This window comes from Halomonas maura (genome assembly GCF_030409305.1).
In the GTDB taxonomy this organism is placed as follows: Bacteria; Pseudomonadota; Gammaproteobacteria; order Pseudomonadales; family Halomonadaceae; genus Halomonas; species Halomonas maura.
Window position 1 is genome coordinate 1 of sequence record NZ_JAUFPQ010000008.1, and the last position, 57,266, is coordinate 57,266.

40 protein-coding genes and 1 other RNA gene are annotated in these 57,266 nt (G+C 64.6%); 13 read left to right on the forward strand and 28 right to left on the reverse strand.

Annotation, left to right across the window (positions count from 1 at the left end; all coding sequences use genetic code 11):
• Window positions 1–668 (reverse strand): pyruvate kinase (locus QWY76_RS01670; RefSeq protein WP_290309373.1); only part of this gene is annotated, 668 nt, incomplete at its 3' end.
• A 386-nt stretch (window positions 669–1,054) separates the two neighbouring features.
• On the opposite strand from QWY76_RS01670, the gene gap reads away from it, so the two are divergent.
• Window positions 1,055–2,077, forward strand: a complete 1,023-nt coding sequence (gene gap / locus QWY76_RS01675) for a type I glyceraldehyde-3-phosphate dehydrogenase (protein ID WP_290309374.1) — start codon at window positions 1,055–1,057, stop codon at window positions 2,075–2,077.
• 69 nt (window positions 2,078–2,146) lie between these two features.
• On the opposite strand, the gene QWY76_RS01680 is transcribed toward gap, so the two are convergent.
• From QWY76_RS01680 to QWY76_RS01750, 15 genes are all read right to left on the reverse strand, one after another.
• Complete coding sequence (locus QWY76_RS01680; protein WP_290309375.1) at window positions 2,147–2,896, reverse strand: M15 family metallopeptidase; 750 nt, start codon at window positions 2,894–2,896, stop codon at window positions 2,147–2,149.
• Between the two features lie 483 nt (window positions 2,897–3,379).
• Window positions 3,380–5,539: a UvrD-helicase domain-containing protein gene (locus QWY76_RS01685; RefSeq protein WP_290309376.1), complete on the reverse strand. Its 2,160-nt coding sequence runs from the start codon at window positions 5,537–5,539 to the stop codon at window positions 3,380–3,382.
• A complete protein-coding gene (locus QWY76_RS01690) occupies window positions 5,536–12,084 on the reverse strand; it encodes a DEAD/DEAH box helicase (RefSeq protein ID WP_290309377.1) in 6,549 nt (2,182 codons plus the stop codon). Before QWY76_RS01690 ends, QWY76_RS01685 begins: the two co-directional genes overlap by 4 nt.
• Window positions 12,085–12,218: 134 nt before the next feature.
• Entirely contained in the window at window positions 12,219–13,337 is a 1,119-nt protein-coding gene (locus QWY76_RS01695; protein WP_290309378.1) for an HNH endonuclease, read from the reverse strand.
• Window positions 13,337–14,056, reverse strand: coding sequence for an OmpA/MotB family protein (locus tag QWY76_RS01700; RefSeq protein WP_290309379.1), 720 nt, complete (start codon window positions 14,054–14,056; stop codon window positions 13,337–13,339). The genes QWY76_RS01695 and QWY76_RS01700 overlap by 1 nt, the downstream gene beginning before the upstream one ends.
• The gene (locus tag QWY76_RS01705) at window positions 14,056–15,918 is read right to left on the reverse strand and encodes a MotA/TolQ/ExbB proton channel family protein (protein ID WP_290309380.1); all 1,863 of its coding nucleotides are present in this window, start codon (window positions 15,916–15,918) and stop codon (window positions 14,056–14,058) included. The genes QWY76_RS01700 and QWY76_RS01705 overlap by 1 nt, the downstream gene beginning before the upstream one ends.
• Window positions 15,919–15,973: 55 nt before the next feature.
• Complete coding sequence (locus QWY76_RS01710; RefSeq protein ID WP_290309381.1) at window positions 15,974–18,211, reverse strand: GmrSD restriction endonuclease domain-containing protein; 2,238 nt, start codon at window positions 18,209–18,211, stop codon at window positions 15,974–15,976.
• A 27-nt stretch (window positions 18,212–18,238) separates the two neighbouring features.
• A complete protein-coding gene (locus QWY76_RS01715) occupies window positions 18,239–18,607 on the reverse strand; it encodes a DUF2628 domain-containing protein (RefSeq protein ID WP_290309382.1) in 369 nt (122 codons plus the stop codon).
• A gap of 109 nt (window positions 18,608–18,716) precedes the next feature.
• A complete protein-coding gene (locus tag QWY76_RS01720) occupies window positions 18,717–19,388 on the reverse strand; it encodes a hypothetical protein (RefSeq protein WP_290309383.1) in 672 nt (223 codons plus the stop codon).
• Between the two features lie 20 nt (window positions 19,389–19,408).
• Complete coding sequence (locus QWY76_RS01725; RefSeq protein WP_290309384.1) at window positions 19,409–24,382, reverse strand: DNA methyltransferase family protein; 4,974 nt, start codon at window positions 24,380–24,382, stop codon at window positions 19,409–19,411.
• Window positions 24,383–24,395: 13 nt separating this feature from the next.
• Window positions 24,396–25,421 (reverse strand): Abi family protein, encoded by a 1,026-nt coding sequence (locus QWY76_RS01730; RefSeq protein WP_290309385.1) that lies wholly within the window; start codon window positions 25,419–25,421, stop codon window positions 24,396–24,398.
• A gap of 217 nt (window positions 25,422–25,638) precedes the next feature.
• Complete coding sequence (locus QWY76_RS01735; protein WP_290309386.1) at window positions 25,639–28,566, reverse strand: DEAD/DEAH box helicase; 2,928 nt, start codon at window positions 28,564–28,566, stop codon at window positions 25,639–25,641.
• Between the two features lie 708 nt (window positions 28,567–29,274).
• Window positions 29,275–30,213, reverse strand: coding sequence for a hypothetical protein (locus tag QWY76_RS01740; protein ID WP_290309387.1), 939 nt, complete (start codon window positions 30,211–30,213; stop codon window positions 29,275–29,277).
• Between the two features lie 256 nt (window positions 30,214–30,469).
• Window positions 30,470–31,870, reverse strand: a complete 1,401-nt coding sequence (mobV, locus tag QWY76_RS01745) for a MobV family relaxase (protein WP_290309388.1) — start codon at window positions 31,868–31,870, stop codon at window positions 30,470–30,472.
• A 548-nt stretch (window positions 31,871–32,418) separates the two neighbouring features.
• On the reverse strand, window positions 32,419–33,036 hold the full coding sequence (locus QWY76_RS01750; protein WP_290309389.1) for a hypothetical protein: 618 nt from the start codon (window positions 33,034–33,036) through the stop codon (window positions 32,419–32,421).
• 279 nt (window positions 33,037–33,315) lie between these two features.
• Between QWY76_RS01750 and QWY76_RS01755 the strand changes: the two genes are divergently transcribed.
• Window positions 33,316–34,959 carry a competence protein CoiA family protein gene (locus QWY76_RS01755; RefSeq protein WP_290309390.1) on the forward strand — a complete coding sequence of 548 codons (1,644 nt, stop codon included), beginning with the start codon at window positions 33,316–33,318 and terminating at the stop codon, window positions 34,957–34,959.
• 4 nt (window positions 34,960–34,963) lie between these two features.
• Here QWY76_RS01755 and QWY76_RS20060 read toward each other — a convergent pair whose 3' ends face one another.
• The gene (locus tag QWY76_RS20060; protein ID WP_353960383.1) at window positions 34,964–35,170 is read right to left on the reverse strand and encodes a helix-turn-helix transcriptional regulator; all 207 of its coding nucleotides are present in this window, start codon (window positions 35,168–35,170) and stop codon (window positions 34,964–34,966) included.
• 630 nt (window positions 35,171–35,800) lie between these two features.
• On the opposite strand from QWY76_RS20060, the gene QWY76_RS01760 reads away from it, so the two are divergent.
• Window positions 35,801–36,784: a plasmid recombination protein gene (locus QWY76_RS01760; RefSeq protein WP_290309391.1), complete on the forward strand. Its 984-nt coding sequence runs from the start codon at window positions 35,801–35,803 to the stop codon at window positions 36,782–36,784.
• A gap of 207 nt (window positions 36,785–36,991) precedes the next feature.
• The gene (locus QWY76_RS01765) at window positions 36,992–37,171 is read left to right on the forward strand and encodes a helix-turn-helix transcriptional regulator (RefSeq protein WP_290309392.1); all 180 of its coding nucleotides are present in this window, start codon (window positions 36,992–36,994) and stop codon (window positions 37,169–37,171) included.
• A 367-nt stretch (window positions 37,172–37,538) separates the two neighbouring features.
• On the opposite strand, the gene QWY76_RS01770 is transcribed toward QWY76_RS01765, so the two are convergent.
• The 3 genes from QWY76_RS01770 to smpB form a co-directional block, all read right to left on the reverse strand.
• A complete protein-coding gene (locus QWY76_RS01770; protein WP_290309393.1) occupies window positions 37,539–38,747 on the reverse strand; it encodes a tyrosine-type recombinase/integrase in 1,209 nt (402 codons plus the stop codon).
• Between the two features lie 268 nt (window positions 38,748–39,015).
• Window positions 39,016–39,395, reverse strand: a transfer-messenger RNA (tmRNA) gene (ssrA, locus tag QWY76_RS01775).
• Between the two features lie 42 nt (window positions 39,396–39,437).
• Entirely contained in the window at window positions 39,438–39,929 is a 492-nt protein-coding gene (gene smpB, locus QWY76_RS01780) for an SsrA-binding protein SmpB (protein WP_126481788.1), read from the reverse strand.
• Window positions 39,930–40,057: 128 nt separating this feature from the next.
• On the opposite strand from smpB, the gene QWY76_RS01785 reads away from it, so the two are divergent.
• On the forward strand, window positions 40,058–40,492 hold the full coding sequence (locus QWY76_RS01785; protein ID WP_183385330.1) for a type II toxin-antitoxin system RatA family toxin: 435 nt from the start codon (window positions 40,058–40,060) through the stop codon (window positions 40,490–40,492).
• The gene (locus QWY76_RS01790; protein ID WP_290309394.1) at window positions 40,482–40,805 is read left to right on the forward strand and encodes an RnfH family protein; all 324 of its coding nucleotides are present in this window, start codon (window positions 40,482–40,484) and stop codon (window positions 40,803–40,805) included. The genes QWY76_RS01785 and QWY76_RS01790 overlap by 11 nt, the downstream gene beginning before the upstream one ends.
• A gap of 12 nt (window positions 40,806–40,817) precedes the next feature.
• Here the strand turns inward: QWY76_RS01790 and QWY76_RS01795 are convergent, their stop codons facing one another.
• Entirely contained in the window at window positions 40,818–41,240 is a 423-nt protein-coding gene (locus tag QWY76_RS01795; protein ID WP_290309395.1) for an outer membrane protein assembly factor BamE, read from the reverse strand.
• A 72-nt stretch (window positions 41,241–41,312) separates the two neighbouring features.
• Here QWY76_RS01795 and fur point away from each other — a divergent pair, with 72 nt between their 5' ends.
• On the forward strand, window positions 41,313–41,759 hold the full coding sequence (gene fur, locus QWY76_RS01800; protein WP_290309396.1) for a ferric iron uptake transcriptional regulator: 447 nt from the start codon (window positions 41,313–41,315) through the stop codon (window positions 41,757–41,759).
• A gap of 81 nt (window positions 41,760–41,840) precedes the next feature.
• On the opposite strand, the gene recN is transcribed toward fur, so the two are convergent.
• Window positions 41,841–43,514 carry a DNA repair protein RecN gene (gene recN / locus QWY76_RS01805; protein ID WP_290309397.1) on the reverse strand — a complete coding sequence of 558 codons (1,674 nt, stop codon included), beginning with the start codon at window positions 43,512–43,514 and terminating at the stop codon, window positions 41,841–41,843.
• A 223-nt stretch (window positions 43,515–43,737) separates the two neighbouring features.
• Here recN and grpE point away from each other — a divergent pair, with 223 nt between their 5' ends.
• From grpE to dnaJ, 3 genes are all read left to right on the forward strand, one after another.
• Entirely contained in the window at window positions 43,738–44,349 is a 612-nt protein-coding gene (gene grpE / locus QWY76_RS01810; protein WP_290309398.1) for a nucleotide exchange factor GrpE, read from the forward strand.
• 131 nt (window positions 44,350–44,480) lie between these two features.
• Complete coding sequence (gene dnaK, locus QWY76_RS01815; protein WP_290309399.1) at window positions 44,481–46,409, forward strand: molecular chaperone DnaK; 1,929 nt, start codon at window positions 44,481–44,483, stop codon at window positions 46,407–46,409.
• Window positions 46,410–46,500: 91 nt separating this feature from the next.
• Complete coding sequence (gene dnaJ / locus QWY76_RS01820) at window positions 46,501–47,640, forward strand: molecular chaperone DnaJ (protein ID WP_290309400.1); 1,140 nt, start codon at window positions 46,501–46,503, stop codon at window positions 47,638–47,640.
• 66 nt (window positions 47,641–47,706) lie between these two features.
• Here the strand turns inward: dnaJ and QWY76_RS01825 are convergent, their stop codons facing one another.
• Window positions 47,707–48,648 carry an HNH endonuclease gene (locus tag QWY76_RS01825; protein ID WP_290309401.1) on the reverse strand — a complete coding sequence of 314 codons (942 nt, stop codon included), beginning with the start codon at window positions 48,646–48,648 and terminating at the stop codon, window positions 47,707–47,709.
• A gap of 359 nt (window positions 48,649–49,007) precedes the next feature.
• Here QWY76_RS01825 and QWY76_RS01830 point away from each other — a divergent pair, with 359 nt between their 5' ends.
• On the forward strand, window positions 49,008–49,922 hold the full coding sequence (locus QWY76_RS01830) for a DMT family transporter (RefSeq protein ID WP_290309402.1): 915 nt from the start codon (window positions 49,008–49,010) through the stop codon (window positions 49,920–49,922).
• 42 nt (window positions 49,923–49,964) lie between these two features.
• On the opposite strand, the gene QWY76_RS01835 is transcribed toward QWY76_RS01830, so the two are convergent.
• From QWY76_RS01835 to corA, 4 genes are all read right to left on the reverse strand, one after another.
• Window positions 49,965–50,714: an ABC transporter ATP-binding protein gene (locus QWY76_RS01835; protein WP_290309403.1), complete on the reverse strand. Its 750-nt coding sequence runs from the start codon at window positions 50,712–50,714 to the stop codon at window positions 49,965–49,967.
• Window positions 50,708–51,778, reverse strand: a complete 1,071-nt coding sequence (locus QWY76_RS01840; protein WP_290309404.1) for a FecCD family ABC transporter permease — start codon at window positions 51,776–51,778, stop codon at window positions 50,708–50,710. Before QWY76_RS01840 ends, QWY76_RS01835 begins: the two co-directional genes overlap by 7 nt.
• Complete coding sequence (locus QWY76_RS01845; RefSeq protein ID WP_290309405.1) at window positions 51,768–52,895, reverse strand: ABC transporter substrate-binding protein; 1,128 nt, start codon at window positions 52,893–52,895, stop codon at window positions 51,768–51,770. The genes QWY76_RS01840 and QWY76_RS01845 overlap by 11 nt, the downstream gene beginning before the upstream one ends.
• Window positions 52,896–53,116: 221 nt before the next feature.
• Window positions 53,117–54,082: a magnesium/cobalt transporter CorA gene (gene corA, locus QWY76_RS01850; protein WP_290309406.1), complete on the reverse strand. Its 966-nt coding sequence runs from the start codon at window positions 54,080–54,082 to the stop codon at window positions 53,117–53,119.
• Window positions 54,083–54,256: 174 nt separating this feature from the next.
• On the opposite strand from corA, the gene QWY76_RS01855 reads away from it, so the two are divergent.
• Both QWY76_RS01855 and QWY76_RS01860 read left to right on the forward strand, forming a co-directional pair.
• Entirely contained in the window at window positions 54,257–54,538 is a 282-nt protein-coding gene (locus QWY76_RS01855) for a DUF2218 domain-containing protein (RefSeq protein WP_290309407.1), read from the forward strand.
• Entirely contained in the window at window positions 54,535–55,443 is a 909-nt protein-coding gene (locus QWY76_RS01860; RefSeq protein ID WP_290309408.1) for a DMT family transporter, read from the forward strand. The genes QWY76_RS01855 and QWY76_RS01860 overlap by 4 nt, the downstream gene beginning before the upstream one ends.
• A gap of 6 nt (window positions 55,444–55,449) precedes the next feature.
• On the opposite strand, the gene QWY76_RS01865 is transcribed toward QWY76_RS01860, so the two are convergent.
• A partial coding sequence (locus QWY76_RS01865; protein ID WP_290309409.1) for an MBL fold metallo-hydrolase occupies window positions 55,450–57,266 on the reverse strand: 1,817 nt, incomplete at its 5' end.

A 57,266-nucleotide genomic window follows, 5' to 3' on the forward strand; every position in this document is an offset into this window, starting at 1 on the left:
AGGCCGATCTCGGCACCGGCCTCGCCGAGCAGCGTGCGGGCTTCCTGCATGTCGGCGGCATGACGCGGGAAGGACACCGCCAGGTAGTCCACGCCGATGGCGATGGCGGTCTCGAGGTCGGCCTTGTCCTTGTCGGTCAGCGCCGGCGCCGAGAGGCCGCCGCCCTGCTTGTTGATGCCCTTGTTGTTGGACAGGGCGCCGCCCACCACCACGCGGGTGTGGATGGCGCTGCCGTCGACCCGCTCGACGTCGAGCACCACCCGGCCGTCGTCGAGCAGCAGGCGGTCGCCGGCGGCCACGTCGTCGGCCAGGGCCTGGTAGTCGCAGCCGACCCGCTCGGCGTCACCGGCCTCGCCGTCGAGGGCCATGTCGATCACGAAGGGGGCGCCCTCGGCGAGCTCGACGGCGCCGTCGCGGAAGCGGGCGATGCGGATCTTGGGCCCCTGCAGGTCGCCCAGGGCGGCGACGCTGCGCCCCTGGCGGGCGGCGATCTCGCGCACCGCGGCGAGCCGGCGGCGGTGGTCGTCCGCCGAGCCGTGGGAGAAGTTGAGGCGCACCACGTCGACGCCGGCGGTGATCATCTGCTCGAGCACGCCCTCCCGGTCGCTGGCGGGACCCAGGGTGGCGACGATCTTGGTGCGGCGGATGGGGATGGGGCGATGAGTCATGCCGGGCTCTCCTGTGGAATGCGGGCTCGCGCAGGCGGCCGAGCGTGGCCGGTCGCGGGACTGCCTGACAAGATACTCTATCAGTCGTGATATTACTAAATTCCCGGGCTGCGACGAAGGTCTAACACCTCGACGGACAAGCCCCGGATTCTGGCAAAAAACGTTTATTGATAGGCATATGGAGAAATGTGGCGAGCCAGGCGACCAAGGAAAATGTCGTAAAATTACGAAATACACCTTGTCTCCGACGCTATCGTGGGCCACATTGTGGGGCAAATGAGCCGTCGGCCCGCCCGGCGAGCATGCCGGGACGCTTCGCTGCCCTGCCGTTCCTCGGCTCAGTCCATCCCACAAGACGGCAAAGTCTGGATCGAGAGGAAGACATCATGACGCTCAAGATCGCCATCAACGGTTTCGGTCGCATCGGTCGCAACGTGTTCCGCGCCCTGTATGAAGGGGGCTACCGCGATCGCGTGCAGGTCGTCGCCATCAACGATCTCGGCGACCCGGCGCTCAACGCCCACCTGCTGCGCCATGACACCGTCCATGGTCACTTTCCCTTCAAGGTGGACCACGACGAACACAGCCTCACCGTCGACGGCGACCGCATCGAGATCATCTCCGAGCGCGACCCCGCGCGGCTGCCCTGGAAGGACCTGGGCGTGGACCTGGTGATGGAGTGCACCGGCCTGTTCACCAAGCGCGATGACGCCGCCAGGCATCTCGAGGCCGGTGCCGGTCGGGTGCTGATCTCCGCGCCCAGCCCGGATGCCGATGCCACCGTGGTCTATGGCGTCAACGAGGACGTGCTCAAGCCCGAGCACAAGGTGGTCTCCAACGCCTCCTGCACCACCAACTGCCTGGCGCCGGTGGCCAAGGTGCTGCACGAGACGGTGGGCATCGAGAACGGCCTGATGACCACGGTGCACGCCTACACCAACGACCAGAACCTCTCCGATGTCTATCACAAGGACCCCTACCGGGCCCGCAGCGCGACCCATTCGATGATCCCGACCAAGACCGGGGCCGCGGCGGCGGTGGGCCTGGTGCTGCCGGAACTCGCCGGCCGCTTCGATGGCCTGGCGGTGCGCGTGCCGCTGATCAACGTCTCGCTGGTCGATCTGACCTTCAATGCCGGCCGCGAGACCAGCAAGGACGAGATCAATGCCATCGTCGCGGAGGCCGCCGCCGCTTCACCGGTGCTCGCGGTGAATGCCCAGCCGCTGGTCTCCATCGACTTCAACCATGACGCCAACTCGTCCACCTTCGATGCCAATCACACCCGGGTGAACGGCAAGCTGGTCAAGGTCATGGCCTGGTACGACAACGAGTGGGGCTTCTCCAACCGCATGCTGGATACCGCCCTGGCGATGCAGGCCGCCTGCGACGGCAAGCGCAACGCCGCCTGACGCGCCAGTCGCGTCTCGCCGGACACGACGCCGGGCCACGCCAGTGGCCCGGCGTCGTCGTGTCGGGGCTCAGAGCTGGCGACGCCAGCGGCTCTCGATGGTGTCCAGCTCCGTCGGGCCATAGCGTGCCGCGGCATGCTCGCCATAGTGGGCCCACAGCTGGTCGCCGAGGTCGAAGTGCCACCACTCGCTGGGCAGGTTGGTGAAGCCCTGGGCCCGCATGGCGTGGTAGAGCCGACGGCGGTTGTCGCGGGCCCGGCGCTGGGCCGCATCGGGGGCCTCCAGGGCTTCCAGGGCGGCGGTGTGCGAGGCCGCGATGGCCTCGTCGAACCGCGTGCCCATGTCCAGCGGCAGGCCGTCGGCATCGCACAGGGTGACGTCCACGGCGCCGCCGGTGAGGTGGGGGCTGGGGCGGTCGGGGGCGCGGCTCGGCTCGGCCACGAACTCCCGGGTGCGGGCATCGAGTTCGCCCGGGGTGAGCTCGGGATGGTGCTCGTGGAGGATGTCCTGGAGCGTCTCGAACAGGTACTGCTGCACCCGCCAGGGGCGCCAGCCGTCCAGCACCAGCAGGTTCAGGCCGTCGGGCAGCGCCCGGGCCACGGCGAGCAGGCGGTGGTAGACCGTCTCGCGCACATAGCACTCGTTCACCGCCCCGGGGATGCCGAGTCGTGCATAGGCCGGATAGGCCTTGAGCGGCGGCGGCGCCAGTCCCACCGGCACCAGGGGTTCGTCGCTGCCGGCGATGGGCAGGCGGCCGACCGCCGCCCAGTCGGGTTCGGCGAGGCGGGGGATCGCGGGAAGGGGCGCGGCGCTGGTCATGGGGCCTCGGCATCTGGGTGGGCGACTGGCCACATTATCGTGCCGGAGGCCACCGGTTGGCCAATGTCAGGGTCCCGCGAACCGAGCGGGAGGTGGCTCGAACGCCGGGTGGTGGTGATCCCGGCGGCCGGTGGTCCGGCCAGAACGAGAGAAGCACCCCGCAGGGTGCTGCGTTCCTCGACCGTCGGGTGGGGCCGGCGGGCATGGAACCCCGGATCGTCGAGAAAGCGCCGACACCTGTCGGCGAAGTGCGACGTCACCAACGAAAGAAGCACCCCGCAGGGTGCTTCTCTCGTCGACTGTTTGGTGGAGGCGGCGTCCCGTTAAAATCTAATATAAAGCATTGTTAATAAATAAAAAAACTAAGCTTGAATAGCGGATGCACCCCCATATATACCCCCAGTTTTATGTGCTGAGGGTCCATCCAGCCACCTGTCGGCGCTGCTGCCGAACCTCGACAAGCGTTTCCCATTTTAGAGAACGCTATTGCTGGAGGAAGTCACTTGGCTTGCCGCTACTGGTTACGAATAGACGCTCAATGGCACGCGTAGCGGCAACATGCAGCAGGGCGCGCTCGTTGAGTTCGCGGTGGCGTCTTTCCACCGGGTCTTCTGTCCGCCCGGTGTGCTTCGCGGGAATCACTCCGTCATTGACGCAGGCAATATGCATCTCACGGAACTCCAGCCCCTTCACGCGGTGCAAGGTTGCCAGGCGCACGCCGGGCTTTTCGGGCTCTTCTGGGGCATTGCGTGAGATGGGGTGGGTAGGCACGCCACGCGTTGCCAGTGCGTTGGCAATCTGGTCCAGCAGCCGCTGGGTGCGAGCGACCACGCAACTATCCGCGCCTCGGCCTTCAAGGGCCTCGGCGTCGTGGTCCGCCAGGTGAGCATTGAGCCTCTCAGCCAGAGCGTCCATTTCGGTATCGAAATCGGGATAGTGATGCGTCTCGGGGGCCTCTCCTTGCAGCAACGAACGGTAGTCCTGCTGACTATCGCTGCCCTCGTCCAGGTCGTCGATAGGTTGGCCTTCGAGCAGGGCCACAGCGAAGCGCCGAGTCTGCTCGGTGGTGCGGTAGTTGATACGCAGCTTCTTGCCGCGTCCGCGAATGTTGATGCCACAGCGCGACAGCGCCGCCCGTCGACCGTAGATGCGCTGGTGGCCGTCGCCGACGATGAGCAGGTCGTCCTGGCCCTCCGGCACCAGGTGGCGCAGCAGGGTCAGGGTCTCGGCGCCGAAGTCCTGTGCCTCGTCGACGATAATGTGCGCCCAAGGGGCGGTCAGCTCACCGCGCTCTACCATGGCGATGGCCTCGAATACGCCGTCCTCGAAGGGGCGTAGGCGGGCGTGGCTGAGCTGGGCGCGCATCTCCTCGAAGACCGGCCAGAGGGCGGCGCGCTGGCGCCGGTTGAGGGCCACGCCGCGCCCGGCCCGGGAGGCGCGGAAATAGTCCTGACGGGTCAGAACGTGCTGGGGAAGGATCACCTGCTGCCACTCTTCTTCGTAGAAGCTCTCCGGCAGGTCAGGCTCGGGGGGCTTCATCTGCATGGCTGAATCCCATGCCTTGCGGTAGCCCTTGTCGGTGGGGTAGACCAGTCTTGGCGCGCCGCGTCGGTTGACCAGGCGCGTCACCAGGCGGTCGATGTTGATCACCTCGATGCGCGCCAGTTCGTCGTCACGACACAGCTGGCGCAGGTGCTGCTCGATATCGATAGCCAGGTTGCGGGTAAAGGTGGTTACCAGTACCTGCTGCTGGCTGTCACCGGCCAGGTCCTCGAGTATGCGCCGAGCCAGCCAACGGGCGCGGTGCATGACCACCACCGTCTTGCCCGTACCGGCACCCCCCAATACCCGCACCGGGCCGTTCCAGTGGCGTTCCACTAGCTGGCGCTGGCTCGGATGCAGGAAGACTCGCCAGTGGGCCAGCGGGGCCTGCAGCATGCGCTCCAGCTCCTGCTCTTCTTCCACCACGCGGAAGCGGCGTTGGCTATCGGGACGGCGCAGCGCTGCAGCGAAGTCCTGTCGATCCACCTCTGCGGGGGCGTCGGGTACCCCGTAGGTCTCCAATACCTCGTCGAGGGGCTCTCCCTGGGCGAGGAAGGTGAGTGCCTCGAAGGCCTCTTCGGGGAGGCGAGGCGCCAGAGCTTCCAGCTCGGCCTCGCCGGTCAGCGACCTGACCGGCTCCAGCATCATCTCCGGCACCCCCAGCCGCAGTAGTTCGCGGTCGCGAGCCTGGAATAGCGGCTCGGTAGATGCGGTGATCGAGGTATCGGCGGCCGGTTCGGCATGTTCCGAGGGAACTTCCGCGGTGCTAGAGGCGAGGATCTGCAGGCTGCCGGTCTGGGGATGGATATCCACTCGATGGCGACCGGCCCAGGCGTAGGCATCGTCGTGCTTGTCTACCCACAGCAGTACGTAAACGTTGCCATGCTCGGGCTTGAGCACGATGGCGCGATAGTCGTCGTCCACGCGGATCGAGCGCAGGTTCGGGTCAGGCGTGGCCAAGGTTTCGTAGTTGAGCCCGGGCGAACGAGGATTTTCGCGAAACTTGGTGACCATGGCCATCACCTTGCCCTGCTTGCGGCGGGGAATCCGGGCATAGGCTTCCAGGAATTCCTGGGACAGCGCGACGGTGATCTCGCTCATGGTTCACTCCTTTCGTCAGTACTCAGCCAGCCCACCAGCTGATCGATGGCGCCTTCATCCAGGCTGGTGACCAGCCGCCAGTCGGCCAGCAGCCGTCGCCAGCCGACAGGCAGGTCCTCCTCGATGACCACCGCCACTCGCGGGCCTTCCCAGGCTAGCTCGAGGGTAAGGGAGGCTTCTCCGGCAGCATCAAGTACATCCAGGCCCGGTGTGGGGAGGGGCAGGCCGCGCTTGGCCAGTGTGGTGATCCAGTCGGTCGGAAGCAGGGTCAGGTCGTCGTCGATCAGCGCCTGCCAGTCGGCGCTGATGGCATCCTGCGGCTCAAGGCTCTCGCCAGTTTCCACGGCCAGTGCCGGACACTTCGCTACGGCATCGGTCACCACTCCGCCTGCGACGCCGCGCACCGAGCAAAGCGAGAAGCGTGGCAGGAACTGCAGGAGGTTGGCAGCGTGCCAGAAAGCTCGCCAGCGGCCCTCTCCTTCCAGGCTGGCAGGCAGGTGGCGGTCATCCAGGCTCAGATGCAGGTGCAGTTCCCGGGTCAGGCGTCGGGCGTCTTGAAGCGCGGCGGCGGAGATGCTCACCGCCGCCTCACTGCCTGCCGAGCCATCCCGAGAGGCGCCGCTGTTCAAGGCATCCAGGGCTCCTCCCAGCAGCCGACCTTCAGCATCCCCTTCGGGCAGCAGCGCACGGCGGATGCCCGGCGGGGCGTTCTCGGCCAACTCCATGTCCAGTGCATGGCGCAGGGCCGGGTCTTTGAGGGTGCGTGGATCCAGCCAGTGAAAGGCTTGACCCAACGCCGCCTCCGCCAACTGTCGAGCCGTGCCCGCGGGGTCGCGCAGGTAACTCAGCAGCCAGGTCAGGGAACTCTCGCTCAACGCCTTGGCGCCGTCATGGTGGCTGGCCAGGCCAAGCTGATCGGCCAAGGGGCCATAGGCTTGCCCCAGGTGACGATCGGGCTGGCGCTGCCACAGCGGCGTCTCCAGCGGGGCCTTGTCCAGATCACGCCAGCCCAGGGTCCAGACCTGGAAGTGCTGGGAGGCCAGCACCGCCTGGCGTTTGGCGGTGTCATCGTCCAGCCGGTCGTAGTGGAACTGGAAGCCGTCCAGGTAGAGCGCCAGGGGGCGGGCGCCGCGGTTAGCCTCGCCGCCGGGCCATAGCATGAAGTCAGGACGGGTGGGCAGCAGCACCCCGTCACCCGGGCCCAGGTTGCGCTGAGGCTCGATACGCCAGCTGATCAGCCGCGGGCTACCATCGGCCTCGCGACCGGTCTCCAGTGTGAGGTGCCAGCCCGGGTTGCCCTCGACCAGCTCCGGCACCAGACGGATCCCGGCATCCAGAACGGGCAGCAGGTCGATGAAGCGCTGCTCCAGCTCGCTCTCTACCAGAGCATTGAGGTCCACCTCGTCCAGGCCGTCGATGGCGACGAGTGCCTCGCGGCGACTCAGGATCCGGTCCAGTAGCTCCAGGGCCAGGCGCCGCGAGATCTTGGCCATGTGCCGGCTCTCGCGGTAGGCCAGCAGGCAGCGGTAGCAGCCATCCAGCATCGGGTCCTGCTGGCAGCCGCAGGTCGCCAGCTGGTGGCGGGCGGTGTCGAGCATCGCCAGCAGCGTCTCCGGCGACTGCATCAGCTCCTTCAGGTAGCCGGTACCGCCGGGCACACTGTCGTGCAGCACCAGGAAGTGGCGCGAGGGGCCACCGGCCTGGCCCGGCGTTTGCTGCTCGGTAATGCGTAGGTGGTCTACGTTGCCATGGAAATGAGCCTTGAGCCCGAGGTGGAGGGCGGCGATGAGTGAGTGGCGAGCGGTATCGGAGATCGCCACATCGGAAAGCGGCAGTAGCAGGCGTAACGCCTCCGATGACAGCTCTCGGTAGAGGAACAGGCTATCGATGAAGTCGCCCTCGTGCTCAACGGCTCCAGGCCGGGCCAGCTGGCAGAAGCGCTGGTGGCGTTCATGGGCCTTCATCCCGGGCCGTTGCACCTTGCCACAGTGCTGGCACACCCTGAAGCCGCTACGTGGCCGCTCCTCGCCGGCGACTGCCAGCGAGGGCGCCTGGTCGTCGTGGCGACCGAAGTTGATCTCCAGGAAGCGTGCCTTCGGCACGTACTCGAAGCCGAAGGGGCATTCAGGATCGTCGATGCGGTAGGCGAAGCGGGCGCTGCCTGGTGCGATGTCAGTGAGCAACTGGCGAGTATAAAAGGAGGGCTCGCGCTGCTCGCTGTCATCCCCGATGCGGCTATCGCGGTCGCGCACGTTGGCGGTCACCTCCCGCAAGCGAAGCAGCTGGCGCTTCTGGGCTCCATCGGCCCACTGGGGGCTGCCGCAGCGTGGGCAGGCGCCGTGGATATCGCCTTTGGCCAGATTCTCGCTGTAGTGGCAGTGGTTGCACAGCCGCCACGCTTCGATGTCGCTCAGCCGTAGGTTGACCTGGTCGATCTTCAGCGCTCGCCCCACGGCGTAGAAGGTGTTCTCGGGAGCCAACTCCACCAGGGCGCTCTGGGCGGGACGCTGGAAGTCATAGCTCACCACCTCGTAGGGGCGCGACTTCTTCTCGCCCTCTACCTCCCGCTGGGCCTGGCTCACCGAGCGTATCACCACCCCATTGAGGGTCACGCCCTCCTCGGGGAAGGCATAGTTGGGCAGCAGCCCCTCATCGGTGAAGAAGTTGAGGGTGTGCTGGGCATCGAGGCGCCGGGCCAGGTCCATCAGCGCGCGACGCTCGGTATTGATGGCGTCCATGGCCTCTTCATTGGCCTCGTCATGGGGCTGCTTGCGACGGCGCTCCAGCTGGTTCTTGTAGTCGCGAATGGTATCCCGCCAGCTCTGGCGCTGGTTGGCCTTGTGCCATAGCCGGTTGACGATGCGGTATTCGAGGCTGCGGGTATCCTGGGCATCGTCTTCCAGATAGCCCCGCAAGTGCTCGACGGCCTCTTCGCCGAGCGCCGGAAACATGGCACAGAAGCCCTTGAAGAGGCGCGCTCGATGATGGCTTACGTAGTCCAGCAGCGGCCAGGGAAAGCCCTGGCGGTCGTCGCGAACAATATTGTCCAGCACCGACGAGAGCCTTCCCGGCAGCATCTTTTCGTCCAGGGTCCCGTCGCGAGCTGCCTCGGCCACCCAATGATCGAAGACGTAGGCCAGCAGCTGGCGCTCCAGGACGGCGGTGGCTTGCAGGAAGACACCGGGCGGCTGCACGCTGCCGGCCATCATCTCGAGTGGCTCGGCATAGAAGTAGAGATCGTGGGGCGCAGCGTTGGCAATGGTGACATTCAGGGCATTGCCGTCACGACGCCCGGCTCGGCCGATGCGTTGCAGGTAGTTGGCCTGGGCAGGCGGCGTGGAGCACAGCAGTACCGAGGAGAGGTCGCCGATGTCGATGCCCATCTCCAGCGTCGGTGTGGCCGAGAGCAGGTTGATGTCCCAGGGGCGGTCGCCTTCGATGAAGGAGTGTTCCACCCGGGCGCGGGTATCGGCATCCAGCAGGCCGGTATGTTCATGGCTAATCAGCCGGGTAGGCGGTGTGGGTGAGGGCGCCAGTGCCCAGCGGAAGGGCGCGGTCGGCTCGAATCGGCCACGGCACTGTGGCTGCAGGCAGGCCAGTCCTTGCCAGTGCATCAACTGGTCCGGCGGGGTCTGCTGGCGCTGGCCGCAGGCCGAGCAGCGTAGTGCCAGCGGCTGGGTCACCGCTCGCCAGTGGGGGCGGGTCAACGCCCACACCTCGCGACCGCGCAGCTGGGCCAGGGCCCGCACCAGCCCCTCGCGTTCCAGAGCACGCAGCGCCAGGCGATAGGCCTGGCCGAGATCGCCGGCCAGCACCTGATCGGCTTCCAGCTGCTTGAGGAACCAGCCGGCATACCAGTTGCCGCCGCCCGCGGTCTGCCGCGCGCCGGTGATGCTGTCGAAGTTCTTTGACACCGGCTCCAGGGTCAGGAAGGCCGGTGGGGCGGCGCGGGGGCCGTAGTTGGGCAGGCACAGGCTGCGGCGGAAGAACCAGGTCTCGCCGCCTTCCCGGGCATAGCCTTCCACCTCGGGGTGTTCGAAGGCGCCTCGGATGCGCAGGCGATGCAGCACGCCGAGCAGGAAGCGGGCGGCCTGCGACGCTGTTACCTCGCCGATACCGGGCAGCTCTTGGGCCCAGTCGCCTACCAGGCGCTCGGCGGCGGCCTCGAGCAGGGGCGTATCCACCCCCAAGGTCACGCGCCCCTGACGCTCCAGGGTACGGCCGATCTGGCTGCGCAGGCCCAGCTCGCTATGCACTTCCCAGTCCAGCCGCCTGGAGACCAGTTCAGGAAGGTCGCTGCCAGCCGGTAGGCTGCCCTGCTGCTGCAGGCTGTCGGCATCCTTCAGCCAGGCCATGTTGGGGGCCAGCCAGCGCCCCACGAAGTCGGCATCGCTGCCCGCCTGCCGGCGCATGGCCAGAGTGAAGGTGGTGGCCAGACGATCCAGCGACAGGCCCTGTCCCTGGCTGACCAGCCAGCCGTCCAGCGCCTGCCGTAGGGCCTGACGCCAGGTGCGTGCCTCGAAGAAGCCGGCGCGGTGAGCGGCATCCTGCACGCTGTCGGAGAAGGCGATGGCCTTGCGGTCATCGTTGTAGGGCGACTGGTAAAGGCGTGCCAGCAGGGTGCTGGAGAGCGAAGCAGCGCGGAAGCCAAGGATCGATAGTCCGCCGCGGGAGCGGCACCAGGGGCAGCGCTCGGTGGCAGCCACCAACCGCTCGCGACGCCGTTCCTGCAGTGTTGGCTGCCAGACCCGCAGCTGTTCCTGAGCGCCGCAAGCCGGGCAGGGGCCGCTGGCCTCTCCATGGGTCAGCGCCGCGCAGGTGGGGCACAGCTGCTTGACCTGGCCGGAGCTATCCTCTGGCGGACTCGACTGGCGCAGCGGATAGAGAAGGCAGACGTCCGCCGACTGCTGGAAGTAGCCGCGATAGAAGGCGGCGAGGTCGCGGGACACATGGCGAGCATCCTCTGCTTTCAGTGTGCCCCAGGCCGCGGCGTGGCAGTCGCGACAGTGAATCAACGGCAACCGGAGCGGAACCTCTTCGTCGAGGGCTTGGGCGGGGCGCGGGCGGCCCTGGGGATCATCATCGGCGTGGATCAGTTCGGGGGTACCGTCCACGCTGGTGACCATGCGCGACAGCTCCCGTAGCCACAGCTGCAGGCGCACGGTGAGCAGTGGCGCCAGCGAGGGGGCGCCGTCATCGCGGGGTATCGCCTCACGGGCCGCCGAGACCAGTGCCAGCAGGCTGTGCAGCAGCACCTCCGGCTCACCGGCCCACTGGCGATCACGTTTCCAGCGCTCCAACAGCGCCTCCAGGTCGGTGACTCCTTCGCTATCCCGCAGCAGTCGATGGAAGGCCTCGTGCCGCTTGAGGTCGACGCCCAGCGCCACCAAGGCTGCTGAGTGCCTGGGGTGGCCGGCATCGCCCAACGCCGTAACGTCAGTGTCTGGGGGAATATTGCCTTCAGCAAACCAACGCTGGAAGGCGGCGGCCAGGTAGGCCTCGGGGCGTTCAAAGCGTTGCGGGTCAAGCTGGCGACGCTCGGCCAGTCTTTCCGGCCAGACGTGGAAGGCTACTTCGCCATGCTCTTCTATGGCCGCGGCCAGGTATTCCTCCGCGGAAAGACGATCCTCCAGTACCAGGCTGTCTTCATCGAAGCTCGTGGCGAAGATCGACGCGGCATAGTCGCGTAGGCGCTTCGAGGCCGTGGCGTCGCCGATGGTGGCGGAGGTGCCCACGCAGGCTAGCTCGTCGCTCGCCTGTAGCCGCTCTCGCAAGCGCCGGATCAGGCAGGCCAGGTCGGTGCCTTGGGCGCCATCGAAGGTATGCAGCTCGTCCACCACCAGGTAGCGCAGGGTGCCGGGCATGTTGTAGCGCCACAGCGGCTGATCCTTGGGGCGCATCAGCAGGAAGTCGAGCATCTTGTAGTTGGTAAGCAGGATGTCCGGCGGATGCTCGCGCAGGGTCTCCTTGTCGGTGATCACCCCGTCCGGCGACATCGTCTTCGACGGCGTTTCGGGGTTGTCGCCGGTGAACAGCCCCACCGTGAGTTTCGTGCCGAGCCCGTTGGCCAGCTTGGCCACGCGCCGTGCCTGATCCGTGGCCAGGGCGTTCATGGGGTAGATGACCAGCGCCTTGATGCCGCGCTTCTCGGTTACCGCCGGGTCGGTACGCAGGCTGGTGCAGTGGTCGAGAATCGGTAATAGGAAGCACTCGGTCTTGCCCGAGCCGGTGCCAGTAGCCACCAGCGTGGAGCGCTTAACTTCCCCACACAAGCGCTGGAAGGCCTGCTGCTGGTGGCGATAGGGCGGGAACCCCGGGTCTACATGCCGGAAGGGGAGGTCACGATCGTCGCGGCGAAACGGCAGGCCCAGCGACAGGTAAGGCCCCTTGAGCAGCTTACCCGGCGTGGCCAGGAAGCGGTCGATCAGCGCAGTCTCGCCTTGGTCATCCTCGCCGCGGAAGTACGGCGTGGAGATCGGAAAGGCAGCCCGCAGATAGTCGTGTAGGCTCAGCTGCAGTTCATGGGCAACGATACTCGGCAGCATGCAGGCTCCTTGATCACTTCCTTGTGCAGGCTCTTATGTTCACTCAAGTTAACAGAATCACCTGGCTACGCCGAACATCCCCCTAGCTCAACACGGCCTGCGGCTGAAGGTCAGGGAGCCGTGCAAGGCGTGCCTTACAATCGCGTCACGAAGGTCGTGAAGCTGTCGAGAGCTTCATGGACGCTGAACACCTTCCAACCGAGGCGCTCGGCATGCATCCTGTCGCGCTCATTGATGGCGATGCCCAGGCGCTGGCGTGGCCACGCCAGCTCCAGCATTCCCTTTACTTCCTGGGTATCGTCTTGCAGGTCGATCCCGACTTCAGGTACCGGCAGCCTTCCGCTTCGGCAGCGCTCGATGAAGCCCCGTAGTCCGGAGTCGGCTAGGTCGATGACCTCCTGCCAGTTATCAGGGTTCTGGAACTGCTGGGCATGCCTGAAGCGTGAGATGGTCTGTCTGTCCGTATGCGAGACATACATGCTTTCATGAAAGGCCTCCTTGCTGTGGCAGTCGGCACACAGTGCTCTGAGGTTGGCCTTTCGGTTATCACTCTTGACGCCGTTGACATGGTGGACGTGGAGCAGTTTTGGCTGCTCCGCGAGATGCACGCCACACTTCTCGCAGGTGTATCCCTTCTCCTGGCGAAAGGCACGAGATACCTCCGGCCAGTCCGAGGTATAGCCTTCTTTCTCTCCGGTCTTGCGCAGAGGCATGTGGGTGAAAAAAGAGCTGTAGGTCTGAAAGAACTCACTCAGATCGAAATTCTTGAAGGCCGAATAATTGCCCGGCTTGCTGTAACCCTTGTAGTTGAGGTAAGTCAGGCAGTTCTTGCAGATGTGAAGCCCGGTTTTTCCTTCAACGGGTTGGCGAGTCATATAGTCATAACCGGTGATGTAAAATTCACCGGATATGTCGTTGGTGACTACATAGCGCTCGAAGCGTCCTTCGTTACGCATCTTATGTAATGTACGGCATTCGGCGACGTGATACTTCTTGCCGACTTTCGGGTCGAGGAGAGCCTCCTGAGCCTTTGATCCATGATCCTGGATATAGAGGAGTACCTGCCGACCACGATAGGAAAGCAGACCGTCGGTTTGTTCCAGGTCGTTGATATCTTCAAGCTCGATGCCCTCTGTACCGAGTTTGTCCTCCCAGGGCTCGCGAGGCGTGTCGAGGACAAAGTCATCTTCGATGGGATCGCCCATCTTCCTTGCAGCAGCAAAAAGGGAAGAGAAGTCAACGGTGAGTTTCATCAGTTGCCATCCAGTATCTGGCGAATCTGCGTCTCGGCATTGGTGATCACGCGGAAACTGACTCGTCGAGACCTTTCCGGATCTTCTTGGCCTTCCTCATCAAGCACGACGCGTGACGAGGAGAAGCCAACGGCGGCAATATTGGCCTTGATCCATTCCTGGTGTGTGGATACCTCGGGAAGGTCATACAGGTAGCCAAGGACAGAACGCGTCCTTCCCTGGGAGAGTTCCATGTTGTTGAAATAGGCTTCCTCATCGGTAGAGCCTGGCGCCCAGCGACTGCTGGTATGTCCTTCAATTCGCACTTCGTTGATCGAGTCCGAGAAGTCAAGCAGTATGTCGAGATACCGTGGAAAGAAGTCAACGAGGATCTGCTGGAACCTCGGGCGCAGTGACTCGGAGCCGGTGGCAAAGAGAACTTCCGGCGATTGGAAGGTAAAGGCCAGCGTGTCGTCATCTACAGAGGCCTGCCATCTGTCCAGGTCCTTCTCGAATTCGTCCATCAGGGCATCGTAGATCGCGACCTGATTTTCCTGGTAGGCAACGGCGACCTCCTTGATGCGATCACGTTCGAGCAGCGCATTGCGCATCAGGGCGATGGAGATGAAAAGAAACACCATCATCAGACCAGCCATCAGGTCCGAGACCGATAGCCAATGGTGCTCGTCTCCCGTGCCGGCGCTGTGCCCCTTTCCGAAAACAGATCTCAACCGGCTCATCAGTAGGATCCACTGTTGGCTGTCTGCACGATCTGCTGCATCTGCTGCGTCAGCTTCTGGTAATCATTAGTAAAGCGGCCGGATATCTGCGTGAGGGCACGCCCCATTTCGGTCATGACCCGCTCCAGCTCCTGCTGCATGCTGTCATCCACGGCCTTAAGCTGAGAGTTGACGCTTTCGGCCGTGCGCTGCGTGGCCTGACGCATGATCCCTTCCATCTGTTGAAGGGATTCATCCATCTTGTGCGTCTGCATGCTCGTCATCTCCTCCACTGAGCGCGATAGACGCTGCTGCATCTGCTCGATGCTCTCGTGCACCTGGTTCTGTACCGAGCGGATATGCTGCTCAGTCTGTTTGCCTGCATCCGCCAGGGTCTGGCTGAGGGCTTGGCTCTCCTTCGTCAGGGTCTCGCCCATGTTGCGAACATGGCCGTTGACGTCCTTCAGGGCATCATCGAACTGCTCAGCGATCTGCTCGGATTTAGACGCCAATGTATCGGAAGTCTGACTTAAACTACGAGCCACATTGTCAAAATTTTGGTTGACTGATTCTGAACCTTGGGTAAGAACCTCCATAGCTGACGCGGCACCATCACGCAGCCTTTCCGCTGCATCCTTTGCACTGTTGGAAAGGTCATCACTGAGTTTCTCTACTCCTTCCTGCGTGGTCGACTGGAACTTCTTGAGGAACTCCTGGAGCATCGAGTCGTGAGCCTCGATATACTTGTCGGAGTCATCGAGCAGCTTTTTGTAGTGCTCGCTGGCACTCTGCGCAGCCCCGCTGACATCCCGGACTGTGCTGTCAACCTGCTCGCGTATGGTTGGCACGGCTTCGACGGCAGCATCGCGCATGCCCTTGAACGCCTCGAGGTGATTGGTGAGCTCATTCAGCTGATGGCGTGTGGTTTCCAGCAGTGACTTGAGGCCTTCCATGGTATCCGGGATGGCGCCAGCCTTCTCGCTGATATGTGCCACGGACTGCTCGGTCTGGGTAATGGCCTGAACCCCGTGGTCATACTGGGTCTTCATGTCCGCCAGCTGGTGTCGATAGTTCTCCTGCCACTCCACCAGCTTCTGGACGGAGGCATCGAGTGCCTTGAAGTTTTCACCAAACTGCTCAGTCAAGTTCTTGTTGAAGTCGGCGATGACCTCCTTCAAGGCGTTGATGACCGTCTCGGTGGCAGAGCGGGAGAGCATCTCGGCGAAATCCTTGAGCTGCTGTTCAAGGTCATCGGCAAACCGCTCGAACCGTTCCGCCTGTTGCTCCGACTGCTTGTTGAGGTTACCCAACACGTCCAGCTGCTGCTTTCCGTTGTCATTGAGCGTCCCGAGCTTGTCGCCGATGTCCCGATTATCGGTACGAAGCAGCTTCAGCTGGGAGACCAGGGAGCTGTCTTCGTCGCCGGCGATGGCATGGCGTAGCTTCTCCAGGCTCTCCGACTGGGCCTGGAGGCTGGCATGAATATCCTCGGGGCCCACTTCCTCGGGCCCAACGCCCGACACTTCGCCCGGCTGCATGAACTTAAAACTCGTAGTGACAACCTTGAAGGTGATCGCGGCAGCCATGCCCAGCAGGCTGGTCATGAAGGCAGTTTCCAGGCCACTGAGCAGTAAAGCAATGCTGCTATCGATATCGGCTGGATCGAAGTGCATGAGGCCGATGACGATACCGATAAAGGTACCGAGGATACCCAGTGATGTCAGAAGGTTGGGTGCATAGTGCGCGAAGCCGCGTATCCTGTCGGTCTTGTAGCCGTATAACGCTAGGAGAAAGGCACCGATGATCAGCCAGAAGAAGATGTAGGTTACGCTTTCAGCTTCCTGGCCTCTCAAGAATGCTTCTAGAGCCGCTGCTGGATTCATTGCAAAACCTCCGATGATGACTGCCTGCCGTTGATCGGTTCATGAATGGCTGGGCTCATGTGATGCTGGCCTCTTTCAACCGATGTGTGAGCAGAGTCGGTGCCTCGCGGACCTCCTCGAGGCTGTAGAGGTGCCACCCGACCAGCGTTTCCGGAATCGGATTCGCGCGCCCTTGGTCGCTCCAAATCCCTACCTTGCGCTCTGGCCAGGCGAGTTCGAAGGCGCCGACGACTGTCTGGGAGCCATCCTGTACATCATGGCCGACGACAGGTTCGGGCAGCTCGTTGTCCATGACCCACTCGGCGATCGGAATGGCATCCTTGCTCAGATGCTGGGCCCATTCGGGCAGCGCGGCATAGGGGGCGTCGAGGATGTGCTCCGCTACATGACGCTTCAGCTTGTCGATTTCCTCGAAAACCTGATAGCCGGCCTTGCTGGCGGCCATCACCACCTCGGATTCCTCGTTGAGTAGCAGCACGGCAGGACCGTCGAGCCCGGGCTGGAAGCCATCGGGCCACGCCAGGTCGAGAATTGCCCTCGGGGCACCGGTGTGAGCGTCGACCAGCTCATGCTCCAGCTCACCGCTCGGCAGCTTCTGTTCCTCCATCCATTGCTGAAGATCGCGGAGTTGCAGTTCCTCTTCTTCGGATTCGATCCCGCCGGGTATGTCGCGACTGGGTGCCGGCGTGTAGGCCGTCTCGTAGCTGTCATCGAAGGGATAGAGCTCGTCGAGCAGGGCGTTCGTGGCTTGTGCCAGCAGCTCTCGGCGCGCCTTGAGGAAGTCTGGATAACGGTCGATCTGCCACAGCGCTTCATCCATCGGTACCCACTGGCTCTGCAGGGCTTCGGGGTGGTTCTCACGTACCACGGCGAAATACTCCATCGGCAGGCGATTGGAGATGCTCAGGTTCGACCCTTTGGTGAGGAAGCAGAAGTTTGCCAATGAGTTGATCTGCTTGCGATCGTAACCATATTCGCGCAGCCGATGCTTGGGGAAGATGTGGTGCAACTCCAGACTGGAATTGCTGCCCAGCATGTTCTTCTTGAGGGTGATACCCAGCCCCCAGTCTTTGGCTTCCCCGACCCGTGTGAGCATGTAGAGCAGGGAGTAGAAGCGGTTGCCGCGGGTATGACCGGAGAAGTGGTCGGCGCGTACCTTCAGGCTGCCTCGCCAGAGGTGCAGTTCCTGGATCAGTGCCTGGATGCCGTCGGGCTGGTTGTCGAGCAGGATATCGAGATCGCGGGAGAGCACGCTCTCGGTGGAACCGGAGTAGCGCCCCCAGATCGCCGAGTGGATGTACCAGTAGAGCATGGCATCCAGCGAGGCCTTGTCGGTGATCTTGCCGCCCTGCTCCTCGATATGGCGCACGAGCACCGGGAACGCGTAGTGGCCGGTCAGTACCTGCTGGTGGTCGAGTCCCAGGCGGTCACCGATCACGTCAAGCAGATAGCTGATGTGCTTGATCGCCTTGTTCAGGCCGGTGACGAACTGTTGGCCATCCAGGTCATGAATGAAGACGAACCTGGCCTCGTTGGTGGTCAGCGTGGTGATGCAGCGCAGCAGCCAGTCCAGCGAGAAGTGGAAGCCCTGGGCCTTCCAGTCCTCGAGCGCCTGGCGCATGCGGGCCCGGGCATCCGGCTGGGTGGAACAGATCCGCGCCAGCGCGAGGTCGCCCTTGGAGAGCTTGGTACCGCCGCTGTTGACCTTGTTGAAGATGTCGACGACCACGTCCAGCGTCTTGTCTTCGCCGGAGATCTGCTCGACATGGACCTCGATGTCGCGAACGTCCCGCAATCGATTGAGTCGGTTGAGGATGGCCGAGAGATCATCGATGGAAATCTCCCCGGAGCTCAGCAGGTGCTTGGTCATGCCCTCGGACCCTTCGTCCATCAGCCGGGTGACGCTGATCCACTTGGGGTCGTTGGCCATGCGACTTGGCATGTAGAACGAGAATTCTTCGGATTCGACATTGAAGTAGAGGTCCGTGAAGGCCCGCTCGTCCCCGTCGAAGAAGGCGGGTGGCTTGCCTCGCACGATGCCGTAGAGCGAGGTGATCCGTTGCTGGCCATCCAGCAGCAGGTTGACCGTACCGGCATTGAGCTGATGATCGCCGCGATGACCCACATTGCTGGCATCGGTGGCCCAGGAGAGCAGGCTACCCACCGGGTAGCGTTTGTAAAGCGAGGTCATCAGGCCGCGGACCTGGTCACGATTCCATACGTAGCCGCGCTGGAACTCCGGCAGGGCGGTCTGGCCGTTGTCGATCTGGTCGAGGAGGGTGGATATTTTCATTGCACGATGGCTCCAAGCCTGAAGATTCTACTCTACGGGGCTGTTTTCCTGACGGCCCTTGATGAATACTGCGATTGCCCCATCAGGGTTGGCGGCCGACACAGTGTCGAGGTGCTCATAGCCCCTCGACCTGAGGTTCTTCTCACGCCAGCTGTTGCCATTGACCCCACAAACGATATAGATCACCAGCATGATGAGGGTGGTCAACATGCCTGCCTCTGTCTCCACGGGAACGGCGCTAAGAAACAGGACGATCACAAGCAGCACCACACCCAGCCCCCACAGTTTCTTGACCAGTGCCCAGATAGGGCCGAAGAAGAATCCTGGCCATGACCAGCCTTGCTTGACGGCTTCCTGCTTTCCTGTTGGGTGCTGGAATATCTTGAATTCCTTCATCCTTGTCCCCTTGGACTTATCATCGAGCTGGGTGTTATAAAATTATTTAGTTGATATATGGGCTGCGCGATTGCAGCTGTTTTTTCTCGTTATTAATAGCTAATGGAGCTTAGTGCCCTCTTACCCTCGGGGAGTTGGTAATTCGCTCACCAAGACGTTGCATAAGCTCTTCCAAGGCATCAGACGTTGCCAATGACATCGCTTCCGCACCACCATCGCATGCGGAACCTGCGCCAGTTATGGCATCCCCATCACCGCTTACAGTAGTTCCGAGCAGCCTTCCATTCATTGAGTCAACGGTCATGTTGGCTGCCAAATCAACGTCAGCTTCTATCTCCGAGCTCCAGAAGCCGGGAATAACTCTGATGCGGACATCCATATCTTCGGCCTTTACGATGATCTGGCCGTCGAGTCCACGCATCGTAATGTCATTTCGATCCAGAGGGTATTCAACCGGCTCAACGTAATCGATCAGGTTTTCAAAGGTCTTGACGACCGATTGGCTAAACGCTCCGCTTGCGTCTTGAGAGAAAGTATGGAATGAGCAGTTATAGCCTTGAGGCTTGAAGTCCCCTGAGAATTCCTCTCCTTCAATGTGCAAAGCGTAACGCCCGGGTATCTTGTCGCTGTAGTTGGAATACACATCATAAGAGGCGCTGACTGGGGCGGTCGAATTATATGTACAGCCTGCCATGACAGAGGCAGAGGTCAAAGACAGGATGATTTTCATTGATTTCATATCAGTTCCCTTATGTGCCAGTTTATTTTCTGCGCCAGGCATGGCACTTGACCTGGGGCAGGTTAGTTAGCTGTGACTTCAAAAAACGCCCAGGCTTCTTCGTAGTCCTTCTCCCGATCCGGGCGGGTGAAGGGGGCGTGGTATACCACGGTTTTCTCCCAGGGGCCGTCGGGGAGGGTGTCGTCGAGATAGGTCTTGCGGACGACGCCTTCCTGCATGTTCTGGATATCTTCCCAGCCGAGGGCGATGCCATACTCCGCCCGATCTGGGGATTCGATGGAGTAGTGGATGTCGTTGTCCAGGTCCTTCCTGTTGGCCTTGCGCGGCAGGCCGACGCCGACGAGGCCCTTGCTGGGGGTGAAGACGATGCGGCCGCGGGCGTCGTACCAGGTGTCGGCTTCGTACTGACGCATCACTGAGAACTGCACGCGATAGATCGTCTTGAGCTCTTCCAGGGTCATGCCCAGCGCCTGGGCGACCAGCACGTCGATCTCGACCAGGGCCTGACGGCGAGAGTAGTCGCTGCGCAGGGCGCAGTGGCGCTGCCACTCTGGAGTGAGCTTCGAAAAGAACTCTTGGTCCAGCAACGGGCTCTGGCTGGCCCAGCGGGTCTGGTTGAAATCGTCTTTCCAGCAAGACTGCCAGAGATCGGCGTAATGGGTCGTCAGGCTGGTCAGTGCCAATGCCCGGCAATGTAGCCCTGATCTATAAGCATCGGCGGTGAGTACCGGCAACTGGTTGATCAAGGTGGTATTAGCATGACCCATGCCGGTGCTCTTGACCCGGTAGTCGAGCGGGACTGAGAGGGTCATGCAAAAAAAGTCGAGCAGATGGCCATGGGTCTTCAAGGCCGAACCAAGGCAGGTATTGATATGGCTGACACCGGGCGGAAGAATAGTGGTGATGAGTGTTCTTTCTGATGACGGCCCGATCATTTCCCGGTTCACAAACCGATAATATGCCGTCACCTTCCTGGGCTGCGTTTTCCCTTCTTCGATCCAGCTAACACGCGGGGTGCGGGCGGCATAGGTGTCGGGGTTGCAGGCGGGCACGTAGTTGGTGCGCGGCAGGTAGTCGTCGGGCAGGGTTTCCAGGTCGAGGCTATCGTAGTCCTTGTTGCTCTTGCAGCCTGGGCGAGGCGACTTGAAGATCGGGTTGCCGGCGAAGAAGTGTGGACCGCTAAGTATCCATTCACTTGCATCATTGGGAAAGCACGTTTGGCGTCTCATAGTGCCGTCATGCTGTGCGTTGACCTCGTTCCAATGCTGGGTGGAATAGCAATCACCCTTCAGGTCAGCAAGGCGGGTTGGCTGAGCGGCGAAGCGCTCCAGTACGCTAAGCAGCTGGTGTGCATGCAGTGCGGGCAGGCGCGCTTGGAGCGGTGGAGTGCCGCTTTCGTCATAGAGTGAGGCGAAGAGCGCCAGGGTATTGGTGTCGACCTGGATCAAGCGGTCGCGGTGGCCGGTGAAATCCCATTTCACCCGTGTCCGGCCGTCCTCTCCCTCATACTCTTCCTTGCTTCCGGGCACCTCGCCCTCGCCATTGTGCGAAAAGCAGGCATCGATGGTGTTGGGCACGAAGAGATTGCCGAGTTGCCAGAAGCGAGGTGATATCTTGGCTGGCCCGTAGATATTGGCGCTATAACGAGTGTGGTTATCGACCTCGGCAAACAGCTTGGTCTCGTTTATAAACTGAAAATGTGCCCGCAGTCGGGGATATATCGCCTCGCGGAAAGTGCCGCCCCTGGGGTCATCGTAGATGCCCTCGGGATGCAGGAAACCGGCGATGCCTTGTTCGCTGCCCAGCCGCCAGGCGGTGGGCAGGAAGCACTTGTAGAGGTTGGCCTTCTGGCCGGCGAGCAGCGGGTAGTTGCTGCTCGCATTGAGAAAGGCCTGGGTGCCTTCGCTCTCCTCGTACTCCTCGCGCCAGGCGGTGAGCAGGGCGGGGTGATCGTGGAAGGCCTGCTCGCGCAGTTCGGCGAGCTTGCTGGCGGAAACCTTGCGCAGGGCGAAGAGCGGCTGGTGATCGCCCATGATGCCGCCTTCCTGCCACTCCACCTTGAGCCAGGGCGGGTTCCCCAGCACCAGGTCAAAGCCGCGGCGGCCGCTGACGTTGCCGGCGAAGATATCGGCGAACTCCAGCTCCCAGTGGAAGAAGCGCCGCCGCTCAGCCAGCTCGTCGGCGAGTTGGAGGCGCGGGCAGGCGCGGAACAGGGTGTCGAGCTTGACCACGCCGAAGCGGTCGACGAAACGCTGGCCTTCCTCGACACGATCCGGCTCGAGCTGGAAGAGATCCGGGGTGTCGTGGCTGGGGCCGGCGCCGATGGTGTCGCCGAGCAGCAGGGTCTCAAGGTCCCAAAGCCACTCCTCGCGGTTGGGCAGCTCCTCGGTCCGGTCGATGGGCCAGAACCACAGCGCGCACCAGTAATCCATGGCCAGCTTGAGGCGGCGGTAGGCCGGGGCGCTCTGCTGGTAGCGCTCGGTGAGCGAGGCCTCCAGGGCGTCCTTCCAGGCCAGGCTGGTGGCCTCGCCCCGGGCCTCGTGGCCGTAGATGGGGTAGGGGTCGCTGGTGCGCTCACGGATGCGAGAGAGCTCCCGGGCGTGCTCGGTCCACAGCGCCTCCACCTGGGCGCTGAGCTTCTGTAGGCGCTTGAGCTCGGTGGCGTCGAAGGGCTTGGTGAAGGGCTTCTTCCAGGCCTTGATGGCGGCCAGCTCGTCCTTGAAGAGCTGCTTGGCGACCTTGTCGGAATAGTCGGCCATGCCGCCATAGGGCAGCAGGAAGTGCCAGATGCGCTCGCCGAGCGGCGCGTCTTCGCCGTCGTCGTCGGTGGCAAGCGGCACCGTATCGCCGGCGCGGTTGAGCCAGGCCGCCGGATCCTTGGGCTTGAGCTTCAAGGCGCTGGCCGGGTAGGCCTCGCGGCGGGCGCCGATCAGCGAGTTGCCGGTGCGCAGCTGGAAGCCGAACCAGGGCACGAAGCGGTCGGCAGAGAGCGCGCCGAGCCACAGCGAGACCTCGGCCAGCTCCACGGCCACGGGGTTGAGGTCGACGCCGAAGACGGAGTGGTCGGCCAGGTACATCTTCACCCGCTGCTTCTCGAAGGCGTAGTCGGCCTGGGGAATCCTGTCGGCGGCGGGATCTGCCTGTTGGCGGGCGCTCTGGGCCAGGGCCAGGTACTTGTCGGCGAGCTGGTCGATGGCCTCGTTCAAGAAGGCGGCGCTGCCCATGGCCGGCTCACAGATCGTCAACTCGAGCAGGCGCCCGGCGCGAGCGGCATCATCGGGCAACGGGTCGAGCTGTTCGGCGTAGAGCTCCTTCAAGGCGTACTTGACCAGCGAGCGGGTGAGCACCTCCGGCGTGTAGTAGGAGGCGCTCTTTTCGCGGTCTCGCCCGGCCAGGCGGTAGAGGAAGCTGCCACGGGGGTGGCGGCGCAGCACCCGGTGGCCGGCCTCATCTCGGTCGAAGACCTTCTCGTCCTCGCGGAAGTGTTCCAGCTGTTCGGCGGTGACGAAGTAGCCGGTATCGAGCGGGTCGGGGTTGGCCTCGCCGGCCTTCTTGACCTCGAAGAGCTCCTGTTCGGCGAAAAAGCCGCGGTAGCTGAGCAGTGCCTCGTAGACGGCGCCGAGCTGGTTGATGCCCAGGCGCGCATAGCTGATACGCCCGCGGCGGCGATTGCCCCGGCCCCCATTGGGCCGCGACAGCGACATCTTGTGAATCACCTGCTGCCAGACGGCGTTGGGGAAGACCACTTCGTTGAGCAGGCGGGTACGCTCGGGATCGAAGAGGTGGCTCTTGAGCGCCGGCAGGGTGAAGGCGCTGCGCCCGGCCTGGCGAGCGGCGCTCCCTTCGGTACTCAGGCCGTCGAAATCGAGGCTGTCGGTGTGGGGCGCCTCCACGCCCTCGTGCACCAGGCGGAAGAGCCGGGTGATGGAGTGGTGAAGGAAGCTGCCCCGGCGTTCGCGCTCGCTGGTGAGCGGCACCATCTCCAGTTGGCGCAGGCCTTCCAGGGAGTAGCCGCTGAGGTAGACGGCACTGTCCACAGGGGCGTAGCCGAGCTCGGGGCGGGCCTCGATATAGAACAGGAACAACAGCCGGTACATATAGCGCAGGCACTCGCGGGAGAGTCGCTCGGGATCGAGTTGGCCGGAGTAGATGCCCTCCTTGCGGGCGCGGGCGCGCGCTATCAGCTGGCGGGCGGCCTCGTTGCCGAGCAGCTCGATGCATTCGCGCAGGGCGTACTTGAGGTCCTCGCTGACCGCGTAGGCGTGCTTGTGGGCGTTCTCGTCAAGGCTGTCGAGCAGGCTCTGGCCGTTGGCCTCGAGTAGCGATTCGCGCCCAAGCAAGATGCTTGCTGCCTTCAGCGCTTCGGTCTCGCGGCGGGCCAGAAGCTCCACCCAGTCGAAGCGCAGCAGCTGGCCGCGGGCGAAGCGGGTGCGGTCGACCAGCACCCACTGGTGCGGGGCCACCAGCAGTACCCAGCGCGGCGGGTGCTCGCGGGCGAATACCTCGCGGGAGAGCAGGCTCTGCCAGCTGGACGGCGTCTCCGAGTCGAGGTCGCGCTGCAGGGCGGTGGGCAGCGGGGTCTCGGAGAGCGCCTTGTACTGGGCAGGTAGTGGCGCGGTGGTCAGAGGGTCGCCTTCCGGCTCCTCGAGGGGCAGCGCCTCGATGACCCACAGCAGGGGCGTGCCGTCCTGGCCGGCCAGTTCCGCCAGCAGCGGGATCTCGCAATCGTCGCTGAGCAGGCGCCGCTCGGGATGTGTCGTATAGCCGAAGGCCTCGAGCAGAGGACGGGCCAGGGCCCGGGCGGCGTCTACCGCCTCGCGGGCGCGGCCGCGACGGCTCAGGGCCTGCACGGCCTCGATCTCGCGCAGCCTCTCGTGGGCGCCGCGGCGCAGCAAGCCCCAGGGCGTCTCGTCGCCGCTTTCGTTGGCGCGCTGCTGCCAGGCTTCGAGCACCCCGCGGATGTCGCCTTCGAAGATATCGGCGAGGTAGTGCTCGCTGTAGAACTCGTTGTCGTTGACGATGCCTGCGTATGCCATAGCGTTCCTTGCCTTAACGCGTCTGTGCCCCGCCGGTCGCTGCCGGCGGTAGCGGATGTAGCGATGCGAGTCGTTGCTGCCAGTCGTCCGGGAAGCCCATGGGCTGGCGAGGGATATCGGGGTACTCCGCCAACAGCGCTTGCAAGCGACCGGGCCAGCGGGTGTCCGGACTGATCTGGGTGGTGAGGTGGGTCAGCATGGCCATCACCGTAAACAGGCGCCGGGGGACATCACGCCCCGGGCGGCCATCAGGGGTGGGAATGCTGTCATCCCACCTGGGCGGAATCCCAAGCTCGCGGTTCCATAGCCTGGCGTGGTGCGCGCAGATATTGCGCACGAAGGTCAGGGTATGCAGCCAACTGCCGAGGACCCTCTGCGGGAGGCCGAAGCGGGTCGCGATCGCTTTCCTGTCCCGGTCTTTCGCCAAACCCTGATAGAGGTGGGAGATGGCGCCCAGGCTCATCTCTTCGAGCGCGGCCCACGATGGCGGCAAGCAAGGATCGGAGTAGGTCTCGGCATAGAAGCGGGGGTAGTTATCTCGCTTGCGGCTCTCGATGCGTTGATCCTTCACCTTGTCAGATACGCGGCTCTTAAGTATCTGCTGCTGTTCGCGCTGGAACTTCGTCCGTTCCGACGCCAGGGTGTTCTCGATATCGCCGATCATGCGGCCGAAGCGGTAGCGGTGGCTGAACAGGCTCCGGTCCAGGTACCAGTGGGGGCCGTAGGTCGGTGCCATGTGGTGACTGATGCAGGCGCGGACCGCAACTTCTACTCGCTCCAGTGCGACCATCAGCAACTGCCGCAAGTCGCTGTCGAAGCGGTACGCCCGAACGATGTCAGCGAGCTGGCTACCTGGCTTGAAGGCGTGGTCCCTATCCTCGGGGTACTGGAAAGGCCGCATATAGGGGCTGAGCCTGAACAGCGTAGTGACCTCCAGCAGGCGGAGGGCTCGATCGGCGTCTTGTACCTGGAGGCCGCGCTCGACCAGTAGCTCGAGCTGTTCTCTGGCGGTGAGGGCTGGCTTGGTGAAGCGCGTCATGAGGCCACCTCCTTTGCGGAGTGGCCTTGGGCGTTGCGGCGGGCAATAAAAAACCCGCGCGATTTAAGCGTAACTGCCGGAGCAGCCATAGGCTTGGCGGGTGTGTTGACGCGTATTATAGGCACGCCGATATCGGCACGCAAGGCAACGGCCGTTGTCATTGCGCGGCAATTCGTCAGGCGAGGACGAACCGTCGTGAACGCCGTCATAACGCCCATCATGCCTGCGTCTCCAGCGGAGTGGCGGGGTCGCCGGTGAAAACGGCGGCGACCTGGAGCCAGGGCTGGCGCTCGATCTGTTGGGTGGCCTCCAGCCAGTCCAGGTAGTCGTCGAAGACGCGCTCGAGCTGGGCGGTGCGCTCCTCACGGCGACGCTGCTTGCGGGCTTCCTGCTCGCGGCTGGCGGCGAGGTCGAGTTCGATTTGTTGCTGGTGGCGGCCCTTGAGAGCGTCCATGGCCTGCATCTGAGCGTTGAGGCGCTCGTTGAGCTCGGCTTCGCGAACTTGGCGAGTGGCCTCAAGGTAGCGCTCGGCGGCAGTCACGGCGGCGGGCAGGGCGTTTTGCAGGGGCGTGGTGTCGCCGCGAATGCCGGGGTTGGGTAGGGCGGTGGGGTCGAGTTCCAGCTCGGCCAGGGCCTCCTCGAGGGGGATGGGTTCTCCGACGTTACCGCTGGTGGTGTCCACGGGAACGGCACACCAGGCCTGAATCAGCGACTGGCCGCGTCGGTTTGGGTAGCCCCCCTGGAGCAGGAAGCGGGCCTGGCCAGCGGGAAGGTGGTCGGGCACTCGGATCACCGGGGCGGTATGACGGCCGAAGGCGTTGAGGATGCGATCGCGGAGCCACTCCATCACCGGGTGCAGCGGCCAGAGGTACTGCACGGTGGGCCAGGGGTCGTCCTCCTGGCGAGCCTGGTCGAGGGCCTGCTGCATGCGGGCGATGTCGGCGGTAAGAATGAAGCGGTCATGCTCGGGGCGGATCTCGCGCGGCAGGTAGGCGAGCCGCTGGCGCAGGTCGTCGGGAGCGACGAGCTCGAGGCGCTGGGCACTCTCATCCACGTTGGCCTGCAGCTCCTGTCCCTGGTCGCGCATGGCCTGGCGCAGCCAGTCGATGGCGGCCCGGGACCAGGCAAGAGTGCTGGAGTAGAGCCGCGGTGGCTGAGCGGTCAGCGAGGCCAGGTCTCTGGCGGGAGGTGCCTCGGGGATGAAGGCTTCCAGCGGTGACTCACTGTGCGCGAGTTGGTCGTCGAGCAGGCCAGCGAAGATGGCCGAGAGGTCGTTGGGGTCGTCGTCGCGTTCCAGCACCTCTGTCACCTGGGCCTCCTGCTCCTCTTGAGTGCGACCGGCGCTGAACTCGGAGGGGTCGCCGATGTTGCGGCTAGCCTGGTCGTCCTTGTCGATCAGTACCTCGAGCACACGCTGGTCGCCGCGTACCTTGGGATGCTGTGACTCGGTGAGCAGGTAGCGGATTTGCGGTGACTGGCTCTGGCCGTAGCGGTCGATGCGGCCGTTGCGCTGCTGGAAGACCATGAGCGACCAGGGGATATCGAAGTGCACCAGTCGATGGGCGCGGTGGTGCAGGTTGATGCCTTCGGCGGCTACGTCGGAGCAGAGCAGCAAGCGCAGCTGGCTATCCCCTCGGTTGAACGCTTCCACGGTGGCCATGATGTCGCGGTCACGATCGGTGCCGCGCAACACACCGACCTGTTTGGCGCTGAGGCCGGCGTCGACAGGCAGGTGTTCCTCGAGAAACGCCAGGGTGACCAGGCTCTCGGTGAAGATCACCAGCCGGTCGTCACTGCCGCGGCTCCAGTCCAGTTCTCCCTGGCCGGCCTTGCGCCCAAGGAGCTCGAGGAGTGTCTGATACTTGCCGAAGCGTTCGGGGGTGACCGCCCGCACTGCGAGGGCCAGTCCCTCGAGGCTGGAAATATCGGCGTCTCGCTCGGGGCTTTGCTCCTGCTTCTGCAGCCTTGCCAGGCGGTTCTCGATGGTGGAGAGGCAGGCGGCGGGACTGGAGAACAACGTCTTCTCCAGTCGGGTGCGAAACAGGCCGCTGCCGGCGGTGCGTTTGCCGTCCAGGGTATGGAAGCTGACATTCATCAGCTCGTCGAAGGCGTGCTCTTCCTCGGGGCTGGCCGGCGCCCGATGGCGGGCGATCTCGCGATCTGGGAAGTCACCGAGCTGGTCGCGCACGTCCTTCTTGAAGCGGCGGATCACCAGGCCCTTGTCGCGGAAGTCCTCGTGGGCGTAGTCGCTGGGGTTGGCGATGGCCGTGGGATCCAGCATGTTCATCAGGCTGGCGAAGCTCTCGGGCTTGCCGTCGTGGGGCGTGGCCGAGAGCATGATCAGAGTGTCGGAACGCGTGGCCAGCAGCCGGGCCAGACGGGCACGCTGGGAGGCGCCGTGAGCCCCGGCTCGCTCGGCCACATTGTGGGCTTCATCGATGATGATGATGTCCCAGTGAGCCTGCTCCAGGTAGTGGCGGTACTCGATATCCTGCTTAAGGGTATCGATGGAGATGATCGCCCGGTCGAAGTAGTGGAAGGGGTTGTGGTTGGCCGGGATCCGGCCCCGTACCCTTGCCAGCCCCTGGGAGTCGAGCCGCGTGAGCGGAATGGTGAAGCGGTTCCAGAACTCCTGCTGGAACTGGCCGAGCATCGACTTCACCGCCAGTACCAGGATGCGCTTGCCGCGGCCGCGGGCGATCAGCTCGCTGGTGAGGATGCCGGCCTCCAGGGTCTTGCCCATGCCCACGGCGTCAGCGATCAGGATTCGTGCCCGAGGCTGGTCCAGCGCCTGGCGGGTGGGCTCGAGCTGAAAGGGTAGGGCGTCCATTGCGGCGTGGTGGCCGAGATGGATGCGCTCGTCGGCGGGAGCGGTGTCGCGGAGCTGAGTGGCCAGGTTGAGCAGGCCGGCCCGGTAGCCCTGGGAGAGGTCATCGACCAGTTCGGTGGTAGCCGGGTCGAGGATGCGGATCTCGTCTTCCAGCCGGCTGAGGAATTGGGCCTCGCGGCCGCGCACCAGCTCTGAGACGCCTGTACACCCGAGCAGGTAGCCGCCATCGCTCGAATGATCCAGGCGAGTGAGGCGCCACTCGGCATCGCGTATCTCCAGCCGCATCCCCGGTGCAAACTGTTGATGATGACCCATTCATCCCCCCTATCTTGCTGGCTCCAGCTTCCCATTGGTTCCGGGCGAACGACGCCGTTCCCTGGTTTTGGTTGCGCATCCCTGGGGCTGCCAGGCATTTGAGATGCGCTAATGGGCCTTAGCGTAACAAGGTGTGAAGGGGCTGTCTGTTCGTAGTATGGAGCAGTGCGGTCGGGTGCCGAATACCTTCACCATCCGGGCCAATGCTGTATCGGGACTGGCGCGCATGTCCAGGGGCTCGTTGGCCAACCAGATCCCATCGATATGGATCACGACAGCAGATCCTAAAGCAGCGCCCGACAGCCTTCTGCATCAGACACCGGCCACTCGATGGTCACCGTTCCCTTGGGACTCGGTATCGAGAAGAGGATACGCTCAGGCCTCCTGAAGCTGGGCCGTCCCCGGCGCTGTGGTACTCGCTAATGGCACAGGGGCAAATGCTGGCATGTCACTCACCGTCTCCTGACGACGAGCATCCCGGATCCACTTGTGCACCTGGTTGGCGTTCAGGGCATGCTCCAACGCGATGCCGGCCCCCGAAGCTCTGGGCTGCTATGATGCCTCGACGATCCTGGCCTTGAACTCGACAGTGAAGCGGCGATGCTTCCGTGGTGCCTCCAACACACTTAACTCACTCATGGTAGGTGTCCACTAAGAAATAGGTGGACACCTACCGTCATGGAAGTCGGGGCTCAGCGGAAAATTGAATCACCGGCCGGTTACATTCAGTCCGTATGAAAGCCCCGTAAAGACCAAAAACACTAGCGACCATCCTGTCAACACACTCGCCATGGACTTTGGATTCCTCTTCCTCTCCAAGAGAGAAAAGATCGCCAGGTGGAGAACCGCAATAGGTAGACCAGCCCTGCCGGCACTTTCCCCCAAAATATCGAAAAGCGCATCGTGCTCTGCCGCTATTGCAAACATTCCGAACTCGAACCTTCCTGCCATTTCATGCAGGGTGGTGGCCGCTGCTGAAAAAACTCCAGCTGCTGGCAACAAAAAGACCAAAGCAAGATCAAGCTTGGGCAATCGCCCCTTGAACGCGGAGTACCCTAGGTAAATGTATACCAAGCACACATATATGATGAGGGCGAGGGGTGGGAACAGCAGCCCCGTCACGAGTAGCCCCCTTAGTAGCTCACTTTCTCCGGGCTCATGTCGATAGCCGAGACCTAAGAATAAACCGCTCGCTCCACCAAGAATCACGAGGAGTAGCGGCAGGCTATGGACATACTTTCGATTTCGCTCGTAAAGCCCCACCATCCAATGTTTAGGGGATGTCTTCCCCTCGAGCTCACTGGATTGCACTTTGCTGGAATAGCGACTCCCAGCTGCCTCAATATCAGCTAGCTCATAGTCTTCAGCTTTTCCGCCCCCTTCAATCTGTGTGACTGCGCCTTGGGATGATAGCCCGGCACTCATAGTTGAGTTACTATCCTTGAAACCTTCGTAAATCCATTGGCCGAGGCTGACAGCAATCCTTAGGCCAATTGGTGGCAGAACTATCCAAGCAAGTACAGCCATAAGCATGAGAGCGTCATCCATGTCGTACCCATCCCGCTTGACACTCGGATAGACCTGATCAATGACGAAGACAGCCCCAACTATGATTCCGCCCATTACCCATATCATGTTGGCCGCCATCCACAGTCGACGCCAACCTTCTCGATTCCCTGTGTTCAAGCTAGGCTCCTTGCTCTGTTCGTTTATAATATCTTATTTATAGTGCCCGATCCTTTCTCCATTGCCTAGCCTTTGAATGCGCATTTCGTGGGTTATGTGCTCGCATTTCCATCACGTCTCTCCGCCCAAGTTGGAGAGTTGAAATTGCCAAGTGGGTCATTATGGCGCTCTTCCCTGAGCCGCCTTAGAGCGTTGATCCACCTCTAGTGGATGCTTCTCAACGTTCAAACGGTGATCGCGGCGACATGGCCTTCTGGGGCTTGGCCGGAGTCGCTTCCTGGGTTTTTTTGCCCACTGGGACTGTGGGCACTTCCCCCTCGACCAGAGCTCGGCCCCGCGGCGTCAGACTGCCGTCTACCTCGAACAGACCGCTCTCAGCCCAGGCGTCCAGTGTCGCCTCCAGATCGCCGCGGGCCGCGGCCAGACGCCACGCCTTCACGCGTTCGCTATCCTCCAGCCGGGCCAAGTCCTCGGCGGTCAGGTGACACAGCCGGGTGGCTTTCTTATCCTCGAGGCGCTGGCGTTCCGCGGACTCCGCTTCCTGGCGCTTGAGCTCCTCCCGTTTGCGGGCCTCTTCGGCCTCGCGTCGTTCCCGCAGACGGTCACGGGAGACCTCTTTGATGCCCTCAACCTCCTCAGCTGTGAGGCCAGCCACCAGCGCCTCTAGGTGCTCCAGAGTCCGCTGATGGGCCCGGCGCTCCTCGTCCAGGGCGGCCTCAGTGCGACGGGCGGTCTCCTCCATCTCGTCCGCGCGGCGACGCTCGATGTCTGCTGTCGCAGCCCTGGCTACTGTGGGGGCGTAGTGCTCGACCACGAAGGCGCTCACCCTGGCAGCGTGTTCCTCTGGGGTTTCTCTGTCCCACAGCAGTCCCTGGCGGGCCAGATCATCGGGTGAAAGGCTCAAGTTCTCGGCCAGGCCGCGGGCCAGGGCTTGGTGATACTCCTTGGTGGTGACGTGGGTCGCTGCTGAGTGGCGTAGCCCTCGGCGCAAGCCGTGTGGGATGGCCACCTCCTCGGCGAATGTCGTCTGTAGCTGTCGCAACAGATCCTTGCGGCCCATGAAGTAAGACGCGCTCAGCGCGGTGCGGGCCGGGACGGGGAAGGGCTTTGTGCCTCGTACAAACTTTCCGTCACGCTTTCCCACGATCACGTTGCGCTTGCGGGTAGTTGCGGGGTAGTTCACTAGGGGGACGGCGTAGACCACGAGATGTGGGGTCTTCTCGTCCAGCTGGACATTTACGCCAACTATATTCTGGGCGCCGTGGCGGGCCTCCAAATACGCCAAAGCATCGCGAAAGTAGTCGCGCCACTTTACGGGACCTCCCTGTTCAGCGAATACTTCATGCGGACCAGACACTACGTACTCGATGACCCGCACGGAGTCGGCGGCCACATTGTCGGCCAATTCCAAGCGCTCGCGAATCGCGGCTTGTAGCTCTTTAGGACTCGTCGCCGGTCGCCAGTCCTCGTTCAAATGAGTTCGAGTCTTGTCGGCATGTGGCACCGGTATTGTGCGCCAGGTATGGGCGGCACTGGTGCCGATCTTGTGATTGTTGAGCTTCACCGCGCGGATCACTGTGCTATTACGAGTGGTGGTGGTTTTGGTACGAGCTGCCATGTAAGCCCCCTTCCGTGTCGGGTAGTTGAAATGCAGAGGGTCGAGATGCCTACCTCCCTCTCTTTTCTATACAGGGGTCCGGCACGGAGTTTTGCGGTCGAAGAAGGAAATTTTTTTAACCCAGTCCTAATTCGACATCACAGGTAGTGATCCCGTAGGGCTGGTCAGATCAGAAGAACATGGCCACTACTGGGTTCAGCGCCAGTCAGGAAGGCCCTATGGCCTGTGAGTAAAAGTATGGACAGCCCTAGAGGCGGTTTCTTGGCTGATGTAGAGCCCTACGGTCGATGAGTAAAGCAGATTGAAGACCCGTAACTCACTCTGGGTCTTGTATCCACAAGGGATGATCGAGATGGCATACCTCAGTAGAGGGTATACCCATACGCGACGTACATTCAGTCCTTGGAGAGCATCATCGGGAGTGCCCACTCTGGGGATGATCTCTTGAGAACGCCATCCCGCCATGAAAAAGGGCCTCCCGGCGAGGGGAGGCCCTGTGGCTATCCAAGGCAGGCTGGCGAGTCAGCGCCAGCGCTGAGCCCAAGGGATCACAGCGCGTCCCTCACCTCGGGGTACATACGGCTGGTTTCAGGCATTTCACCATATTTTCGCTCCAGTTTTTCAGCCTCATCTTCAAACTCACCGCGCGCCATGTCTGCGGTCCATATTGGCCGTGCAAGGCAAATAAAAGGCATCTCCCCTTCCTCCAAGGGAGGGGAAGCATAAGAAGTAACCACCTTGTAAATGCCCACTTCGACTCGCAATTTCGTGAAATCCATTTGGCTCCACGGGACCCAGCCTTTATCGGTTAGGTACCAATAGTTTGTATGGTCGGGGAGTTTGGATGGATAGCAGTCTTTGTCCAACCCTTCACGTGTCGAGAGGCTCATGAAGTCCCGCTCCAGCATTCGGAGCAACCATGAAGGGGCGATGGTATCGACGCCGTGCCTCGTCTTCAGTAGCTCACTCAGCCGGCTGATGACCTGTGTTGTCACCTTTAGCTCGACTGGCATGTTGCCGAGCAGCCCATTCGCAGACGTGTAGCCAAAGGCGTGAGCCAGCAGCTTTTGGGCTCTCGACGTGCGGATGGAAACGCCTTCCTCGCGCAGAAGGGCGCAAAGAGAGGAAACCAGGGAGTTGAACTCGTTCTTGCAGCTGATCTTCATGTGAATTCTCCGCCGCACAGCCCCCATTTACCTGCGCAGATGAATCCAATGAAAATCATCGTGTATGCGGATCCAATCAGGATGACGAATAGAGTTGGGGCTCGGGCCTCGTCTCGCCCATGTAGCAGAACCACATTGGCATTAACTTTGCTAGAGCCCCATAGCGTTGTCAAGCTTGCGTGGTCCTCGACTGCGTTTTCCTCATACCTGGCGTCAGCCATCCTTCCCAAGGCCCCACGCCAGGCAGTAGATTCAAGCCATGGAGATGGGGAGACCGCCATGGACGTCGAGCGCAAGCGATCGGAGGAGATTCATTACGCTATCGGGGAGAACCGCGAGGTGGTCTCGGTGCTCGATCTCACCCCGGAGCACCATCGCGGGCTGCGGTGTCGGTGCGTCTGCGCCTACTGTGATGCTCCCCTCGTGGCTCGCCTTGGGGACAAGCGCCGCTGGCACTTCGCCCATGCCCCGGGCTCCGAGGAATGCGGGTACGGGGCCGAAACGGGCCTGCACCTGGCGGCGAAGAAGATGCTCGAGCAGGAAGGCGTGGTCACCCACCCGGCCCACACGATCAGCTGCACCCTGCACGACCTGGAGGGCAAGCCGCGCTCCCTGTCTCGCACCGTGGCCGAGGCCCTCCCCCGGGCCGAGGCGACCGACATCCGGCAGGAAGTGGCTCTCCCCGGGATCGTGGCCGATATCCAGCTGACGGATGCCCAGGGGCCGCTGCTGGTGGAGGTGGCCGTCTCCCACAAGGTGGATGCCGAGAAGCGCCAGAAGCTGGAGGCTCTGGGCTGGCGCTGCATCGAGATCGACCTGAGTCGCGCCAGCGATCGGCGCCTCACGCCGGCCGAGCTTCGCAAGGCCCTCTTCGACCCCGAGCGAGCCTCATGGGCCCATCACCCTGACACGGCGCGCCATGCCGAGCCGCTCCGGGCCGAGCTGCACGGCATCGTCGACCGGGCAAACGAGGTCCTGCGCCGAAACGCGCAACGGCAAGCCCAGGATACCGAGATCGAGGCAATGTCCGCGGATCAGCTCGCCAAGCAGATCTGGCATGAGAAGTACCGCCAATGGCAGAGCCGGCGAGGCCAGTGGCTGTCCCCTCATGTGCTTCGCCCCACCCCTGTCGAAGAAGTGGTCGACCAGGCGCCCCGGCCGGTTCACCCGTCTCTGGAAGCCAAGCGCCGGCCCGAGCCGTTGTCGCAGCCTGCGGCGCTGGCGCCACGACTCGACTTGGTAGCGATTCAAGCCACCGTCGATCAAGCCGTGCGCCGTTCTCCATCTCGGCCGCTGCATCTGGGGGTTCCACCCCAGGGCACGGGGGATACCCACATCGCCGATGTGCAGGACCCGTTGCTGGCGCGTTGGCAGGCGGAGCGGGACCAGCTGGACATGGAGGCCCTGCAGGCACTCGCCGGCGAGCTCCAGGAGGAGCTGGAGAGCTTGCGGCGCTCCGCTGCGGCCCATGGCCCCGAAGCGACACCCCCTGTCGACCGGGAGCCTCTCTCAGGTGACATGCCCGGGTGCCTGGCCATCCCCCTCGACCACGAATGGCTCATCGCCCCCAGCCCTCCGGAGTGGAAAGCCCGAGTCGTCCAGCACCTGCGCCAGCGCGCGCCCAATGGCCGGAAAGGCGGCGTGCCCGTTCCGCTACTGCTGGTTTCCCTTCGCGGACACGGTCTCTCGGTGGTCGAGCCCTATCGCAGTGCTCAGGCGGTCGTGGACACCCTTCGCTACTATCGCCTCGAGGCATGCGCCCCGGCGCTGGTGGACCTCATGGAGGCCCTGCCCGTCCCCCAGGCAGTGCTGACCTCTCTCCTGGAGGTGCTGGAGGAAGCCTCGGTCATCAAGCGGCGCCAGCTGCGCGGGCGAATGGCCTACGTGATGGGTAAGGGCCGTCCCTTCCTGACCAGCGGATAGACTCCTATATGACTACAGCTAGTTGATCTCGCTCTTGCATCTTGGCGGTGATCCAGCACTCGATTTCATCTTCATACCATGCTACCGAACGTGGTCCTAGCTGAACTGGTGCCGGGAATTGCCCAGCTTGGATCTGCCTGTGCAGTGTGCTGGGGCTGATGGCGCAGCGCTCGATAACATCTTGCTTCCGAAGGAAGAACTTTGCACTCATACTCTCTTCTTACCTCTTCCACATGGGCTCTTCTTTTATACAGGGGCCAAATAATCGACTTTGCGGTGCATGCCCCGGTTTTTTTCGTGCGGAAAGCGAGCAGTACTCACTTGGTACAACCGAGAGTGGTCCCATCGAGGATTGGAAGAGGGTGCACTCGGACAGGTGTGTTTCCATCAATCACTGACCCAGGCGGCCTGACGTCTATGGATATCCGATCAGAGCATCGATGGCCTATTGGGTGCTTCAGACGGTTAGGTCCACTTCTTAACGCCTCGTCTATCCAACAGCATTGGATTCCAACCACGAATGAAATGTATCGCGTTACCAATCATTGAGCGTTGCGAAGGCGATTAGAAACCACCAGTCAGTGGAACAGCTTCACAATGGCCACCACGGACGCTTCTCAGCGGTCTGGTAGCATCAAGACCTCATCTGCCCAATGGTATTGAAATCCAATCACGATGAATTTAAAACCACTAATGTATTGTTGTGCGTAACGAATCATGACGCGTTACGAGGGCGCACAACCTCCACTGGGCGATATTGATCCCTCATGCTGAGCTCTTCCCAAAAGGGCCTCCCCGGGGTGCTACGATGGACTTCATCGGGACAGTCACAGGAGGGAGCATGTCCACCTACCAGTTTGTACGCCTGCAGGGGTACCCCCGGGGCTCAGCACGGCGAAAAGGAACCCTGGCCTCGGTACTGGCGGAGGGGCGCCGCGACCCGAGCCACTCCCGCCACGTGGACAGCCCTGCCATTGAGGTCACCCCCATCGATACGGAGTGGGACTCAATCAGGGAGTACCAGGCGTGGATAGAGACAACTATGGGCAAGTGCGTGAATCGGATGAATACCCGCAACGGGAAGGTGGTTGAGCGCAAGATACGGTCTGACGCGCCAGCGTTGGGCACTGTTATTGCGAGTCTCCCCAGCCTTACAAAAGATACTCCCCGGGAAACGATTGACCGCTTCAGAAAGGAGTGTGCCGACTGGTTTCAGGACTATCTCGGCAAGGTCGGGATGCGCCTCAACTACTGCGTACTTTATCTGGACAAAAAATACCCTCATCTGCATTTATGGTTCACTCCAGGAAAAGAGATGCTCGCCAACAAGGAGTGGAAAATGAGTGTTGTGACCAACCCCTCGCTTCCAGTTAAGGAGAATATGCGGCGAGGGTTCTTTCGCGATGTTGGGCACAAGTATTTTGATGAGCTCGAAAAACCGAAGGCTGAGCGCCGCCGTCGAATTCCGAGTCGTGCCGTTGCAGCAGAAAATCGGCTACCACAAGGTGAGCCCAATAGTGAGCCTCCCCTTATGGGGATGCCCGTTTCCAGAGGTAGTAACGCTGATGTTGGGTGGGACTCTAATGGGGTGGTCGCCATTGACATGGAGCAGAATCCTTTTTACTTAGAGACAATTCGACGCCTTGTTGAAATAGTGCTTCAGCGACGGCACGAGTTAGGTTCGTTATCTCAGGAGCAAATCATTCGCATGATGGTGGGGCGTTCAGGGGCCTCGGAAAAGTGCTGCCAAGAGGTTATCAAAAGGATGTTAGAAGACTTTTGGGCTGATAGCGAAGAACAATCCGACCAGCCTAGCCGCCCTTGAGAAGATCGCTTTAACAGCACCAAGTTAACCTCTTAACCATTGCCCATTCCCTACCGGATGGCATTATCGAAGGCCTCACGGGTTTGAAAGGGGCGCTGGGCCAGAAAAATTGCCGAGCATTGAGAGCCTTCCACCGCAAACCTGCGGATATGACCCCTGTATTAGAGGTGAAGCGGGAATTCACCTGAAATCTGGGAGTTCATGGATATGACAAAGTTGATTCGCAAGAATGAAGTCCTCGCGCGCTGCGCTATTAGTAAAAGCACACTGCATAGGCTCATCCAGAACGGCGGCTTCCCTCGGCCTGTCAAAATCTCAGACCGATGTGTGGCTTGGGTTGAACATGAGGTCGATGAATGGATGGCAAACAGGGAGCGGAGCTGCTAATTCAGGGCCTTTACATTCGGTAAAGAAGTTTGGCTAAGGTGCCAGGGAAGTAAGGCTTCACTAATGGCTGATCTTTCTGAAAAGCTTTAATGGCTGTGACGGAATTCGATGGAGATAAAAGTCTCCGATCTCGTTAGCTGTGTCATTAGAAGTTAAGGGTAAGATCAGTCGCGCATGGTTCGAATGTCTGTGACGCTGTCGGGGCGATATATACGATCAAAGTCCAGTCATAGTCGTAGATCTCATAGTATCTTGCCATGCGTCCTCTGTGCAGGCTTGTAATATGTTAGACTGCATTGAAATTTTTCGACAAAGCCTAGGAAGAGTTTCTCTGTGGTCGTACTCAAGCATTGTAATGAGTTGTTTTCTAAGATGCCGTGCTATCCTCTCTTAGCTTGTCTAGATAATCAGCCCATGATTGCAGCATCTTCCGGCGCTGTTCTAGATACTGGGTCCGGTTGTAGGCGCGACCGTTGCTGTCCTTCACCGTGTGGGCCAACTGCTGCTCAATGTAGTGCTCGGGGTAGTTAAGTCGCTCGGCGAGGATCGTGCGCGCCATCGCGCGGAAGCCGTGTGCTGTCATCTCGCCCTTGAAGCCCATGCGGTCGAGCGCAGCCTTGATCGTCGCATTGCTCATCGGGCGCTTGCTGCTGCGGATGCCAGGAAAGAGATACTCGGTGCGCCCGGTCAGGCCATAAAGATCGCGCAGGATCGCCACGGCCTGAGTCGGCAGCGGCACGATATGCGCCTGGCCGGTCTTGCTGGCGTGGAAAGTCCAAGTAGCCTCCTCGAGGTCAATGTCAGCCCACCGCGCCTGGCGCAATTCGCCGGGGCGCGTGAAGACCAAGGGGGCTAGCTTCAAGGCAGCGGTGGTAGTGGGTTGGCCGCCGTAGCCGTCGATGGCACGAAGAAGCCCTGCCACTTCTTTGGGATCGGTCAGGGCAGCGTAGTGCTTGGTCTTGCTGGGCCGCAGGGCACCGCGCAGGTCCGGTGTCGGGTCGCGCTCGACGCGTCCGGTTGAGATGCCGTAGCGGAAGACCTGGCCGCACAGCGTCTTCACTCGATGGGCGGTTTCGATATGGCCGCGCTCCTCGATGCGGCGAAGGCAGGCTAGCAGTTCGGGGGAGGTGATCTCGGCGATAGGACGCTTGCCGATAATCGGGAAGGCATCACGCTCCAGCCTCCGCCTGTTTCGCTGGTAGTGATCCGGCACGACCTCGTGCTGATGAACCCGCTCCAGCCACTCCTGAGCCACCAGCTGAAACGTATTGGCCGCGATTTGCTCACCCAGATGGCGCTCAAGCTGTTTGGCCATGCTTGGGTCAATACCCTCGGAAAGCTGCTGCTTGGCATTGTCACGCGCCTTGCGGGCAGCTGCCAGGGAGACCTCGGGATAGGTGCCGATGGCCAGGAGCTTCTCCTTCCCGGCAAAGCGATACTTCATCCGCCAGTACTTGCTGCCGTTCGTCCGAACTTCCAGGTAGAGGCCGCCGCCGTCGGCAAGTTTAGTGGTCTTGGCTTGCGGCTTGGCCATTTTGACGGCGGTGGCAGTCAGCTTGTTGGTCTGGCGGCTCACGGGGGTACCTCGCTGCAGGCCTGGGCTGTCACCCCAGTTCCAGTACCCCCATATCAACCGCGGGTATGCTGGGAAAGCCCCGCATGGCGCGGATTCGAGGCAGTTGGGGGTATCAGGTTCTGGATTCGACGCTGTACCCCCAGATGTACCCCCAGTCATGGGGGTATGTCAAAGGATGTGGTGGGATGTCCTGAACACAAGAAAGGGGCCCGGAGGCCCCTGTTCATGCGGTTTCTGGTGCTTCCTGGGAAGTCCTGAAACCTAGGTTTGGTGGAGGCGGCGGGAATTGAACCCGCGTCCGCCGACACTCGCCCATCGGCTCTACATGCTTAGTTCCGTCATTTGCTTTAACGCCTCTGGCTCCGACGGGCAGGATCCAGCGACGCGATTCCTCAAAGTTTTAACGGCTGACGCGAGGACGAAGCCAGCCGCGATCCCATCAGTCTTGGCTCGTATCCCGTCGGTGATGAATGGGCACATCACTTCGGGGCCGGACTAGAAGCTAGCGGCGTTTAAGCTGCCAGCGCGCCCTGAGCGTAGTTGTCGTCGTTTGCGACTATTTAATCGTGATGTTGGATTTACGAGATACATCACGCTCTCGGCATGCACCTCAGGGGTTGTCATCGGCGTCGAAACCATGTCGCCCCCGTTACATCGCCATCTTATCAGGATGGCCGACCTTGTGACACCTCATCCCTTGTTTTGTTCGCGCATGATCCGGCCCTTCTGCCGCTGCCAGTCGCGATCCTTCTCGGTGGCGCGCTTGTCGTGCAGCTTCTTGCCGGTGACCAGCGCCAGCTCGCACTTCACCAGGTTGCCCTTCCAGTAGATCTTGAGCGGCACGCAGGTGTGGCCCTTGTCCTGGGTGCGCGAGAAGATCCTGGCGATCTCCTTGCGGTGCAGCAGCAGCTTGCGGGTCCGGGTCGGGTCGGCCACCTCATGGGTGCTGGCGGTGTTGAGCGGCGTGATATGGCTGCCGAGCAACCAGGCCTCGCCGTTCTTGACCAGGATATAGGTGTCGGTGAGCTGCGCCTTGCCGGCCCGCATGCTCTTGACCTCCCAGCCGGCCAGCGCCAGGCCGGCCTCGAAGGTCTCGTCGATGTGGTACTCGAAACGCGCCTTCTTGTTCAGGGCGATGACGTTGTTGCCGGGACCCTTGCCCTTGCCTTTCTTGTTGGCCATGGAACCTCGTGTGCTGTCTTGCCGGTGGCGGCCTGCCCCTCCGATATGGGGGGAAGCGTGATACCATTCAAGGCCGAAATAACCGCTCATGATACGCCCTGGGCCCCTTGAAGTCAGCGGAGAGGTCAATGCCAACGGTCAATCGGTCCGCCCTGGTGCGGCACACCCCCCAGGAAATGTTCGATCTGGTCAATGATTTCGAACGCTACCCGGAGTTCCTGCCGGGCTGTCGGCGTGCCCGGCTGCTCGAGCGGGACTCGGCGCACCTGGTCGGCGAGATGACCCTCGGGCGGGCCGGCATCGAGCAGAGCTTCACCACTCGCAACGACCTGCACGAGCCCGAGCGTATCGAGCTGTCGCTGGTCAACGGCCCCTTCAAGCGCCTGCGCGGTCGCTGGCTGTTCCTGCCGATGGGCGAGGATGCCTGCAAGGTCAGCCTGGAGATGGAATTCGAGTTCGCCAGCCGGCTGCTCGGCATGGCCTTCGGCAAGCTCTTCCAGCAGGTCGCCGGGCAGCTGGTGGATTCCTTCACCCGGCGTGCCGACGAGCTCTATGGCCGCTGAGCCGCCGACCCTCCTGCGGGTCGAGGTGGCCTTCGCCCTGCCGCACCGCCAGCGCATCGTCGAGCTGACGGTGCCCGAGGGCACCACCGCCCGCCAGGCGGTGGTCCTGGCCCGCCTCGAGGAGCACTTCCCCGAGGTGGCGCCGGCCAGTTTCCGCGAGGCCGATCTGGGGATCTTCGGCAAGGCGCTGCGCGACCCGGAGCGACAGCCACTGCGCGAGGGCGATCGGGTGGAGGTCTACCGGCCGCTCAAGATCGACCCCAAGGCCGCGCGGGCCGCCAGGGCGGCCCGCGACGCCGGCAAGGGGCGCTGAGCGCGAGCGGGGTCACTGCTCGTCGAGGGGGAGGGCCTCGAGGACGTTGCCGCGGGCGCCGCTGTCCCCGTCGGGGCCGATGCCGCGCCCGGTGATCAGCGACGGCGGACGCGAGAAGTCGCCCTCGCGCTCGATGTCCACCAGGCGATTGCCGTCGAAGGTCAGGGTCAGGCGGCGCTGCTCGACGTCGCCGTAGGCCTCGTCGAGGCGGTACAGGTAGTCCCACTGGTTGGCGTCGAAGGGGGCCTGGAGCAGCGGACTGCCCATCAGGTCGACGACCTGCTGGCGAGTCATGCCGGGGCGCAGTTGCTCGGTCATCGAGGGGGTCACCAGGTTGCCCTGGGCCAGGTCGCGCTTGTACACGCCGAAGTAGCTGCAGCCGCTGGTCAGGATCAGGGCGACGGAAAGGGTGACGATTCTGGTCAGCTTTTGCATTTGCGCCTGTTCTTCACTATCGTGGTTTCGGTCGATCATAACCGACCCTACCCGATACTGCGAAGAGCAACCATGGCCGACCAGAATCACGAACTCCGCAAGGCCGGTCTGAAAGTGACCCTGCCGCGCGTCAAGATCCTGCATATCCTCGAGAATGCCACCGACCAGCACCACCTGAGCGCCGAGGATGTCTACAAGACCCTGCTGGATGCCGGCGAGGATGTGGGACTGGCCACCGTCTATCGCGTGCTCACCCAGTTCGAGACCGCCGGCCTGGTGACCCGCCACAACTTCGATGGCGGCCACGCCGTCTTCGAGCTGACCCAGGAAGAGCACCACGACCACATGGTGTGCCTGGACAGCGGCGAGATCATCGAGTTCTTCGATGACACCATCGAGCGTCGCCAGCAGGAGATCGCCGAGGAGCATGGCTACGAGCTCGTCGACCATGCGCTGGTGCTCTATGTGCGGCCCAAGGGCTCCCAGGCGACCCGCCAGGATCCCTCTGCCAAGAAGTGACCGTCCACCAGGCATGACCCACGAGGGCCCCGATCCATCGGATCGGGGCCCTCGTCGTGGTGGCGGGTCACGCCGGCCGTCCTAGTGGTGGGCACGCTGGCTGGCGTCGAGCATCTCCCGGGCGTGGGCCAGGGTCTGGTCGGTGAGCGTCATGCCCCCCAGCATGCGGGCCAGCTCGCCGACCCGGCCGGCCTCGTCGAGCAGCGCCATGCGGGTGAGGGTGGTGTCCTGCTTGGCCTGCTTGGCGATATGCAGGTGCTGGTGGGCCTGGGCCGCCACCTGGGGCAGGTGGGTCACGGTCAGCACCTGGCCCTCGGCGCCGAGGCGGCGCAGCAGCTGGCCGACGATCTCGGCGGTGGCCCCGGAGACGCCGACGTCGACCTCGTCGAAGACCAGGCTGGGGATGGTGGAGTGCTGGGCCGCCACCACCTGGATGGCCAGGCTGATCCGCGAGAGCTCGCCGCCGGAGGCGACCTTGGCCAGCGGGCGGGCCGGCTGGCCGGGGTTGGCGCTGATCAGGAAGCGCACCCGGTCGAGCCCTTCCGGCGCCGGGGCCTCGCGGGCGGCCAGCGCCACCTCGAAGGTCGCCTTGCCCATGGCCAGGAAGGCCAGCTGCGCCTGGACGGCCTCGCCGAAGCGCCGGGCGGCGCTACGGCGCGCGGCGCTCACCGCCTCGGCCTGCTCCCGCCAGCGGGTCTCGAGGGACTCGACCTCTGCGGACAGCGCCTCGAGGTCGCCGTCGCCGCCGTCCAGCTCGGCGAGCTCCTCGCCCAGGCGGCGATGCAGCGCCGGCAGCTCGTCGGGCGGCACATGGTGCTTGCGGGCGATGCGGTGGACCTCGCCGAGGCGCTCCTCCACCCAGGCCAGGCGCTGCGGGTCCAGTTCCACGCCGGCGGCGAAGTGGGTGAGCTCGCGGCCCGCCTCCTCGACCTGGATGCAGGCATCACCGAGCATGGACAGGACCTCGGCCAGCGCGCCCCGCTCGCTGCCGGGCAGCGCCGAGAGGCGGCTCACCGCCTGGTTCAGCAGCGGCAGGGCGCCGCCCTGCTCACCATCGCAGCACTCCACGGCGAACTGGGCCTCGCGCAGGCGCTCCTCGGCGTGGGCCAGTTCCTCCTGCTCCGCCTCGAGCCCGCCGAGCTCGTCCTCGGCCAGGGCCAGCTGGTCGAGTTCCTCGACCTGGTAGCGCAGCAGCTGGCGGCGGGCGCGCACCTCGTCGCCGTCCTCGGCCAGGCGCTTGAGGCGACGGCGGGCCTCGCGCCAGGCGCGGAAGGTCTCGGCCAGCTCCACCACCGCCTCGCCGTGGCCGGCGAAGTCATCGAGCAGCCGCAGGTGGGTGTCCTCGCCGAGCAGGGCCTGGTGGGCATGCTGGCCGTGGATCTCGATGAGGTGGGCGCCCAGCGCCTTGAGGTCGGCCACCGTGGCGGGCTGGCCATTGATCCAGGCCTTGGAGCGGCCGGCGCGGGTCACCACCCGGCGCAGCAGGCAGTCGTCGGCGGGCAGCTCGCGCTCGGCCAGCCAGGCCCGGGCGGCGGGCAGGGCGGCGATGTCGAAGCGCGCGCTCACGTCGGCGCGTTCGGCGTCGTGGCGCACGCTGCCGGCATCGGCGCGCTCGCCCAGGCACAGGCCCAGGGCGCCGAGCAGGATGGACTTGCCGGCCCCGGTCTCGCCGGTAATGGCGGTCATGCCGCCGGCGAGCTCGAGCTCGAGGTGGTCGACGATGGCGAAGTCACGAATGGCGAGCTCTGTCAGCATGATGCCTCCCCGGGGCCTGTCCGAATCTACTGGTTATTCATCCAATGCCTTGTGCGTTTATACAGTAGTTCAGGGGGCGCAACAACGCACGCGCCGAATCGCCGACCTCGCACGCCTTGAGTTCGGCGCGGCCAGCCCCATATACCCCGCATCACCGATTCAACATCGACATTCAGTCCTGCAGGCGGCCCCGTGGCCGCCGGTTGCCATTCAGGAGAGACGCATGGCCAAAGACTCGCAGACCCCGCTGGACGACGAGCTCGCTCGTCAGCAAGAGGAGGCCGACGCCCAGGTCGAGCCGGAGACCGTCGAGGGCGAGGTGGAGGACGTCGCCGAGGAAGCCGCCGAGCTCGCCGAGAACCCCGAGGCCGAGGTGCTGGCCGCCCGGGTCGAGGAGCTCGAGCAGACGCTGGCCGAGACCAAGGACCAGGCGATGCGCACCGCGGCCGAGGCCCAGAACGTGCGGCGCCGCGCCGAGCAGGAAACCGAGAAGGCGCGCAAGTTCGCCCTGGAGAAGTTCGTCAAGGAGCTGCTGCCGGTGGTCGACAGCCTGGAGAAGGCCCTCGAGGCCATGGGCGAGGACGCCACCGAGGCGCATCGCGAGGGCGTCTCGATGACCCTCAAGATGCAGCGCGACGTGCTCGGCAAGTTCGGCGTCGAGGAGGTCGAGCCCCACGGCGAGCCCTTCGATCCCCAGTACCACGAGGCCATGGCGATGGTGCCCAACCCCGAGCTGGAGCCCAACACCGTCATGGAGGTGATGCAGAAGGGCTACCTGCTCAACGGTCGCCTGGTACGCCCGGCCATGGTGGTGGTCAGCCAGGCCGCCGGCTGAGTCGCGCGCACTCTTTCGCACACAAAGGCGGCCCGGGGTCTTGAAAAGACGTCGAGGGCCCCCAGATAGACGGCAACCCCGCGGCAAACGCCGCATACGACGAATCTGCAACGCAATTTCGAGGATTTCCTATGGGACGCATCATCGGTATTGACCTGGGGACCACCAACTCCTGCGTGGCCGTGCTGGACGGCGACAGCGCCAAGGTGATCGAGAACGCCGAGGGCGCGCGTACTACCCCGTCCATCATCGCCTACACCGAGGATGGCGAGACACTGGTGGGCCAGGCGGCCAAGCGCCAGGCGGTGACCAATCCCCAGAACACCCTGTACGCGATCAAGCGCCTGATCGGTCGTCGCTTCAAGGACGACGTGGTACAGAAGGACATCAAGATGGTGCCCTACACCATCACCGAGGCCGACAACGGCGACGCCTGGGTCGAGGTCAAGGGCAACAAGCTGGCACCGCCCCAGGTCAGCGCCGAAGTCCTGAAGAAGATGAAGAAGACCGCGGAAGACTACCTGGGCGAGACCGTCACCGAGGCGGTCATCACCGTGCCGGCCTACTTCAACGACAGCCAGCGTCAGGCCACCAAGGACGCCGGCCGCATCGCCGGCCTCGAGGTCAAGCGCATCATCAACGAGCCGACCGCGGCGGCGCTGGCCTACGGCATGGACAAGTCGCGCGGCGACAAGACCATCGCGGTCTACGACCTGGGCGGCGGTACCTTCGACATCTCCCTCATCGAGGTGGCCGATGTCGAGGGCGAGACCCAGTTCGAGGTGCTGGCCACCAACGGCGACACCTTCCTGGGCGGCGAAGACTTCGACATGAAGCTGATCAACTACCTCGTCGATCAGTTCAAGGCCGACAGCGGCATCGACCTGTCCGGCGACAACCTGGCCATGCAGCGCCTCAAGGAAGCCGCCGAGAAGGCCAAGATCGAGCTGTCCAGCGCGCAGCAGACCGAGGTCAACCTGCCCTATATCACCGCCGACAACACCGGGCCCAAGCACCTCAACGTCAAGGTGACCCGGGCCAAGCTGGAGTCGCTGGTGGAGGAGCTGGTCAAGCGCTCGCTGGGGCCGTGCAAGACCGCGCTGGCCGACGCCGGCCTGTCCGCCGCCGAGGTCGACGACGTCATCCTGGTCGGCGGCCAGACCCGCATGCCGATGGTCCAGGCCAAGGTCGCCGAGTTCTTCGGCAAGGACGCCCGCAAGGACGTCAACCCGGACGAGGCCGTGGCTGTGGGCGCGGCGATCCAGGGCGGCGTGCTCGGCGGTGACGTCAAGGACGTGCTGCTGCTCGACGTCACCCCGCTGACCCTGGGCATCGAGACCCTGGGCGGCGTGATGACCCCGCTGATCGAGAAGAACACCACCATCCCGACCAAGAAGACCCAGACCTTCTCGACCGCGGATGACAACCAGACCGCCGTGACCATCCACGTGCTGCAGGGCGAGCGCAAGCAGTCCAGCGGCAACAAGTCGCTCGGCCGCTTCGACCTCAGCGACATCCCGCCGGCGCCGCGCGGCGTGCCGCAGATCGAGGTCGCCTTCGACCTGGACGCCAACGGCATCCTGCACGTGTCCGCCAAGGACAAGGCCACCGGCAAGGAACAGTCGATCGTCATCAAGGCCTCCAGTGGCCTGTCCGAGGACGAGATCGAGCAGATGGTCCAGGACGCCGAGGCCCACGCCGACGAGGACAAGAAGTTCGAGGAGCTGGTACAGCTGCGCAACCAGGCCGACGGCATGGTCCACGCCGCCCGCAAGACCCTCGAGGAAGCCGGCGACAAGGCCAGCGACGAGGAGAAGCAGGCCATCGAGAGCGCCGCGTCCGAGCTCGAGGAAGCCCTCAAGGGCGACGACAAGGACGACATCCAGGCCAAGCTCGACACGCTGACCGAGGCCTCCGGCAACCTGGCGCAGAAGATGTACGCCGAGCAGGGCGAGGCCACCCAGGGCGCCGAGGCCGGCAGCGAGGCCGGTGCCAAGCAGGAAGACGACGTGGTCGACGCCGAGTACGAGGAAGTCAACGACGACCAGAAGAAGCAGTAACCACGACGTCTGAAGCACGGATGACGCCAGCGCGGGGGCACGACTCCCGCGTTGGTGTTTCCGCAGAGTCGCTACGGAGGCGGACAGACACATGTCCAAGCGTGACTACTACGAGATCCTGGGCGTCGAGCGCGGGGCCGATCAGAAGGACATCAAGAAGGCCTATCGACGCCTGGCCCAGAAGTTCCACCCGGACCGCAATCCGGAGGACGAGACCGCGGCGGAGAAGTTCCGCGAGGTCTCCGAGGCCTACGAGGTCCTGGCCGACAGCGAGAAGCGTGCGGCCTACGATCAGTTCGGCCATGCCGGCGTCGACGGCCAGGCCGGGGCCGGCGGCTTCGGTGGCGCCGGGGCCGGCGGCTTCAGCGATATCTTCGGGGATGTCTTCGGCGACATCTTCGGCGGCGGCGGTGCGCGGCGCCATCCCAACGCCCCGCAGCGCGGCAGCGACCTGCGCTACAACCTCGAGCTCGACCTCGAGGATGCGGTGTCCGGCACCAGCGTGGACATCCGCGTGCCGCGGCATGTCGAGTGCGAGCGCTGCGACGGCAACGGCGCCGAGCCGGGCTCCAGCAAGGAGACCTGCCCGACCTGTAGCGGCCACGGCCAGGTGCGCATGCAGCAGGGCTTCTTCGCCGTGCAGCAGACCTGCCCGACCTGCCACGGCAGCGGCCAGCACATCAAGGTGCCGTGCCACAAGTGCCACGGCGAGGGCCGGGTGCGCGAGACCCGCACCCTCTCGGTGAAGATTCCGGCGGGCGTCGACACCGGCGACCGCATTCGCCTCAACGCCGAGGGCGAGGCCGGGATCAACGGCGGCCCGCCCGGGGACCTCTACGTCCAGGTGGCCATCAAGCCGCACCATATCTTCGAGCGCGAAGGCCGCCACCTGCAGTGCGAGGTGCCGATCAACTTCGTCGACGCGGCGCTGGGCGGCGAGCTCGAGGTGCCGACCCTGGATGGCCGGGTCAAGCTGAAGATCCCGCCCGAGACCCAGACCGGCAAGATGTTCCGCCTCAAGGGCAAGGGCGTGAAGCCGGTACGCGGCGGTCCCCCGGGGGACCTGCTGTGCCGCGTGGTGGTCGAGACCCCGGTCAAGCTGGCCGAGGAGCAGAAGGAGCTGCTGCGCCGCTTCCAGGAGAGCCTGGAGGGCAGCAACAGCCATCACTCGCCGAAGAAGACCAGCTTCTTCGACGGCGTGAAGAAGTTCTTCGAGGACATGAAGCCCTAGGGCTCGCCTCGTCGACACGCCAGGGCCCCGCGCTCCGCAAGGAGGCGGGGCCTTGTCGTGCCCGGGTCAGCGTTGCAGATGCTCCATTCGCCAGGCCAGTGCCTCGGCGTCGGGCCGCCAGCGGGGGTCTCCAGGCAGCACCAGCGATTGGCGGTCGAGCCGGCAGAGCCAATCATTGTCAGGCACCAGGCGGTCCACCGCAGGGCTGACATGCCAGCAAAGGTCCGGGCCCGGGGCGATCAGCTGGTTGTCCATGGCCCAGTGCAGGTTGGGCGTGAGGGCCAGGCCATTTGAAGGGCGGTCGTCCTGGCTGACGGCGAAGGGGATCAGGTGGGCGGCTTCCACCAGGTAACGATAGTCGGGTGTGATATAGCGCAGCCGGCTGGCCGCACAGCGATAGTCGTAGGCCTCCAGCACCAGGGTCCGGAAGGCGGCGGAGCGGGCGGATTGCGAGCCGGCTTCCGCGACGCCTGAAGCGAGTCGATCCGGGTGACGCTGGTAGTCACCGCTGACCAGCGCGGTCTCGAGATACTCCGTCAGGCGTTCCAGCGTCGGAGTGTCGATGTCAAGGTACTGGTGAGTCAGGAGTGCGCAGGCCTGCCGAGCGAGGACGCTATCCAGCAAGGCGGTAAACAGCTCGCCGTCGAGCCGGGCGGAAGAGAAGCGCTCCAGGAGCTTGTTCATGGACTTCGGCTGGCCGAGCCGATCCGCGACAGGCGCCAGTTCAGCGACATAATCCGGTGACCAGAGTGGCCCCGAAGGCCCCTGGTCGTTGCGTAGATGCCAGAGAGGAAGCCAGGGGTTGGCCTTCTGGCGCTCGCCGGTAACGATTTCATAGAGATCGTGATAGCGGGCAATCAGTCGAGTGTCGAGGGCGACGCGGGGCGAGACGACATGACCGCTCTGGATCTCGCAGAGGAACGCCAGTAACAGGCAGGGCTTGTTGAAAGGGCTTCCCGTGCGGAGATGCTTGAGGCATTCCAATCGTCCATCCAGCCGGCTGTTCATCCGTTCTCCCTGCCCCTGCCATGATGCGGGGACAAGGTAGCGTGCTCAGGCAGGTGCTGTCATTTCGCGCGGCGTTCGGGCGCGACCGATGGACGCTGTCGGGCGCCTTCGATCCTGCCGGGGATGGGAATCATTCCTGGTGAGCGTGTATCATGGCGCGTTCGACGCGCACTCCGGGGCTCAGCGAGCGGATGGCGTGAGCCCCGCCCCCGGAAGTCCTGGTTCCCGAACGCGATGCCGGCGCCGCGCCGACGCCCGGCGACGGGCTCCGTGGCGCTGCCAGTCGAGCCAGGTGGTGCCATGGCTTCACGATGAGGGCGACGACGCCCTTTCTCACTCGGATCTAGACAAGGACACGCATGAACGACGTCACGGATCGGCCGCTGGCCGGCATCCTGCTCCGGCTGCTGTCGGGCATTCTGTTCACCGGGATGATGGTGTGCGTCAAGGCGGTGAGCACCGAGGTGCCGCTGGGACAGACCGTGTTCTTCCGCTCGGCCTTCGCGCTGCTGCCCATCGTGGTGTTCATGACCTGGCGGCGGGAGTTTCCTCGGGCCCTGGCCACGCGGCGCCCGCTTGGCCATCTCGTGCGCTCGGGGCTGGGCGCGGCGGCGATGTTCGCCTCCTTCGCGGCGGTGGCGCGGTTGCCGGTGGCCGAGGCGACGCTGCTGGCGCAGCTGGCCCCGGTGGCCATGGCGGTGGGCGGCGTGCTGCTGCTGGGCGAGCGCTTTACCCGGCATCGGGCGGCGGCGTTCGCCCTGGTGCTGGCGGGGGTGGCGGTGCTGGTGGTGCCCGATCTGGGCAGTGCTCAGGACCAGGGGCGCGTGCTGGGCTATGCGCTGGGCATCCTCGCCGCGCTGCTGACGGCGGGGGCGCTGGTCACGGTGCGGCGCATCTCGCGCACCGAGACGGCGGCCTCCATCGCCTTCTACTTCGTGCTGGTCACGGCGCTGGCGGGCCTGGCCACCCTGCCGCTGGGCTGGGTGGGCGTGTCGGGGCCGACGCTGGGGCTGCTGATCCTCTCGGGCCTGTTCGGTGGCGCGGCGCATATCTGCATGACCCTGGCGCTGCGCTATGCCGAGGTCTCGCGCCTGGCGCCGTTCGAGTATGTGGCGCTGATCTGGCCGGTGCTGGCGGACCTGTTGATCTTCGGGCTGCCGCTCTCCAGCGGGTTCCTGCTGGCCCTGCCGCTGGTGCTCGGCGGGGCCGGGCTGGCGGCGCTCGAAGGGCGGCGAGGGCCCAGGGCGTCTGTCAACGCCGGGCAAGGGAGGTAAGCGCCCCCGGCGCTCATCTCGTCCGGCGTTTGCAATGCGCTCCTAGACGGCTTCTTCGACGATGAGCTGGGGGCGGCCCCGCGAGCAGGGCTCGATGCGGGCGTCCACCCGGTAGACGCGACGCAGCAGCTCGGGGGTGACCACCCGCTCGGTCGGCCCGCAGGCCGCCAGCCGGCCGCTCTCGAGCACCATGGCCTGGTCGGTGAAGCGCAGCGCGTGGCCCAGGTCGTGCAGGGCCGCGATGACCAGCATCTGCCGCTCGCGGGCCAGCCGTCGCAGGATCGACAGCAGGCTGATCTGGCGATACAGGTCCAGCGCCGAGGTGGGCTCGTCGAGGAGCAGGATCTCGGGGGCCTGCACCAGCGCCTGCGCCGCACTCACCAGCTGTCGCTGCCCGCCGCTGAGATCGCCGATGTCGCGCTCGCCGAGCTCGGCGATCCCCAGGTCCCCCAGGGCGCGCTCGACCTCGCCCAGGTCCTCGTCCCGGACCTTCAGGCTGCGCCCCTGCATGCGCGCCAGCAGCACCGACTCGTAGACCGTCAGCACCGCGTTGGCGCCGGTGTCCTGGGGCATGTAGGCCACCGGACGCTCGGCGGTCGCGCCGCCGATGCGGGCCTCGCCGTCGCCGTCGAGCAGCCCGAGGATGCGCCGGAACAGGGTCGACTTGCCGGCGGCGTTGGGGCCGAGCAGGGCCACCACCTGGCCGCCCGCGAAGGCGGGCGTGGTGATCTCGCTGAGGATCCGGCGCCGCCCGTAGCGGGCCGAGAGGCGGTCGAGGGTGAGGGTTACCATGAGGCCTTCTTGTGACTGAGGACGAGGAACAGGAAGAAGGGGATCCCCACCAGCGAGGTGATGATGCCGATGGGGATGATGGTGCCGGGCAGGATGACCTTCGACAGCACCGAACCGACGGAGAGGATCAGGGCCCCGCACAGCGCCGAGCCGGGCAGGAAGAAACGCTGATCCTCGCCCACCAGCAGGCGCGCGATATGCGGCCCGACCAGGCCGATGAAGCCGATGGTGCCGACGAAGGCCACGGCGATGGCGGCCAGCAGCGAGACCAGCACCAGCACCTCGAGGCGCAGCGCGCGCGGCTTCACCCCCAGGCTCTCGGCCTTGGCGTCGCCCAGGCGCATGGCGGTGAGCGCCCAGCCGTGGCGGGCGAGCAGCGGCAGGACGCTCACCAGCACGCCGAGGGCGATCCACAGCTTGGGCCAGGTCGCCTTGGTCAGGCTGCCCATGGTCCAGAACACCACCGCGGCCACGGCCTGCTGGCTGGCGAAGAACTGGATCAGCGCCATCAGCGCGTTGAAGATGAACACCATGGCGATGCCCAGCAGCACGATGGTCTCGATGGTCACGCCGCGCCGCATGCTCAGCGCATGGATGGCGAAGGCGGTCAGCATGGCCATGACGAAGGCGTTGAGCGGGATGACGTAATCGACCGCCGCGGGCACCAGCACCACGCCGAAGGCCAGCGCCAGGGCGGCGCCGAAGCTCGCCCCGGCCGAGATGCCCAGCGTGAAGGGGCTGGCCAGGGGATTGCTGAGGATGGTCTGCATCTGGGCGCCGGCGATCGACAGGCTGGCGCCGACCACCAGCGCCATCAGTGCCACGGGCATGCGGATGTCCCAGAGGATCACCCTGGCCTGCTGGCTCACCGCATCGGGCGTGACCAGCGCGGCGATCACCTCGCCCAGGCCGAAGCGCGCGGGCCCGAGCGCCAGGTCGACACACAGGCTCAGCCCCAGCGCCAGCGTGAGCCCGGCGAGGATCAGCTGGCGCCGGATCACCAGGGCGCGGTAGAAGCCGCGCTCCCGGGAGGCGGCGGTGCCGGTGGTCAGCTCAGTGCTCATTCAGCGAGATCCAGTAGCCGGGCTCGTAGTCCACCGGCAGGAAGCGCTCGTGCAGGGTCTGCATGGTGGCCTCGGGATCGAGATCGTCGAACAGTTCCGGGTGCAGCCACTTGGCCAGCTGCTGCACGGCGACGAAGTAGTAGGGGCTGTTGTAGAACTGGTGCCAGATGGCGTGGAAGTCGCCGGTCTCGACGGCGCCGATGCCGGTCATGGCGGTGCGCTCGGTCAGCGCCTGGAGCTTGGCACGGGCGGCGTCCCTGTCGGCGCCCGGCCCCACGCCGACCCAGGCCCCGCCGGGCACGTAGGCTTCCCAGTTGCCCCCGGTGACCACCACGTGGTCGGGGTCGGCGGCGATGATCTGCTCGGGGTTCAGCGAGCCGAAGGTGTTGGGGATGATGCCGTCGGCGATATTGGAGCCTCCGGCGATCTCGACATACTCGCCGAAGTTGCCGGGCCCGAAGCTCATGCAGCAGTCCTCGGAATAGCCACCCGCCCGGTCGACGAAGACCTTCGGACGCTCCGGGTCGGCGGCGGCGATCGTCTCGGTGACGCGAGCCATCTGGGCCTCGGAGAAGTCGATGAAGGCCTCGGCATCCGCCTCCTCGCCCAGCAGTTCACCCATCAGGCGCATGGACGGGACGGTGTGCGCGAGCGGGTCCTCGCGGAAGTCCACGTAGACGATCGGGATGCCGAGCTCGGCCAGCTTGTCGTCGTAGGCCGCCTCCTCGGTGGCGGCCCTGGCTTCGAGGTTCATCAGCACCACATCCGGCTGCAGGGCGGCGGCCTGCTCGACGTCGAAGGTGCCGTCCTTGAAGCCACCGAAGGTCGGCAGCTCCTTCAGCTCGGGGAACCTGGCGGCGTAGCGGGCGTAGTTGTCCGGGTCGGCCTGGGAGAAGTCCTCGCGCCAGCCCACCACATTGGCGAACGGGTCTTCCGGTTGCAGCGCGCCGAGCAGGTAGATCTGGCGACCCTCGCCGAGGATCATGCGTTCCACGGGGGCATCGACGGTGACTTCGCGGCCGGCGACATCGGTCACGGTGATCTCCTCGGCCAGGGCGGCCGTGGAACCGAGGGCGATGGCCGTGCCACCGAGGGCTCTGAGCAGGAGGGTATGCATGTGTGGATGTCGTACTCGTTGATGGGTCTCTGCGTGATGCGAGGCGTTGGCGCAGGCGGATCATCGGTGCCGCCTTCCGTGTCACATGACGCGCGCGGCCGTGCGAGTCGACGGCAGGCAAGGCGCAAGCCGGACACGATACGCTTTGCGTATCATTCCTATTCGCAGGCGGCGGCCAGTATGACCGAATCGCCGGACGGCGTCGAGGCGGCAGCCCAGGGTTACAGCCAGCCGGTGCGCCGGAAGCGCCGGTACAGCCCGCCGCAGGCCAGGCCCATCAGCAGCAGCGCCACGGGGTAGCCGAAGCGCCAGTCGAGTTCCGGCATATGGGCGAAGTTCATGCCCCACACGCCGGCCAGGATGGTGGCCACGGCGAAGATCGCCGCCCAGGCGGCCAGGCGCTTGTGCACCTCGCTCTCGTCGATGGCCACCATCGACAGGTTGACCTGGATCGCCGTGATGATGGTCTCGCGCACGGTGTCCACCGCCATCTCGAGGCGGTGCAGGTGATCGTAGACGTCGCGGAAGTATTCCTGGGTGTCGAGACACAGCGCCGGCACCCGGCCGCCGAAGAGGTGGGCGCTGGCCTCGGCCAGCGGGGTCACGGCGTGCTTGACTTGCATGGTCTGGCGCTTGAGCTGGTAGAGGCGCTCGAGGCTCGAGCGGGCGGTGCCGCGGACGAAGATCTGGTCCTCGATGCTCTCGAGTTCGGCCTCCAGCGTCTCGATCACCGGGAAGTAGCGGTCGACGATCACGTCCATCAGCGCATAGAGCACGAAGGAGGGACCCTGCTGCAGGAGTTCCGGCTCGTGCTCGCAGCGCTTGCGCACCCCGGCGAAGCCCTGGCCGGGATGCTGGCGCACCGAGAGCACGTAGCCGGGGCCGGCGAACACCGCGACCTGGCCGGAGACGAGTTCCCCGTCGACGACCGTGATCATGTGCATGGTGACGAACAGCGCCTCGCCGTACTCCTCGACCTTGGGGCGCTGGTCGCCGTGCAGGGCGTCCTCGACGGCCAGTTCGTGCAGGTCGAAGACGGCTTCGAAGGGCGCCAGCTCCCGCTCGTCGGGGTCGTGCAGGGCCACCCACACGAAGCAGTTGGGTCGCGCCATGTAATCGGCGACGTCCGCCGGCTGGATATCGCGCAGTCGGCGCCCCTGCTCGTAGGCCACGCAGTTGACGATCATCGCGGCGTCCCTCCTCGCGGGTGAACGGGTCCCTCAGGGATGAGCATAGCCCCACCGTCCGGCCGGGTTCGACTCGGGGCGCCCCCGGAGCGCCCGGCGCGGGTCGCACCCTGGCGCTCCGGGGGACGCTCGTCATAGGCTGGAGACTCACCTTCAAGGAAAGCGGAGACCACCATGCCGATTTCACGTGCCGAGATCGCTACCGAGTCCGGCGACAAGTTGATCACCCGGCTGTGCAAGCACTGGGCCCACAAGCTCGAGGTGGAGCAGCAGGGCAGCGAGGGGCGGGTCACCTTCGAGGCGGGCAGCTGCCTGATGCGGGCCGAGCCCGGCAGGCTGCACGTGGCCGTCGAGGCCCTCGACGAGGAGGGGCTGGACCAGCTCGAGGGCGTGGTGGCGAGCCACCTGGAGCGCATGGCCGGCAAGGAGTCGCTGCAGATCGTCTGGGAAAATTGAGCGGCGAGGCGCCGACGGTCCGCACCGCCCATCTGGGCATGCTGCTGTGGGCGTCACTGGTGGGGCTGTCGTTCCCCGCCGTGGGGCTGATGAGCGCGCTGCCGCCGCTCTCGCTCACCGCGCTGCGCTTCGCCATCGCCTGCCTGGGCCTGTGGTGGCTGGTTCGCCGGGTGCCGGATGCCTGGCCAGGCTGGCGGACGCTGCCGCTGTTCGCCGCCATGGGGCTGTGCCTGGCCGGCTTCTTCGGCGCCATGTTCTGGGCGGCGCACCACGCCACGGCGCTGTCCATGGCCACGCTCTACGTGACGGTGCCATTTCTCGCCTACGGCCTGGGGCTGGGGGCCGGCGTCGAGCGGCTGGCCTGGCGACTGCCGGCGATCCTCGCCCTGGGCGCGACGGGGGCCCTGGGGCTGGCCGTCGCCGAGGCCCTGGAGCGCGGGGGCGCGCTGCGCTTCGGGGTGGGCGAGGCGGTGTTCTTCCTCGGCTGCCTGTGCTCGGCGCTCTATCCGGTGCTCAGCAAGTGGGGCCTGACCCGGGGCGTGCTGCCCGCCTCGGCGGCGGTGCGCACCTTCTGGAGCCTGGGGCTCGGCGGGGGGCTGATCGGCCTGCTGGGCCTGGCGGTGGAGCCGGTGGGCCGGCTCGCCACCATGAGCTGGCGCGATGGCCTGCTGCTGGTCTACCTGGGGCTGGCCTCCAGCGCCCTGACCTTCTGGCTGATGCAGCGAGCCACCGCGGTGCTGACCCCCGGCGCCATCACCGCCTACGGCTACCTGGTGCCCTTCGTCTCGATGCTGCTGCTGTTCGTCGAGACCCCCTCGCGGCTCGGCTGGGCCTGGCTGCCCGGCAGCGCCCTGGTGCTGCTGGCCATCGGCCTGCTGCTGTGCCATGACCCGACGGCCGACTGAGCCCGGCTATTGCCCGTCGTCCGCCGGTATCGCCAGGGCGGGGTAGCGGGAGCGGATCTCGTCATAGAGTGGGCGCGGGTCGCCGGCATGGCGGCGCGAGAAGTGGAAGGGCACCAGGCGCGCCACCCCCGCCGCCGTGGCGATCTCGCCGCAGGCCCGGGCGGTCAGGTGGCCGGTGCGGCGGGCCTGGTCCGCCTCCGCCTCGAGGAAGGGGGCCTCGCAGACCAGGGTGTCGGCGCCCTTCGCCAGGGCCTGCAGGCGGCGCCGGTTGTCCGGGGTGTCGCCGAGGTCGGTGGCATAGACCAGCCGCTGGCCCGGGCGCATCTCCAGCAGCTCCGCCGCCAGGGACGCGGCGGGAAGGGGGGTGCCGCCGGGCGGCTGGATCGGGGCGTCGGCCTGGCCGGCCAGCATCCGCCGCTTGAGCTCGCCGAGCCAGGGGCCGGGCGGCCAGCCACGCGCCGCCAGTCGCGCCTTGCGCACCCGGGCCTCGGCGTGGGGCTCGAAGGCGAAGGCCAGCACCGGCGTGCCGTGGTCGAGGCGCGTCGCCCGCACGCTAAAGCCGGGCTCCGCGAGGAGCAGGCCCGCCCTGGCGGGCCGTGACGGCAGCGGCTCGGGCGCGCGGCCGGCCACCAGGGCATGGCGCCGCAGCCATTCGCCGTGCAGCTCCGCCACCTCGAAGCGTGGGGCCTTGTCGCCCACCCGATCCCACAGCACACCGCTGATCAGGCCCTGCACATGCCCGGCGAGCCCCGGCGGGCCGTACAGTCGGCACGGCGGATACGCGCCGATGCGCGAGCGCAGCAGCCACGGGAAGCCGCCGATATGGTCGAAGTGGGCGTGACTGATGAAGACGTCGCTGAGCTGGTGGGCGAGCCGCGCCGGCAGGCGCCCGGCGTCGCCGAGGTCGAACAGCAGGCTGCGACGCTGGTGGCGCAGCCGCAGGTGCAGCAGGGGATCGCCGAACACGCCGTTGACCAGGGTGGCCACGGCCCGCTCGAGGCGCACCACCGGCCGTGGCCCGCCCTCGGCGGTCGCCGCCGGCAGGGCGCGGGTCAGCTCCGGGAGGGCCGCGGACGGCTGGGCCTGGCGATGACGAGGGGCGGTCGCCAGGGTGCCGTCGGGCGCGCGGTGGGCGTCGCGGATCACCACCGCGGCCACCGCGGTCGAGGGCGCCGCGGCGCGCACCCGCAGGCGGTCCGCCGTCAGCTCGAGCACCTCGCCCAGGGCCAGGGTCTCGCCACGGGCGTCGAGCAGGCCGACCTGGCGGCCCCGCCAGGCCGGCGGGGCCGCGCGCGGCGGCGGGGTGCCGAGCACCGCCAGGCCGTTCAGCCTCACTGTCAACTCGCCGGCGCCGTCCAGCCAGGCCTGCCAGGCCGCGCTGCGGCGCTGCTTGCGTGCCAGCTTCCCCGGATGGCGCGCCTCGGCGGCGGGGGCGAGGTGGTGGCCGGGCAGCCCCAGGGCACGGCATTCGTCCGCGAGGGGCGCGGCGGCGTCCCCCGGCACCAGCAGGGCCAGCGCCCGGGCATCGCCGACCCCGGCCAGGGCCAGCAGCAGCTCGGCGGCCGCGGCACCGCGCACCACGCCGGGGGCGTCGATCAGCAGCGGGCCGGGCGGGCAGTGAGAGGCCAGCCGGCGCAGGGCGTCCACCAGCGGCAGGCGAAAGCGGGCGGCATCGAGGCTGCACAGCGCGGCCAGTCGCTCGGGGTGCCACCCCGCGCCTCGCCACACCCCGAGCGCCACGGCCCCCGGCGGCCCGAACCCGGGCAGGCCGGGGTCGGCGGTCAGGCAGCGGCAGACCACGCCCCGGCGGGCCAGGGCGGCGG

Coding starts and splice junctions, on each gene's coding strand:
- QWY76_RS01720 (WP_290309383.1), bottom strand. CDS start 19,388: ATGCCTGGCGCAGAAAATAAACTGGCACATAAGGGAACTGATATGAAA.
- QWY76_RS01730 (WP_290309385.1), bottom strand. CDS start 25,421: ATGACGCGCTTCACCAAGCCAGCCCTCACCGCCAGAGAACAGCTCGAG.
- QWY76_RS01835 (WP_290309403.1), bottom strand. CDS start 50,714: ATGGTAACCCTCACCCTCGACCGCCTCTCGGCCCGCTACGGGCGGCGC.
- QWY76_RS01750 (WP_290309389.1), bottom strand. CDS start 33,036: ATGAAGATCAGCTGCAAGAACGAGTTCAACTCCCTGGTTTCCTCTCTT.
- QWY76_RS01795 (WP_290309395.1), bottom strand. CDS start 41,240: ATGCAAAAGCTGACCAGAATCGTCACCCTTTCCGTCGCCCTGATCCTG.
- grpE (WP_290309398.1), top strand. CDS start 43,738: ATGGCCAAAGACTCGCAGACCCCGCTGGACGACGAGCTCGCTCGTCAG.
- QWY76_RS01690 (WP_290309377.1), bottom strand. CDS start 12,084: ATGCTGCCGAGTATCGTTGCCCATGAACTGCAGCTGAGCCTACACGAC.
- QWY76_RS01705 (WP_290309380.1), bottom strand. CDS start 15,918: ATGAATCCAGCAGCGGCTCTAGAAGCATTCTTGAGAGGCCAGGAAGCT.
- QWY76_RS01735 (WP_290309386.1), bottom strand. CDS start 28,566: ATGGGTCATCATCAACAGTTTGCACCGGGGATGCGGCTGGAGATACGC.
- QWY76_RS01840 (WP_290309404.1), bottom strand. CDS start 51,778: ATGAGCACTGAGCTGACCACCGGCACCGCCGCCTCCCGGGAGCGCGGC.
- gap (WP_290309374.1), top strand. CDS start 1,055: ATGACGCTCAAGATCGCCATCAACGGTTTCGGTCGCATCGGTCGCAAC.
- fur (WP_290309396.1), top strand. CDS start 41,313: ATGGCCGACCAGAATCACGAACTCCGCAAGGCCGGTCTGAAAGTGACC.
- QWY76_RS01765 (WP_290309392.1), top strand. CDS start 36,992: ATGACAAAGTTGATTCGCAAGAATGAAGTCCTCGCGCGCTGCGCTATT.
- QWY76_RS01725 (WP_290309384.1), bottom strand. CDS start 24,382: ATGGCATACGCAGGCATCGTCAACGACAACGAGTTCTACAGCGAGCAC.
- QWY76_RS01755 (WP_290309390.1), top strand. CDS start 33,316: ATGGACGTCGAGCGCAAGCGATCGGAGGAGATTCATTACGCTATCGGG.
- smpB (WP_126481788.1), bottom strand. CDS start 39,929: ATGGCCAACAAGAAAGGCAAGGGCAAGGGTCCCGGCAACAACGTCATC.
- QWY76_RS01855 (WP_290309407.1), top strand. CDS start 54,257: ATGCCGATTTCACGTGCCGAGATCGCTACCGAGTCCGGCGACAAGTTG.
- QWY76_RS01830 (WP_290309402.1), top strand. CDS start 49,008: ATGAACGACGTCACGGATCGGCCGCTGGCCGGCATCCTGCTCCGGCTG.
- dnaJ (WP_290309400.1), top strand. CDS start 46,501: ATGTCCAAGCGTGACTACTACGAGATCCTGGGCGTCGAGCGCGGGGCC.
- dnaK (WP_290309399.1), top strand. CDS start 44,481: ATGGGACGCATCATCGGTATTGACCTGGGGACCACCAACTCCTGCGTG.
- mobV (WP_290309388.1), bottom strand. CDS start 31,870: ATGGCAGCTCGTACCAAAACCACCACCACTCGTAATAGCACAGTGATC.
- recN (WP_290309397.1), bottom strand. CDS start 43,514: ATGCTGACAGAGCTCGCCATTCGTGACTTCGCCATCGTCGACCACCTC.
- QWY76_RS01825 (WP_290309401.1), bottom strand. CDS start 48,648: ATGAACAGCCGGCTGGATGGACGATTGGAATGCCTCAAGCATCTCCGC.
- QWY76_RS20060 (WP_353960383.1), bottom strand. CDS start 35,170: ATGAGTGCAAAGTTCTTCCTTCGGAAGCAAGATGTTATCGAGCGCTGC.
- QWY76_RS01790 (WP_290309394.1), top strand. CDS start 40,482: ATGGCCGCTGAGCCGCCGACCCTCCTGCGGGTCGAGGTGGCCTTCGCC.
- QWY76_RS01695 (WP_290309378.1), bottom strand. CDS start 13,337: ATGAAACTCACCGTTGACTTCTCTTCCCTTTTTGCTGCTGCAAGGAAG.
- QWY76_RS01760 (WP_290309391.1), top strand. CDS start 35,801: ATGTCCACCTACCAGTTTGTACGCCTGCAGGGGTACCCCCGGGGCTCA.
- QWY76_RS01715 (WP_290309382.1), bottom strand. CDS start 18,607: ATGAAGGAATTCAAGATATTCCAGCACCCAACAGGAAAGCAGGAAGCC.
- QWY76_RS01785 (WP_183385330.1), top strand. CDS start 40,058: ATGCCAACGGTCAATCGGTCCGCCCTGGTGCGGCACACCCCCCAGGAA.
- QWY76_RS01740 (WP_290309387.1), bottom strand. CDS start 30,213: ATGGCGGCCAACATGATATGGGTAATGGGCGGAATCATAGTTGGGGCT.
- QWY76_RS01710 (WP_290309381.1), bottom strand. CDS start 18,211: ATGAAAATATCCACCCTCCTCGACCAGATCGACAACGGCCAGACCGCC.
- corA (WP_290309406.1), bottom strand. CDS start 54,082: ATGATCGTCAACTGCGTGGCCTACGAGCAGGGGCGCCGACTGCGCGAT.
- QWY76_RS01685 (WP_290309376.1), bottom strand. CDS start 5,539: ATGAGCGAGATCACCGTCGCGCTGTCCCAGGAATTCCTGGAAGCCTAT.
- QWY76_RS01845 (WP_290309405.1), bottom strand. CDS start 52,895: ATGCATACCCTCCTGCTCAGAGCCCTCGGTGGCACGGCCATCGCCCTC.
- QWY76_RS01700 (WP_290309379.1), bottom strand. CDS start 14,056: ATGAGCCGGTTGAGATCTGTTTTCGGAAAGGGGCACAGCGCCGGCACG.
- QWY76_RS01680 (WP_290309375.1), bottom strand. CDS start 2,896: ATGACCAGCGCCGCGCCCCTTCCCGCGATCCCCCGCCTCGCCGAACCC.